The following is a 40716-nucleotide window of genomic DNA, read 5'->3' as shown; positions in this document are numbered from 1 at the left end:
CTCGTGGTGCGACGCCCACCACATCCGCCACTGGTCCCACGGCGGCCCATCCGACCTATCCAACGGGGTCCTCTTGTGCACCCGCTGTCACCACCGCATCCACGACGACGGCTGGCAAGTCCACGCCACCCCCACCGAGGTCTGGTTCACCCCACCCGCAAGCATCGACCCCAAACGCACCCCCAGACCAGGCGGCAAAACCGCCCTCCACGTCGACCTACCCCCACGCACACCCACCACCGCGAACCCACCCCACTAACTGCCACGCCCCACCGCGCCCACCCCACAGGCGGGCGCCCTACCGGCACGCCCGGACAGCGGCACAGCGCACGCACGAGGCACGGGCACGGGCACGGAGCGAAAGCCCCCGAGCATGGGGGCTCGATTGCGGAACCCGACCCTGGTGTCAGCCCCCGGAGACGCTCAGCTCCGCCTCACGCAGCCGCAGCTCGAGATCCGGCGTGATGTCCTGCGTGTCCAGCCAGCCCTCGGGGCACGCCGGCACGCGCGCCGAGCCCTGCCGGCCCCGCGGCCCCTCGGCCTCCTCGCCCGGGTACGGCGACTCGAGATCTAGGGTGTCGAGGATCTCCCGCAGCTCGGCGAGGGTCGACACCAGCCCGAGCGACCGACGCACCTCGCCACCCACGGGGTAGCCCTTGAGGTACCAGGACATGTGCTTGCGGATCTCGCGCATCGCCTTGTCCTCGTCGTCGCCGAAGTGGCCGACCATGAGCTCGCCGTGTCGGTAGATGGCGGCAGCGACCTCGCGCAGACCCGGCTGCACCCGCTCGGGTCGTCCCTCGAACGCGGCCTGGAGGTCCGCGAAGAGCCACGGCCGACCCATGCACCCGCGCCCGACGACCACGCCGTCGCACCCGGTCTCCTCGACCATGCGGACCGCGTCCTCGGCCTGCCAGATGTCGCCGTTGCCCAGCACGGGGATCGACGTGACGGTCTCCTTGAGGCGGGCGATCGCCGACCAGTCCGCAGTCCCGCTGTAGTACTCGGCGGCCGTGCGCGCATGCAGCGCGACCGCGGCCACACCCTCCTTCTCGGCGGTGCGGCCCGCGTCCAGATACGTGAGGTGGTCGTCGTCGACGCCCTTGCGCATCTTCACCGTGACCGGGATGTCGAACTTCGACGCCTCGCGCACCGCAGCCCGCACGATGTCACGGAACAGATCGCGCTTCCACGGCAGCACCGCTCCCCCGCCCTTGCGGGTCACCTTGGGCACCGGGCAGCCGAAGTTCATGTCGATGTGGTCCGCGCGGTCCTCCTCGCAGATCATCTTCACGGCCGCGCCGATGGTCGCCGGATCGACGCCGTACACCTGGACCGAGCGCGGGGTCTCGTCGGGGTCGTGAGCGATGATCCGCAGCGACTCGGGCGTCCGCTCGACGAGCGCGCGCGAGGTCACCATCTCGGCCACATAGAGCCCGCCGCCGTGCTCGCGGCACAGGCGGCGGAACGCGGCGTTGGTGATGCCGGCCATCGGCGCGAGGATCACGGGCGTGTCCACCTCAAGCGGACCGATGCGCAGCGGCGGGAGCAGGCGGGTGGTCGGGGTCATGGGGTCCATTCTCTCAGGCCGCCGACGGGACCCTGGCGAGCACGATGCGCGAGGAGATGTGAGCCCTCGGCGGCACCGTGGAGAGGCCGGAACGACGGCAGGCGCACTCGCGCCCGGGCCGCTGAGGGAAAGCCCGGGCGCGAGGCGCCGTGGCGCAGCGACCAGGCGCGCAGCCACGACGTGCAATGAGGGACGGTGGCATTCGCCTGTGTCCCCCAGAGGATGCGATCCGCATCCCCGAATGCCCGCCACGACAAGGTTGGGGCCACGGCGTATGGCGCGTCAAGAGGAACGGGGCAAATCAGTGGAAAACATCACGTTTCGGTCACATTTGGCTTCGTCAAAGCCCCATCCGAGCCCTTTTCGACCCCTGACGGACCCTCGACGCGCCCCTCCGCGCGCCCCCCGGATTCCGCGTCCGTGGGGTGATCGTCGCCCGGCCCGGCCGCCGCATCGTCCTCCGCCTCGCCGCTGAAGCCGACGATCATGGCGCCGATCGCCGTGGTGAGCGGCACCGCGAGCACCAGACCGATCGACCCGACCAGCGTCCGCACCACCTCGCCCGCGAGCTCGGAGGAGGTGATCGCGCCAGAGATCGGGTCGTCGTAGGCGGCGATGAGCATGATAAGCGGCAGGGAGGCGCCCACGTACGCGAAGGCGATCGTGTACACGGTCGACGCGATGTGGTCGCGGCCGATGCGCATGCCGCGCGAGAACAGCTGCCACGCCCCGAGGTCCGGACGCGCCTTCCCCAGCTCCCACACGGCCGAGGCCTGGGTGATGGTGACGTCGTTGAGGACGCCGAGCCCCGCGATCATGAGCCCGCACAGCGCGAGCCCGTGCAGCGAGATCGAGGCGTCGAGGAAGGTGAGGTTGATCTCCGCCTCGGAGGGCACTCCGGGGATGTTCGCCGCGTGGACCGCCCACGTGCCCAGGATCGCCGTCGCGAACAGGCCCGCCACGGTCCCGAGGTACGCGGTGGTGGTGCGTGCGTTGAAGCCATGCGCGATGTAGAGCAGCACCGCGAGCGCGCCGACCGATGTGACCAGCCCGACCAGCGGCGCGTTCGCGCCGTCGAACAGCGCCGGCACCGTGTAGAACGCGATGATGCCGAACGCCGCCGCGAGCCCCAGCAGCGCCCCGATCCCCCGCCACCACGCGACCGCGACAACCAGCACCACGTAGACGATCAACAGCGCGAGGATGGGCGAGGTGCGCTCGAAGTCGGAGAAGACCACGCTGCCGTCGTCGAGCTCGACCACCCGTACCTCGTCGCCCGGGTTGAGCTCGAGCGAAGGGATGCCGGTGGGCGAGAGCTCGCGCTCACCCTCGGCCCCCTCCGTGGTGATCTCGACCGTGGTGGTGCCGGACTCGAGGTCGGTGGATACCACCGTGGCGTCGAGCCTGCGCGCGTCCGCGTAGAGCAGGCTCTGCGAACCGAGCGAGTCCCAGGAGGAGGGCCACGTCAGCGCGGCCCCCAGGACCACCGCGGCGAGCACGCCGCCCACGAGCGCCCACAGGAGGCGCGTCGTGGCGACGGATGCCCGCGGTGGGACCTCGGAGTGCGAGTGGCCCGCCCCCAAGATCAGGCCCCGATGAGCCGCTGCGCGAGGTAGCCGCTCACCTGCGAGAGCGCGACGCGCTCCTGCTGCATGGTGTCGCGGTCACGGATGGTGACGGCCTGGTCGTCGAGCGTGTCGAAGTCGATCGTGATGCAGTACGGCGTGCCGACCTCGTCCTGACGGCGGTAGCGCTTGCCGATGGACTGGGTGACGTCGACGTCGATGTTCCACGCGCCGCGCAGCTCCTTCGCGAGCGCCTCGGCGGTGGGCACCAGGTCCGCGGACTTCGACAGCGGCAGCACCGCGGCCTTGACCGGCGCGAGGCGGTGGTCCAGGCGCAGCACGGTGCGGGTCTCGGTGCCGCCCTTCGCGGTGGGCACCTCCTCCTCGGTGTACGCCTCGACCAGGAACGCCATGAGCGAGCGGGACAGGCCCGCGGCCGGCTCGATCACGTAGGGCACGTAGCGCTCGTTCGTGGCCGGGTCCAGGTAGCTGAGGTCCTTGCCCGAGTGCTTGGCGTGCGTCGACAGGTCGAAGTCGGTGCGGTTCGCGATGCCCTCGAGCTCGCCCCACTCCGAGCCCTGGAAGCCGAAGCGGTACTCGATGTCCGTGGTGCCCTTGGAGTAGTGCGAGAGCTTCTCCTGCGGGTGCTCGTAGAGGCGCAGGTTGTCCTCGGAGATGCCCAGGTCCGTGTACCAGTCCTTGCGGGTCTGGATCCAGTGCTGGTGCCACTCCTCGTCGGTGCCGGGCACCACGAAGAACTCCATCTCCATCTGCTCGAACTCGCGGGTGCGGAAGATGAAGTTGCCGGGGGTGATCTCGTTGCGGAAGGACTTGCCCACCTGCGCGATGCCGAACGGGGGCTTCTGACGCGCGGTGCGCATGACGTTCTCGAAGTTGATGAAGATGCCCTGCGCGGTCTCGGGGCGCAGGTAGTGCAGCCCGGAGTCGTCGGACGCGGCGCCCAGGTAGGTGCGCAGCAGGCCGTTGAACATCTTCGGCTCGGTCCACTGCCCGCGGGTGCCGCACGCGGCGCACGCGATCTCGGCGAGGCCGCCCTCGGGAGCGCGGCCCTTCTTCTCCTCGAACTCCTCGAGCAGGTGGTCCTCGCGGTAGCGCTTGTGGCAGGACAGGCACTCGACCAGCGGGTCGACGAACGCGGCGATGTGGCCGGAGGCCTCCCACACCTGCGGGGGCAGGATGACGGACGAGTCGAGACCGACGATGTCGTCACGCGACGTGACCATCGCGCGCCACCACTGGCGCTTGATGTTCTCCTTGAGCTCGACGCCCAGCGGTCCGTAGTCCCACGCGGAGCGCGTGCCTCCGTAGATCTCGCCGCACGGGAACACGAAGCCGCGGCGCTTCGCGAGCGAGATGGCGTTGTCGAGACGGCTGGGTGCGGCCACGTGATGCTCCTAGTGCAAGGGGGTCGGAATCGCTCGCGACAGTCTAGCGGCGTGCCGACCGGGGGACGATGCGCGACCGGCCGGGCGGCGGCCCGCACGCCGGGCGCGAGGGCCGTCCGGGACCACAGTCCTGATTTCGACAATCATTCTCATCTGTGCCTAGAATGGCGACCATGAAGAAGACCTCCGCCCTCATCGCCGCCGCCGCGGCCTCGACCCTCACGCTCACCGCCTGCTCCACCACGGAGCCCGGCGCGGACGGGTCCGCCTCCGCCGAAGGCGCGCTGACGGTCGCGACCGCGTTCTACCCGCTCCAGTTCGTCGCCGAGCAGGTGGGCGGCGACCGCATCGTCGTGGTGTCGATGACCCCGGCCGGCGTCGAGCCGCACGACGTCGAGCTCTCCCCCGCCACCGCGCGCCAGCTCGGTACCGCGGACCTTGCGCTGTACCTCTCGGAGTTCCAGCCCGCGGTCGACGACGCGATCTCGACCACCGGCGTCGAGGCGCTCGACGCCGCCGAGGTGATCGAGCTCCACGCGGCGGAGGAGCACGCCGACGAGGAGGGCGAGGACGAGCACGACCACGGCTCGTCGGACCCGCACTTCTGGCTCGACCCCGACCTGCTCGCCCACCTCGCCGATGCGGTCGGCGAGGCGTTCGCCACGGCCGACCCCGACAACGCCGACACCTACACCGCGAACGCCGCCACGCTCCACGCCGCGCTCGAGGACCTCGACAACCAGTACGCCACGGGCCTCGCGCAGTGCGAGCGCGACACCATCGTCACCGGGCACGAGGCCTTCGGGTACCTCGCGGAGGCGTACGGCCTGCACCAGGAGGGCATCGCGGGCCTCGACCCCGAGAGCGAGCCCTCGCCCGCGCGCATCCTCGAGATCAAGGACATCATCGCCGAGACCGGCGCGACCACGATCTTCACCGAGGACGCCGTGAGCGCGTCCGTCGCCGAGGCCCTCGCGAGCGACGTCGGCGTCGAGACCGAGGTGCTCAGCCCCGTGGAGACCGTGGCCGACGGCGACGACTACATTGGCGTCATGACCAGGAACCTCTCCGTGCTGGAGGATGCGCTCGGCTGTGAGTGACCACCCCTCGAACCCGGACGTCCCTACCTCGTTGGTCGAGGCGAGGGACGTCCGCGTCTCCCTCCAGGGCACCGAGATCCTCCACGGCGTCTCGCTGACGGCCCGCCCCGGCGAGGTGGTGTCGCTCATGGGCGGCAACGGCTCGGGCAAGTCGACCTTCGTCCGCTCGATCGTCGGCGCCGTGCCCACCACCGCCGGCAGCATCGACCTCTTCGGCGCCCCCGCCTCACCGCAGGCGCGTGCGCGGCTCGGCTACGTCCCCCAGCGGATCACCGCGGCGGGCGGAGTCTCCGCGACCGCGATCGAGGTGGTGACGTCGGGCCTGCTCGGCAGCCGTGAGCTCGATGGTCGCGTGGGCTCGCGGCTGCGTGGCCTGGTCCCGCCGCGCGACGCCAAGGCGCGCGCCCGCGAGGCGCTCGCCTCCATGGGCGTCGAGGACCTCGCCAAGCGCGACGTGTCCCGCCTCTCCGGCGGCCAGCAGCAGCGCGTGCTCATCGCCCGCGCGCTGGTCCGTCGGCCCCGCCTGCTCATCCTCGACGAGCCCATGGCGGGCGTCGACCTCGAGTCGCAGGTCCAGTTCTCCCACACGCTCGGTCACCTCAAGGAGGAGGGCGTCGGCATCGTCGTCGTGCTCCACGAGCTCGGCGCGCTCATGCGCCACATCGACCGCGCCGTGGTGCTCGAGCATGGCTGCGTGACCTACGACGGCGTGCCCCCCAAGGACCTGGGCGTCCACGCCCTCCCCGGCCACGACCACGACCACCCGCACACCGACCCGCCGCCCCGCGACGGCGCGACGCTCGGATTGGAGTCGCTGTGAGCCTGCTCCAGGAGCCGCTCATCCAGCGGATGCTCATCGTCGGCCTGCTCGTCGGGGCCGCTGCGCCCGTGATGGGCACCTATCTGGTCCAGCGCCGCATGGCGCTGCTCGGCGACGGCATCGGTCACGTCGCGCTCGCCGGCGTCGCGGCCGGCTGGCTCGCCGGCAGCTTCTTCGACCTCGCGCGGCAGGACGCCCTCGCGATCCCGGGCGCCGTGGTCTTCGCGATCATCGGAGCCGTGGTGATCGAGCGCATGCGCTCTCGCGGCACCGCGGCCGACATCGTCATGGCGATCCTCTTCTACGGCGGCATCGCGTCCGGCGTGCTGCTCATCGGCCTCGCGGGCGGCTCGAACGCCAACCTGCTGGGCTACCTGTTCGGCTCGATCTCCACGGTCACGTGGGGCGACGTCTGGCTGAGCGTGGGTCTCGCCGCCCTGATCCTCGTCATCGGGCTCGGCCTCCGGGCCGCGCTGTTCTCGGTCACGCACGACCAGGAGTTCGCGCGCTCCACCGGGCTCCCGGTCGACGCCCTCAACATGGTGGTCGCGGTGCTCGCCGCCGTCACCATCACCGTCGCGATGCGCGTGGTCGGCGTGCTGCTGGTGAGCGCGCTCATGATCGTCCCCGTCGCGATCGCGCAGCTGCTCACACGGTCCTTCTCGCGCACCATGCACCTCGCGATGGGGATCGGCGCGGTGCTGACCCTCACGGGCATCTGGATCACGGTCTTCCAGGACATCCAGCCCGGCTCGCTCATCGTGGTGCTCGGCGTGGCCCTGTACGTCGTGGTGGCTGCCGTCACCACCCTGCTCAAGGGGGTTCGCCGATGAGCGCCGCCACACCCGCGCCCCGCATGACGCGCCAGCGCCGCGAGATCCTCGAGGCGCTCGACACGCGCGACTTCCGCTCGGCCCAGGCATGGCACGAGCGCCTGCGCTCCGAAGGCTCCACCATCGGCCTCGCGACGGTCTACCGCGGGCTCCAGTCGCTCGCCGACCAGGGCGAGGTCGATGCCGTGGTCGCCGAGTCGGGCGAGACGCTCTACCGACGCTGCGAGGCGGGCGAGGAGCACCACCACCACCTCCGCTGCCGCGGCTGCGGCAAGGCCGTCGAGATCGACGTGCCCGAGTTCGAGGCCTTCGCGCACCGCATCGCCGAGCAGCACAGCTACGGCGACATCCAGCACACGATCGAGCTCACGGGCATCTGCCCCGAGTGCGCCGCCGCAGGGAAGGACTGATGCCCGGCATCCCCGACTTCGTCGAGGACGGCCCCTGGTGGTGGCTGTTCGCGGCGCTCGTGTGCATCGTCTTCTTCCGCACGCAGGCGACCTACTGGATCGCGCGATGGGCGCGCGCCGGCGCGGATGCCGTCGCCGACCGTGCCGACGCCCAGGACAGCAGGCGCGCGCGCATCGCGCGGAGGTTCAGCGGCCCCACGATGACCAAGGCGCAGGCCTTCACCGAGCGCTGGGGCTGGATCGCCATCCCGCTGTCCTTCCTCACGCTCGGCATCCAGTCGCTCGTCAACGGAGGCGCGGGCTACGCCCGCATGCACTGGGGCCGCTACACGCTCGCGATGCTCCCCGGCTGCCTGCTCTGGGCCGCGGCGTACGAGGTGGTCGGGTACTCGGCCTTCAAGGCCTTCACCATGTCCCCGTGGGCGCTCGGCGGCAGCGTGCTCCTGATCGCCGCCGTCGCCGTGCTCCTCCTGGCACGCCGCCGCCGTGCTCCCCAGGACGCCGCCCTCGCACCGTCCCCGGTCGAAGGCGCCTGAGGCGCCGCACGGGACCGCTCAGGCGGCGCCGAAGCGACGGTTGCGCCGTGCGTACTCCTCGATCGCGGCCCACAGGTGCGTGCGATCCACGTCGGGCCACAGCGTGTCGCTGAACACGTACTCCGCGTAGGCCGCCTGCCACGGCAGGAAGTTGCTCGACCGCTGCTCGCCGCTGGAGCGCCAGAAGAGGTCGACGTCGGGCATGTCGGGCTCGTCGAGGTGTGCCGCGAGGGTCTTCTCGGTGACCTTGGACGGGTCGAGCTCCCCGGCCGCGACACGCAGCGCGATCGCCTTGGCGGCATCGGCGATCTCCGCACGGCCGCCGTAGTTCACGCACATCGTGAGCGTGAGCCCGGTGTTGTCCTGGGTCAGCTCCTCGGCCTTCTCGAGCTCCGTGATGACGGAGCGCCAGAGCTTGGGCCGCCGCCCCGCCCAGCGCACGCGCACACCCCACGAGTGCATCTCGTCGCGGCGGCGACGGATGACGTCGCGGTTGAAGCCCATGAGGAAGCGCACCTCCTCGGGGCTGCGCTTCCAGTTCTCGGTGGAGAACGCGTAGGCGCTCAGGTGGGTGACCCCGATCTCGACCGCGCCGGCCACCACGTCGAGCAGCGAGGCCTCGCCCCTGGCGTGCCCCTCGGTGCGGGGCAGCCCGCGCTCCTTGGCCCAGCGGCCGTTGCCGTCCATCACCACGGCCACGTGCCTGGGCACGGCCTCGGGCGGCAGGGCGGGCGGCGTCGCGCCGGAGGCATGGGGGAACGGGCGCGCGTAGGTCACGCCGGTCAGCCTAGCGGCGGACGATGCGCGACCGGGCTCGGAGGGCCCGCTACTCCCCCAGGCTCTCCGAGACCACGGCGAGGGCCGCCGCCCGCGCCTCCCGCGCGCGCGGGCCGCGTCGCACCACGAACGCCTCGACGAGCGCCTCGATGACGAGCGCGAACGCGGCACGGGACGTCTGCGTGAGCTCGTCCTGGAACGAGTCCGTCACGGGCGGCACCACCAGCGTGGTGGTCGCTCGCGACACCAGCGGCGCCCGCGCGAAGGCCGTGAGCGCGAGCACGGTGGCGCCCGCCTCCCGCGCCGCGTCGGCGGCGTGGAGCGATCCCACCGTGGCCCCGGAGCCCGAGATCACGAACAGCACGTCACCCGGGCGGAGCTGCCGCGCGGCGATGTGCTGCGACAGCGGGTCCGGCTGGAACTCGACGGGACGGCCCGCGCTCGTGAGACGCATCGCCGCGTCGTGCCCGAGCGGTGCCGACAGGCCGCTTGCCGCGATCACCAGCCGGGGTGCCTCGTCGAGCGCCGTCACGAAGGCCTCGACCACGTCCGACGTGAGCGCCGCGGCCGTGTGCGGCAGCGACCGGGCGAAGCGGTCGACCGCCGCCTGGACCACGCCCAGGCTCCCGGCCGCGACGGGCGCCGCCGGAGCGGCGAGCGCCCGCTCGCGCGCGAGGGCGACGCGCAGCTGCGGGTAGCCCTCGAAGCCGAGCGTCTGCGCGGTCCGGACCACCGAGGCGCGGCCCACGCCGACGGCGTCGGCGAGCTCCTGCGCCGTCATGTCGACCGCGCGCTCGACATCGGCCGCGATCGCCTCGGCGACCTTGCGCTCGCCCTTCGCGAGCGAGGGCACCAGCGCCGCGATGCGCACCGTCGGCGGTGCGTCAGGAGCTCCTGTCCACGCCACGAACCTTGGCCCCTTCCATGATCCTGCGGCGGATCGCGCCGGAGACGGCGTCGATGGTCATCGTCACCACGATGACGACGATGATGAGCACGCCCACGGTGTCCCACTGACGATGCTGAGTGTAGGTGGTGAGCATGTCGCCGATGCCGCCCACGCCGATGAGGCCCAGGATGGCGGACGTGCGCACGTTGATCTCGAAGCGGTAGAGCGCGAGCGAGGCGAGCTCGGGCGAGATCACGGGCCACAGACCCCACCGGATCGTCGCGAGCAGGCCGCCGCCGCCCGCGCGCACGGCCTCGACCGCGCCGCCCGGGGCCGACTCGACCGTCTCGTAGGTCCACTTGGCGTGGGTGCCGATGCCGCCGATCGCCAGCGCGAGCGCGCCGGTGAACGGTGTGAGACCGGTGACGGTGAGGATGATGATCGCGATGACCACCTCGGGCACGGCGCGGATGATCGCGAACAGCCCGCGCAGCGGCAGGCGCAGCCACAGCGGCCCCACGCCCTCGGCCGCGGGGATCCCCAGCATCGTCGACAGCACCACGCCCAGAAGCGCGCCGAGCCACGCCATCGACACCGAGCGCCACGTCTGGCGCAGCGCCTCGGGCAGCATCGACCAGTCCGGGTCGGAGAACATGAGCGAGCCGTAGTGGACCAGGTCGCCCGGGAGGTCGGCGAGCTTGTCCCACTCGATGTCGAGGCCCACGAAGGCCCCGACCACCACGGCGGCGACGGTCCAGGAGGCGATCCTCACCGCGAGGCGGCGGGGCCGGGGAGGCGCGATCGGTGCGCGCACGGCGAGCGCGGTCATCGCAGCCTCTTCCGCAGGATGTTGGAGGCGAGCTCGATGAACACCACGACGATGAGGATCTCCAGCACGATCGTCGAGAGCGCGTCGTAGCGGTAGAACCCGCGCATCTCGTCGATGAGGCGACCGATGCCGCCCGCCCCCACGAGGCCCAGGATCGCGGAGATGCGCACGTTGAGCTCGAGCGAGTACAGCACCTGGGACACGTACGCGGGCCAGGTCTGCGGCAGCGCCGTGAGGCGGTTGATCTGGGTCTGGGTGCCGCCCGCGGCTCGACCGGCCTCCATGTAGGCGGAGTCCGCCGAGTCGATCGCCTCGGACACCAGCTTGACCACGATGCCCACGTCGAACAGCACCAGGGTGATGACGCCGGGCAGCGCGCCTACGCCCACCATCGCGACAAGGATCGTCGCGTAGACCAGGTCGGGGACGGCACGGATCATGTTGAGCACGAACCGCACGGCCATGCGCGTGGGCGTACGGGGGTTGGTCGGGCGCGCCGCCCACATCGACAGCGGGATCGCGAGGGCGGCGGAGATCGCGGCGCCCACCACGGCCATCTGCAGCGTCTCGAGCAGCGGCTGCCACGTGCGCGGGAGCACCGAGAGGTCGGGCGTCAGCATCTGGGCGATGCGGTCCGCGCCGTTGGTCCAGTTCTTCGCGATCGCGCCCAGGTCGATCTCGACCCCGCCGAGCGCGGGCGTCGCGGTGAGCGCGGTCAGCACCGCGAGCACCCCGACGACTCCCAGCGTGCGCGGCCACGTGCGCGGTCGCGCGGGGATGCGGGCGACCCGCTCCGCGGTCGCGAGGGACGATGCGCCGGTCACCGCGTCACTCCCCCAGCCTGTCGCGCGCCTGGACAGGGCGGCCGTAGATCGCCTCGAAGTCGGCGTCCGTCGCGGTGGCGGCGGGTCCGTCGAAGACCACCTCGCCGGCGCGCAGGCCGATCATGCGGGTGGTGTACTGACGCGCGAGGTCCATGAGATGCAGGTTCACCAGGACCGTGAGGCCGCGTGAGGCGTTGATGTCCTCGAGGTCCGCCATCACGGCGTGGGCGGTCGGCGGGTCGAGGCTCGCGACGGGCTCGTCGGCGAGCATCACGGCGGGCTCCTGGCTCAGCGCACGCGCGATCGCGACGCGCTGCTTCTGCCCGCCGGAGAGCGCACCGGCGCGGTGCCACACCTTCTCGAGCATGCCTACCGAGTCCAGCGACCTCATCACCATGTCGCGGTCCTCGGCGGAGGCGAGCCCGAGCATCGTCCGCCACGTGGGCATGTGCGCGAAGCGACCCACCAGCGCGTTGTGGAACACGCTGGCGCGGTCCGCGAGGTTGAAGGCCTGGAAGATCATGCCGATATCGCCGCGCGCCTCGCGCAGCGCGCGCCCGCGCAGCTCGCTCACGGCGTGCGGACCGACCGTGACGCGGCCGCCCGTGGGCTGCACGAGCCCGTTGACGGTGCGGATCATGGTCGACTTGCCCGAGCCGGACAGCCCCACCACGGCCACCATCTCGCCCGCGGCGATCGACAGCGACACGTTCTTGAGCGCGACCACCCCGTTCGGGTAGCGCACGGTGACATCGTCGAGCTCGATGGGCCACGGCCCGGAGGCCGGGGGCGCGACGCCCCCGGCCTCCGACCCGGTGATGGTCTCGCTCATCACTGTCCGCTGAAGCGGGCGTTGACCTCGCGTGCGAGGTCGATCGCCGCGGCGTCCGCCGGGACCCAGTCGGTCTGGCTGAAGATGTTCATCAGCGTGTCGGGGTCCACGTCGGCGAAGCCGTCGAGCAGCGACGTGATCTCGTCGCGCAGGTCCGCGGGGAGCTCGTCCGAGAGGACCACGCCGCCGTTGGGGTACATCTCCGACAGGCCGAAGACGACGACCTTCTCACCCAGGTCGGGGACCTCCTCGGCGGAGACCGAGGACCGCGCGTCCCAGTACGCGAAGCCCACCTCGGCGTCGCCGTTGTAGACCGCCATGAGCAGCGTGTCGTTGCCGGTCACCGGCACCTGGTCGAGCGAGTCGATGTCGACGCCGTTCGCCTCGAGCGCGAGCACGGGGAGCTGGTAGCCGGCGGGCGAGGTGGTGTTGCCGAACGCGACGGCGGTGCCCTCCTCGATGAGCGCCAGCTTGTCCTGCGCGACCGGGCCGACGCCGGTGTTGTCGTCGCCCGACGCGACACCGTTGCAGTACAGGAACGTCTGGCCGGTCGCGGCGTAGGTCGCCTCGACGGGCTCGTCGTCGCAGTACTTGTCCGGGTTGTTGGTGAAGTACATCGAGGCGTACTGCGACGCGCCGTAGCGGACGTCCTGGAGCACCGCGTGAGCGCCGTAGAGGTCCTCCGCCGCGGCGAGCGAGCCCGCGTCCGCGATCGCGATCTGCGCCTGGCCCGAGCCGATCGCCTCGACGGCGGCCTGGTAGTCCTTGGTCACGACGCCCTCGACCGTGATCCCGAGCTCCTCGCTCAGGTAGTCGGTGAGCGGCTCGACCGAGGTGATGAGGTCGGTGACGTTCTCGTTGGGGATCAGCGCGAGGGTGATCTCGGTGGGCCACTCCGAGCCGGCCTCGGCGGCGGTCCCGCCGGAGGTCGCGGTCGAGGCGGGGTCGGCGTCGGCGCTGCAGCCGGCGAGTGCGACGAGGGCCGAGGCCGCGAGGCCAACGGTGATGAGCGGGGTGCGCATGTCAGACGTGCCTTTCATGAGGATGGGTGCTGCTCAGGAACGGGTGGTGCCGGTGGTGCGGGAGGTGCCGGAGGGCACGTCCTCGAGGGGCGCCGAGTCGGCGGCCCACGCTTCGATCGCCGCGTACAGGAGCTCGAGGCGCTCCGCGGCGAAGGTGACCTCGGCTGCCGGTGCCGCCGCGGCGGCGCCCACGAGCGCGGTCGCGGCGCCGCGCTCTCGCGCGGGCGCCAGGTCGAACTCGTCGATGTCGCCGACGGACAGCACGGGACCGAGCGGCAGGACCTCCTCGATCACCGCGGCGAGGCCCAGCGGCTTGCGTGCCGAGCACACCACCCGCGTGAAGACGCCGGCGGCACCGAGCGCCTCGAGCGCCTCGGGGATGCGGGTCTCGGGCGCGTTGGTGACCAGCACCAGCTCCGCGTGCGCGGCGAGGCGGCGAAGGAACTCCCCGAGCCCGGGCGCGGGCTCGATGGGCGCCGCCTCGGTCGCAAGCAGGTCGCGGCTGCGCAGGTAGCCCTGCTGGAGCGCGTCCTCGTCGATGCCGAGCCCCGCCGCCGCGACTGCGACCGCGTGATACGCGTCGCGGTAGCGACCCGGCTCGGTCAGCAGCCGTGCCCGCTCGGTCGCTGCTGCGGCCGCGAAGCCCTCGACGCCGGCGACCTCGTCCACGCACCGGACGTAGGCGTCGAGCGGTCCCTCGCCCAACGCCAACGTCCCGTCGAAGTCGAAGATCACGGTGTGCGGCACAGGGGGTCCTCCGGTCGGCTCGGTCGGGTGCATCGCCCCTCTGGACGATGCGTCCAACCTAGCGGCCGCAAATGGACGGATAGGCCACGATCAGGTGAACATCCTGTTAAATAACTCGGTGATCCCCACGGGCGGGATCACGAGCGGTCGACGTGGCCCAGGCTGCGCACCTTGCGCTCGAGGTGGAACTGGGCGTACGCCGCGATGAGCCCCGCGGCGTCCCGCCGGTGACGCGGGTCCGCCGCGTCCGCGATGGGCCAGTCTCCCACCAGGAGCGCCTCGAGCAGGGAGAACGTCTCCGGCGCCGGCGCCGCCGCCCCCGGCGGACGGCACGACTCGCACACCGCGCCTCCCCCGCCGACCACGAACGCCCGGTGAGGCCCGGGACGCCCGCAGCTCGCGCAGTCGCTGAAGCTCGGCTCGTAGCCCGCGAGCGCGAGCGCGCGCAGCAGGAAGCTGTCGAGCACCAGCCCGGCCTCGTGCTCACCGCGGCTCAGCGTGCCGAGCGCGCCGTGCAGCAGGCGGTAGTGGTCCCACGCCGGCTCGCGCTCGTGGTCGACCAGCTTGTCCGCGGTCTCGACCATGGCGGTCGCCGCGGTGAACTTCGCGTAGTCCTCCGCGATCCGCCGGGCGTACGGCTCCTTGGTCTCCACCTGGCTCACGATGTCCAGGTTGCGCCCCTCGTACAGCTGGACGTCGACCAGCATGAAGGGCTCCATGCGCGAGCCGATGCGGCTCGAGGTGCGCCGCACCCCCTTCGCGACGGCCCGCACCTTGCCATGGCGCCTTGTGAGCATCGTGACGATGCGGTCGGCCTCGCCCAGCTTGTGGGTGCGGAGGACGATGGCGTCGTCACGGTAGAGGGGCACGGTCCATTGTCGCGCGCGTCAGGCGCCGGCCCGCTCCACGGCGCGCGCGAGCCCGTCGAGGAGCAGGTCGAGCCCGTAGTCGAACGAGTCCCCGAAGTCGAAGTCCGGCCGCATCGCGTGCTCCATCGCGAACCGCGTCATCATCGGGTAGGCGTCCGGATCGAAGGCCGCGGCGATCTCCCCGGCCAGCTCCGCGTCCTCGTCCCCGCGCTGCACCGCGAGGTTGGCCTCCTGCATCGCGAAGCCGTACACGAAGCTGTCGAGCACCGCGTAGGCGTGCGCCATGAGCGGCAGCGGCATCCCCGCCCGGTCCAGCGTGGACAGCACGGACTCGTGATGCGCGAGGAGCTCGGGGCCCGGGTGATGGCGCGACTCGAGCAGAGGGACGGACCAGGGGTGACGGCCCAGCACCTCGCGCGCGGAACGGCAACGCACGCGGAGCGCCTCGCGCCACCCGAGATCCGTCGGCGGCTTCTCGATCTCGGAGAAGACGATGTCGACCATGCCGTCGAGCAGCACCTCCTTGCCGGCCACGTGGTGGTAGAGCGACATCGGCTTGGTGCCCAGGTGCTCCGCGAGCGCGCGGATGGTGAGCGCCTCGATCCCGTCGCGGTCGGCCAGCTCCATCGCGACGGCGAGCACGCGCTCCCGCGACAGCCGCGGCCTGCGAGCATCCTGCGCGCCATCCTGCCTGGCATCCGACACATCCGCCTCCGAACCTTGCGCATCGTACTAAGTACGTCTACGGTCGAGCATAGCAACTCGTACTAAGTACGAACGGCATCGACACGAAGGAGCAGGACCATGACCGCCACCGTCCCCACCGCAGCGACCACCACGATGCAGGCCGCCGTCCAGCGCCGCTACGGCGGCCCCGAGCACATGCACCTCGAGACCGTCGAGGCACCCCGGCCCGGACCGGGCGAGGTCCTCCTCGAGGTCCGCGCCGCGGGCGTCGACCGCGGCGTCTGGCACCTCATGACCGGCCGCCCGCTCGTCATCCGCGTCCTCGGATTCGGCCTGCGCCGCCCCCGCCAGCCGATCGCCGGCGAGGACGTCGCGGGCGTGGTGATCGGCATCGGCGCGGGCGTGACCCGCTTCTCGCTCGGCGACGAGGTGATGGGCGCGGCGAAGGGCTCCTACGCCCCGCGCGCGGTCGCCGCGGAGGGCAAGCTCGTGCTCAAGCCCGCGTCGCTCAGCTTCGAGCAGGCGGCCGTCCTGCCCGTCTCCGGCGTCACCGCCCTGCGGGCCGTCGAGCGCGCCCGCATCACGGAGGGTCAGCGCGTGCTCGTGCTCGGGGCGTCCGGCGGGGTGGGCTCGTCCATCGTCCAGCTCGCCGCCGCCGCGGGAGCGCACGTCACCGGGGTCGCGAGCGCGGCGAAGGCGGACCTGGTCCGTGCGCTGGGCGCCTCGGAGGTCATCGACTACCGCGCCGAGGACGTCACCTCGCACGATCTCGAGTTCGACGCGATCCTCGACGTCGGCGGGCTGACCCCCCTGCGTCGCCTGCGCAAGGTGCTGTCCCCCACCGGCACCCTCGTGATCGTGGGAGGCGAGGGCGGCGACGCGCTCACCGGGGGCGTCGGGCGCCAGCTGGGCGCCACGGTGGTGTCGCTCTTCACGCGCCAGACCCTCACCAGCTTCGTCGCCGTCACGTCCGCGGAGCAGCTCGAGTCCCTCGCTGCGCGCATCGCCGCCGGCGACGTGTCCCCCGCGCTCACCCGCACCTACCCGCTCGCGGAGGCCGGCACGGCCCTCGCGGACCTCGCCGCCGGCCGGATCGCCGGCAAGGCCGCGATCGTCGTCGAGCGCTGACCCCGCGCGCCGCCCAGGAGACCGCCATGGACCCGACCACCGCATCGTCCGTCCCCACGTCCGCGGCCGCCCGCAGCATCGCCCGCTGGGCCGGCCTCGGCTACCTCGCGATCTTCGCGCTCGCGATCCTCGCCAACTTCGCGGTCGTGACCCGCATGGTCACGCCCGACGACCCCGCCGCCACCATGGCCGCCATCGCCGGCGACGCGGCGACCTTCCGCATCGGGATCGCCGCCTTCATCGCGATCGCCATGATCGATGTGGGACTGGCGTGGGCGCTGCACCAGGTGCTCCGGCACACCGGGGAGCAGCGCTCGCTGCTCGCGGCCTGGCTGCGGCTCGCCTACAGCATCGTCTTCGCGACGGCGGTGACGTTCATGGCCGTCGCGCTCCACCTCGCCACCGGCGGCGACGCCGTCGCCGGCCTTGGGGACGAGGCGCGCGCCGCCTGGGTCGGCACGGCGATGACCGCCTTCGACACGGCCTGGCTGATCGGCCTGGTCGCGTTCGGCCTGCACCTCATCGTGGTCGCGCGGATCCTCGTGGATGCGCGGCTCGCCTCGCGCGCCCTCGGGATCGCGCTGATCCTCGCCGGCGGCGCGTACATCGCGGACACGTTCGCGCACGTGCTGCTCCCGGACTACGCCGCGGTCGCGGACGTCATGCTCGCGGTGGTCGCGATCCCGTCGATGGTGGGCGAGATGTGGCTGACCGTATGGCTGCTGCGCGGAGGACCGCGCACCGCCCCCGCGAAGCCGCGCCGCGCGACCCGGGAGGCGGTCCCGGCGTGACGCGGCGCACGCGATGCCCCGGCCCTGCGGCCGGGGCATCGTCGCGTCACCCGCCGGTCAGGTCCCCGACCTCCGCTGAGACGGGTTCGCTGAACACCAGCACCTCGAGCGCGGCACCCGCGAGCGCGGCCTCGACCTCGGCATCCGCGGGGTCATCCGAGATGGCGCCGATCACGTCGGCAGGGTCGACGAGCGACACCACCGCGGACACGAGCGTGCCCGACTCGGTGTCGCCGACGAGCACCGCGCGGCACGCGCTCGCCTCCGCGTCGGTCACCGTGTCGGACCAGCACAGCGCGCCGCTCACGTCCTCGGCCGAGCCGTTCGCGTCGAGCAGCAGGTCGAGGATCGAGTCGGCGGTGTCGAGGAACGTCGCCTCCGGGCTCCCCGTCCAGCACTCGAGCACCGCGTCCTCCTCGCCGGAGACGATGCCCGACATCTGGACCGTGTCCTCGCAGGACGTCGACGTGAGACCGAGCCCCGAGAGGTCCGGCAGCTCGGTGTCGCTCTGCGACGAGCAGCCGGCGAGCGCCGCCGCGAGCGCGAGCGCCGCGACCGCGCCGACGGCGAGCCTCATCGGCCCTCCCGGTTGACCGCGGAGATGATGGCCTTGAGGGTCGCGGTGGTGATCGACGGATCGATGCCCACGCCCCACAGGATCTGGTCGCCGATCGCGCACTCGACGTACGCGGCGGCGGTGGCGTCGCCACCGGTGCTCATCGCGTGCTCGTGGTAGTCGAGCACCTCGACGTTCACGCCGCGCGTCGCGAGCGCCGCCACGAACGCGGCGACCGGGCCGTTGGCCGACCCCTCGATGGTGACCGCCGCTCCCCCGTCGGTGATGTCCGCGGACAGCGTGTCGGGACCGGTCTCGCTCGACGTGCCGCGCGTCCCCACCAGCGAGAGGCGTCCCCACTTGCGCGCAGGGTCCGCCGCAGGGAGGTACTCGTCCTCGAAGATCTGCCACAGCGTGTCCGCGGTCATCTCGGCGCCCGTCGCATCCGCCTCGCGCTGCACCACGCGCGAGAACTCGATCTGGAGGCGGCGCGGCAGGTCCAGGCTGCGCTCGTTCTTCAGCAGGTACGCGACGCCGCCCTTGCCGGACTGCGAGTTGACGCGGATGACGGCCTCGTAGGACCGGCCCACGTCCTTGGGGTCGATCGGCAGGTACGGGACGGCCCACAGGAGGTCGTCGACGCCCACGCCCTGGCTGTCGGCCTTCGCGGCCATCGCCTCGAGGCCCTTCTTGATCGCGTCCTGGTGCGATCCCGAGAACGCCGTGAACACCAGGTCGCCGCCCCACGGGTGGCGGGGGTGCACGTCGAGCTGGTTGCAGTACTCGACGGTGCGGCGCACCTCGTCGATGTCGGAGAAGTCGATCTCGGGGTCGATGCCCTGGCTGAACAGGTTCATGCCCAGGGTCACCAGGTCGACGTTGCCGGTGCGCTCTCCGTTGCCGAACAGGCAGCCCTCGATGCGGTCCGCGCCGGCCATGTAGCCCAGCTCCGCGGCGGCGATGGCCGTGCCGCGGTCGTTGTGCGGGTGCAGGCTCAGCACCACCGAGTCGCGGTAGTCGAGGTTCCGGTTCATCCACTCGATCGAGTCGGCGTACACGTTGGGGGTCGCCATCTCGACGGTCGCCGGCAGGTTGATGATGACCTTGCGGTCGGGCGTGGGCTTCCACACGTCGAGCACGGCGTTGCACACGCGCACCGCGTACTCGAGCTCCGTGCCGGTGTAGGACTCGGGGCTGTACTCGTAGAACACGCGGGTGTCGGGGATGGTCTCCTCGAACTTCTGGCAGAGCATCGCGCCGTGGGTCGCGATGTCGAGGATCTGGTCCTCGTCCGCGCGGAACACGACCTCGCGCTGCAGGATGCTCGTCGAGTTGTAGAGGTGGACGATCGCCTGCTTGGCACCCTTGAGGGACTCGTAGGTGCGCTCGATCAGGTGCTCGCGCGCCTGGGTCAGCACCTGGATGGTGACGTCATCGGGGATGCGGTCCTCCTCGATGAGCTGACGCACGAAGTCGAAGTCGGTCTGGCTCGCGCTCGGGAAGCCGACCTCGATCTCCTTGTAGCCCATGCGCACCAGGAGCTCGAACATGCGCAGCTTGCGCTCGCCGTTCATGGGCTCGATGAGGGCCTGGTTGCCGTCGCGCAGGTCCACCGCGCACCAGCGCGGCGCCTTCTCGATGCGCTTGCTCGGCCATTGCCGGTCCGGCAGATCCACCCGGATCTGCTCGTGGAACGGCGCGTACTTCCGGATGGGCATGGGGGACGGCTTCTGGGTGCCGCCGGTGTAGTGGCTCATGATTCCTCGCTGCTTCGCTGTGTCGCTGGGGTCCTCGGTCGGCAGGCGAAGGGCCGCGACGAGGGACCGACCTGGACTAGGCCTCGTCGCGGCACATAAGCAGCGAGCGTGCACGCATACGGCCACCATAGCCCACGCGCGCATCGTCCACGCCCCAGCCCTCCCCGCCGGGAGGCTGTCCGCGGGCCGCTAGAAGCCGAGGCGCCCGAGCTGCTTGGGGTCGCGCTGCCAGTCCTTGGCCACCTTGACGTGCAGGTCCAGGTAGACCTTCCGCCCGAGCAGATGCTCGATGCCGGCCCGAGCGGTCGCCCCGACCTCCTTGAGGCGCGAGCCGGCCTTGCCGATGATGATGCCCTTCTGCGAGTCGCGCTCCACGAACACGTGCGCGCGGATCTCGAGCACGGGTCGATGCGCATCCTCGGAGTCGGGCTCGACCATCTCCTCGATGACCACGGCGATCGAGTGGGGGAGCTCGTCGCGCACGCCCTCGAGCGCGGCCTCGCGGATGAGCTCCGCGACGCGCACGTCCTCAGGCTCGTCCGTGAGGTGGCCCTCAGGGTAGAGCGGCGGGCCCTCCGGCAGGCGGTTCGCGAGCACGTCGAGGAGCGTGTCGATCTGGATGTCCTTGACGGAGCTCACGGGCACGATGTCCGCCCACTCCCCCAGCTGCGACACGTCGAGCAGGTGCTCGGCCACGCGCTCGCGCGAGACCTTGTCGACCTTGGTCACGATCGCGACCACGGGCGCGCGGGTCTCCGCGAGCTCGCGCGCGATCCACTTGTCGCCCGGCCCGACCTTCTCGTCCGCCGGCAGGCAGAAGCCGATGACGTCGACCTCGAACAGCGTCTCGCGCACCAGGTCGTTGAGGCGCTCGCCCAGCAGCGTGCGAGGACGATGCAGGCCGGGCGTGTCGACGATCACCAGCTGGGCATCGTCACGCGTGACGATGCCGCGGATCGCGCGCCGCGTGGTCTGCGGGCGCGAGGACATGATCGCGACCTTCTCGCCCACGAGCGCGTTCATCAGCGTGGACTTGCCCGCGTTGGGGCGGCCCACGAAGGCCACGAAGCCCGACCGGTGCTCACTCATCGTCGTCATCCTTCCGTCCGCGCCTGCGCGGCACCGTCTCGTTCTCGCCGGTCTGCTCCGGCGTCTCGGCACGCTCCGCGATCACGGACACCAGCCTGCGCCTGCGCCCCTCCGCCCGCTCGGCGAGCAGCACAAGCCCGTGCGCGGTCGCCTGCGAGCCCGGGATCGGCACCTTGCCCAGAGCCTTCGCGAGCAGCCCCGCGACGGTCTCGACATCCTCGTCGTCGATCTCGACCTCGAAGAGCTCCGCGAGCTCGTCGAGACCGCAGCGCGCGGGGATACGGTAGCGGCCCTCACCCAGGTCCTCGACCTCGGGGGCCGAGCGGTCGTGCTCGTCGACCATCTCGCCCACGATCTCCTCGAGCGCGTCCTCGATGGTGACCAGGCCGGCGACGCCGCCGAACTCGTCGACCACCACGCCCATGTGGAACACCTCGTCCTGCATGCGGCGCAGGAGGTCGTCCACCGGCACGGACTCGGGGATGAACTCGGGGTCCCGCACGAGCGCGTCGACGGGCTCCTCGAGACGGTCCGGGTGGTCCCACGTCGCCCGGACCACGTCCTTGAGGTACAGGACGCCGCGGATGTCGTCCACACCGTCCCCGATCACGGGGACGCGGGAGAAGCCCGAGCGCATGAACAGCAGCATCGCCTTGCGCGCCGGCGTGCCCGCCTGGATGGTGATCATGTCGGTGCGCGGCACCATGACCTCGCGCGTGAGGGTGTCGCCCAGGCCCACCACGGAGCGCAGCAGCTCGGCGTCCTCCTCCTCGAGCGCATCGGTGGCCTGCTCGACCAGGTCCTCCGGCTCCGACAGCTCACGGATGCGCAGCGGCGGCACCACGGCACGGATGGGCGAGGTGAGCCGCACGAGCACCCACGCGAGCGGCGCGAGCACCCGCACCGCCGCCTCGGGAGCCCGCCGGGCGGCGGCACGTGGCCACGCGCGCACCACCACGAGCGAGAAGAAGCCCGCCACGGCCACCGCGAACACGAGCGAGGCCTCGGTCTCCCACCCCGCCGCGTGACCGATCTCGAGCGCGAGCGCGGTCCACGCGACCAGCGCGACCGCCTCGAGCACCGCGTACGCGACGGAGGCCGCGTTGTCCGCGTGGTCGGGCAGCGCCGCGAGCCGCGCCGCGCGCGTGGGGCGGCCGTCCGGACGCAGCTGCGCGGCGATGCGACGCTCATCCGCGTAGGGGATCTGCTCGAACGCGGCGACGAGCGCGTGCAGCACCGCTGCCCCCGCGAGGCCCGCCGCGAGGACGACGACCAGCAGGGTGATGGCGGTCGACGTCATCGGTTCGCGAGGAACGTCAGCAGGAGGTTGCGCTGGAGCGCGAACATCTCCTTCTCCTCCTCGGGCTCGACGTGGTCGTAGCCCAGGAGGTGGAGCAGGCCGTGCGTGGTGAGCAGGAGCATCTCCTCCTCCGCCGAGTGGCCTGCCGTCGCGGCCTGACGCGCGGCGACGGACGGGCACACCACGATGTCGCCCAGCAGCCCCGCAGGCGTGGGCTGGTCGGGCGTGCCGGGGCGCAGCTCGTCCATGGGGAAGCTCAGCACGTCCGTGGGGCCCGGCTCGTCCATCCACTGGAGGTGGAGCTGCTCCATCGCCTCCTCGTCGACGAACATGATCGCAAGCTCCGCGCCGTCCGCGACATGCATCTGCGCCAGGACGTAGCGCGCGAGCTCCGCGAACTCGACCTCGTCGACGGTCGCGTCGGTCTCGTTGTTGACCTCGATCATCGCTGCTCCTCCCGGTCGAACCGGCGCTTCTGGCCGGTGGGCCGCGCGCGTCCCTGCGTGCGCTCGTCGTTCTCGGCGTACGCCGTGATGATGTCGCTCACCAGGCGGTGACGCACCACATCGTCCGCGTTCAGGTGGCAGAACGCGATGTCCTCGACGCCCGTGAGGATCTCGGAAGCGGCGCGCAGGCCCGACCTGGTCCCCCCCGGCAGGTCCACCTGCGTGACGTCGCCGGTGACCACCATCGTGGTGCCGAAGCCCAGGCGCGTGAGGAACATCTTCATCTGCTCGCGCGTGGTGTTCTGCGCCTCGTCGAGGATGACGAACGCGTCGTTGAGGGTCCGTCCACGCATGTACGCGAGCGGCGCCACCTCGATGGTCCCCGCCTCCATGAGGCGCGGGATCGACTCGGGGTCGACCATGTCGTGCAGCGCGTCGTACAGCGGTCGCAGGTAGGGGTCGATCTTCTCGGAGAGGGAGCCGGGCAGGAAGCCCAGCCGCTCGCCCGCCTCCACGGCGGGGCGCGTGAGGACGATGCGGTTGACGCGCTTGGACTGCAACGCCGCCACGGCCTGCGCCATCGCGAGGTACGTCTTGCCGGTGCCGGCAGGCCCGATGCCGAACGTGATGGTGTGCGACTCGATCGCGTGGACGTATGCCGCCTGGCCCTGCGTCTTGGGCCGGATGGTGCGCCCGCGGGTCGAAAGGATCGAGCGGCTGAGCACGCCCGCGGGACGCTCGGCGACCTCGGTCGCGGTCCCGACGGAAGATGCGGCGCCCCCCGAGGCGCGGGTCGAGCGCAGCATGCGCACGGACTCGCGCGCGACGTCCGGCGTCAGCGGGACGCCCGCGCCCAGCACGTCGCGAAGCTCCTCGACCGCGCCCGCCGCCGCCGCGACATCGTCCTCGTCGCCGGACAGCGTGATGCGGTTGCCGCGCACCATGATGCCGACCGCGGGGAACGCCTTCTCCACCTCGCGGAGCACGCCATCGCCGGAGCCGAGAAGATCCGGCATCCGTGCGGCGTCCTCGACCACGACCACCCGGGTTACGCTCACGCGGGGTCCCAGCCGAGGGTCGCGCCGCCGAGCACGTGGGCGTGCACGTGGAAGACGGTCTGGCCGGCGGCGGCGCCGGTGTTGAAGATGAGGCGGTGCTGCCCCCCGGACTCGGCGTCGGAGACCTGCTGGGCGACGATCGCCATCTCCGCGAGCACGTCGGGGATCTCGCGCGCGGCCGCCGCGACGTCGGGGACGTGGACCTTGGGAGCGACCAGGACATGCACGGGCGCCTTGGGCGCGATGTCCCGGAAGGCGACGACGTTCTCGGTCTCGACGACCTTCGTCGCGGGGATCTCCCCCGCGACGATCTTGCAGAAGATGCAGTCCGTGGTGCTCATCCCCCTAGCGTAGTGACCGCTCACCGGGACGGGTGGCCCTGCGGTGCGGCCCAGTGCCCGCGCAGCGCTCCCAGCGCCGCGAGCGCCGCAGGACCCGCGGACGAGGCGCGCAGCACGTGGGGGCCGAGCACCACCGCGGCGGCGCCGGCGGCGCGCAGCGCGTCGAGCTCCCCGTCGGAGATCCCGCCCTCGGGGCCCACGATCAGCCACACGGGCTGGTCGGGGTCCGCCCACGCGAGGCCCGCGAGGGGCTCCGCCGAGGCCTCGTGGAGCACGAGCACGCGGTCACCCGCGTCGACGGCCTCGCGCACGAGCGCCGCGAGCTGCTTGGAGGTCACGGCATCGTCCACCACGGGCACGAACGCCCGGCGGCTCTGCTTGGCGGCCGCGAGGCCGAGCGACGCCCACTTCTCCCGGCCCTTGGCCGCCTTGGGCCCCCGCCACTGCACGATCGCGCGCTCGGACGCCCACGGCACGATGCGGGTGGCACCCAGCTCGACCGCGGCCTCGACCGCCTGCTCGTCCCGTCCGCCCTTCGCGAGCGCCTGCACGAGCGTCACCGGCGGGTCGACGTCGCGACCCACCGCGTCGACGGCGACCTCCATCCACCGGTCCCCCGTGGCGGCGATGATGCCGCTCGCGCGGGCGCCCGCGCCGTCGACCACGTCGACGCGCTCACCGATGCGGCGGCGCTGGACCGTCACGGCGTGGCGCGCCTCGTCGCCCTCGACGCGGATCCGATCCCCCACGGCCGCACTCGCGGCCGCGGGATCGACGAAGACGGGTGCGGTCACCGCTCCCGGCCCAGGAACGCGTCCTTGAGCCGGGAGAAGACGCCGCCGCCGATGGGCGCGAGCCGCGCCTCCGGCGCCTCCTCCCCGCGCAGCGCGGCGAGCTGACGCACCAGCTCCTCCTGCTCGGCGGTGAGGTCGGTCGGCGTCACCACGTCGAGGTGCACGAACAGGTCGCCGCGACCCTGGCGCTGGAGCCGCCCGACACCGAGCCCCTTGAGCTTCACGGTGGAGCCCGCGTGGGTGCCCGGGCGCACGTCGACGTCCTGTGGTCCGTCGAACGTGTCGACGGACAGCACCGTGCCGAGCGCCGCGGCGGTCATGGGCACCTCGAGCGTGCAGTGGAGATCGGAGCCTCGACGCTCGAAGACTGCGTGCGCGCGCTCACGGATCTCGATGTACAGGTCGCCCTTCTGACCGCCCGCGACCCCCGCGTCGCCGACCCCGGTCATGCGGATCCGGGTGCCCGTCTCGACGCCGGCGGGGATGTCCACCGCGATGGTGTGACGCGAGTGCGTCCGCCCCTGGCCCGAGCAGTCGGTGCACGGCGTCTCGATGGTGGTGCCGTAGCCGCCGCACGCCGGGCACGGCGCGGTGGTCATGACGTTGCCCAGGAGCGAGCGCGCGACGCGCTGCACCGAACCCTGGCCGTTGCACTGGCGGCAGGTCTGCGGCTGGGTGCCGGGCGCGCAGCACGAGCCGTGACACGTCGAGCAGACGTCGGCGAGATCCGCCTGGATCTCGCGGGTCACGCCGAACACAGCCTCCTCGAGCGTGATCTCGGTGTGCACGAGCGTGTCGCCGCCACGCTGGGTGCGCGAGGCCGGGCCGCGCTGAGCGGAGCCGAACGGCCCCGCGCCGCCCCCGAAGAAGGTCTCGAAGATGTCCTCGAAGCCGAAGCCCTGGGGGCCACCCGCGCCGCCCGACGCGGAGCGCGGGTCCACGCCGCGGTCGTACTGCGCACGCTTCTCGGCGTTGCCGAGCACGTCGTAGGCGGCCGAGACCTCCTTGAACCGCTCCTCGCCGTCCGCGCCCGCGACATCGGGGTGCAGCTCGCGCGCGAGCTTGCGGTACGCCTTCTTGATCTCGGCCTCGGTCGCGTCCCGCGAGACGCCCAGCGCGCCGTAGTAGTCCTTCACCTAGAGCTCCACCACTTTCGACAGATAGCGGGCGACGGCGCGCACGGCGCCCATCGTCCCTGGATAATCCATACGGGTCGGTCCGAGCGCACCCACGAGCGAGGAGGCGTCGCGACCGTACGCGGCGGCGACGATCGACGTGCGCGACAGCGCCTCGTAATGGGTCTCGGCGCCGATGCGGACCGAGACATCGTCCCCCTCGGCCGCCATCTCGTGCAACAGCCGCAGGAGAACCACCTGCTCCTCGAGCGCGTCGAGCACCGGCGCGATGGTGTCGGCCTCGAGCCCCGACCCGGCGCGGGCGAGGTTCGACGCGCCCGCGAAGACCACGCGCTCGACCGTGCCGCCGCGCGTCGCGGCGACCACCACATCGGCGACGGCGCCGGCCCACGGGACCTGGTCGGGTGCCTGCGCCCACAGGGTGAGCGCCGCCTCGAGGCGCGCCCCTCCGAGGCCGTGCGCGGTCGCGTTGACCTCCCGCACGGCGCGCTCGAAGTCCTCGTCCGACGTCGCCTCGCCGAGCGCGACGCTCTGCTGCTCCACGCGCGCGTCCGAGGACACGACGACCACGAGCGCGTGCTCCGCACCCATGCGGACCAGCTCGACGCGGCGGACCGCGGACTCGCGCAGCGACGGGTACTGGACCACCGCGACCTGGCGCGTGAGCTGGCTCAGGAGCCGCACCGAGCGCTCGACCACGTCGTTGAGGTCCACCGCATCGGACAGGAAGGTGCCGATCGCGCGCCGGTGCGCCTCCGGCAGCGCCGCCGCGGCGAGCTGATCGACGAAGGACCGGTAGCCCTTGTCCGTGGGGATGCGGCCGGCCGAGGTGTAGGGCTGCGCGATGAGCCCCTCCTCCTCGAGGATCGCCATGTCGTTGCGGATGGTCGCGGAGGAGACCCCGAGCGCACGCGTCTCCGCGAGGGCCTTGGAGCCCACCGGCTCGTGCGTGGCGACGTATCCCTCCACAATCGCGTGGAGCACGGCGCGCCGACGTTCCTCGGTCACGGTCCCTCCTGGCACTCTGGCTTGCTGAGTGCTAATCCTATCGCGGCGCCCCGGCGCCCCGATCGGGCACGCGAGGGTCTCCGGAATCTCCGCCACGACCCGCGCGTTACGAGGCACGTCTCACTACGATCGAGACAAGGGCCCTCGCTCGAGCGGCCCGCCAGGACAACGACGAAAGGCTCTGCCATGACCGAGAACCCGACACCCCCGGCCTCCCCGAGCGGCGCCTCGGGCGACACGGGGCTCGCCACGGTCGCTCACGCGACGGTCTTCACCGGCTTCCTCATCCCGCTCATCCTCTGGCTCGTGGGACGCGAGCGCAGCGCGTTCACCGACACCGAGGGCAAGGAGGCGCTGAACTTCGGCATCCTCGTCACCATCGGCTACGTCGCGGCGAATGTGCTCGGCCAGATCGGGCTCGGCTTCTTCGGCTGGCTGCTCAACCTGGCCGTGTTCGTCATAGCGCTGATCTTCGGGATCCAGGGCGCGGTCGCCGCGAGCAAGGGGCAGGGCTACCGCTACCCGTTCACGCTGCGGCTCGTCTCCTAGGGGTAGCACCCCGACGCGAATCAGGGCCCCGCTCCCCCTCCCGGTGGATGCGGGGCCCTGCGCCGTCCTGCGAGGCTGGAGGCATGAACGAGCAGACCGCACCCCAGACCCCCGACGGCGGCACCGGGCAGCCGTCGCAGCAGCCCACCGGCGGCCAGGCCTACGACCCGGCTCCGCCCTACGCGCAGACCCCGCCGCCCTATGCGCCGGCGCCCATGCTGGAGTCCGACGCCCGGACCATCGCGATGCTGGTCCACATCCTCGCGGCGATCGCGATGCTGCTGTCCGCAGGCACGCTCGCGTTCGTGGTCCCGCTGGTGATGTGGCTCCTCTACCGCGAGCGCAGCGCGCTCATCGACCACCACGGCAAGACGAACCTCAACCTCCAGCTCACGTCCCTCGCCGTGATCATCGGCGGATGCGTGATCGGGTTCGCGACGCTGTTCATCGGGTTCATCGTGACCGGGCCCCTGATGGTCGCCTACGCGGTCTACGCGCTCGTGATCTCGATCGTCGCGGGTATCCGCGCGAACCGCGGCGAGTACTACCGGATCCCGCTGGTCATCCCGTTCGTGCGCTGACGGCGTCGAGCAGCCCCTGCTCGACCACCTGCGCGAACCGCTCCATGCCGGCCTCGCCGGGGTGGATCCCGTCCGGGCCCAGCACGGTGGGATCCGCCTCGACGGCGTGCTGCCAGTCGGCGATCACCACGGCGTCATGGCCGCGCGCGGCCTGACGCACCGCCCGCTGAGAGCCCTTCATCCACGAGCGGTCCCCGTACGGGGTCACCAGCACGAGCGAGCGGTCCCCGACCACCTCGAGCAGACGCGCCATCTGATCCTCCGGCACCGCCCCGTTGGTCCCGAGCGCGACCACCACGTAGGGGCGCAGGCGTCCCTTGCGCGCGAGCGTGTCGAGCCTGTCGACACCCGCGGAGAACTGGCGGCCCACCTCGGCGTCGACCATGACGCCCGGGAGCGCCGCGGTCAGCGCCGGAGCGGCACCCAATGCCACCGAGTCGCCGACGATCATGACCTCGGCACCGTCCGGCACCACGGGCTCCGGCACCGCCGGGGCCGCCTCCGGGGCATCGGGCGATCCGGGCGGGTCGAGCCGCACCACGCCCGGCCGGTCCCCCGCTCGGGGGGACAGCGGCACCGAGGTCCCGATGGGGACCGGCGGGCCGAGGACCTCGGCGTCCTGACGGCCGTCGGCGAGCGTCGGGACGCTCACGGCCGTCGCGGCGGAGCCGATCGACGCGGCACCCGCATCGAAGGAGACCTCGAGCGAGGTGCGCGCCGGCGCGATCGCGACACCCCAGCACGCGAGCCCGATCACGGCGGCGGCCAGGGCAGCGAGCCCGACCCCGCACGCCCGGCGCAGGCTCTCCCCGTCGCCGAGCGCGTCGCGCAGCAGCCTCCCACCGATCCGAGCGGACCGTCGCAGCCCGGCTCGCCGCACCGGCATCTCGATCCAGCGGTACGACGCCGCCGCCGCACCGAGCGTGAGCATCACCGTCAGCACCACCGTGAGGACCGAGGGCGCACGCACCCGTCCGCCGTCCAGCAGCGTGGCGACGAACACGAGCACGGGCCAATGCCACAGGTAGATCCCGTACGAGCGGTCGCCGATCCACCGCAGCGGCGCGGCATCCATCCGGGCGCCCACCGCGGGCACCACGAGCACCATCCTGATGACGGCGACCGCGGCGATCGAGGCCGCGAGCAGGCCCCCGCGGTACGTCCACGGCGAGTCCCACGGCAGCACGAAGGCGAGCGCCGCGAGGACCACGGCCCCGAGGGCACCCACCGCGAGCGCGCCCGGTGCGCGCGAGCGGGTCGATCGACGCGCATCGTCGCCGGACCATGCGAAGGCGAGCGCCGCGCCCGCCATGAGGCCGAACGCGTGCGTGTCGGTGCCCATGTAGGCGCGCGTCGGGTCGACGCCCGGCACCGCCGACACCGCCATGGCGGCCGCCGACGCGGCCGCGAGCAGGCCGGCCACGAGCGCGGCACGACGCGTGGCGAGCCCCCAGGCGGCGAACCCGACCACCACGAGCGGCCACAGCACGTAGAACTGCTCCTCGACGCCGAGCGACCACAGGTTCTCGAACAGGCGCGGCGACGATGCCCCCGCGTAGCTCCGTCCTGCCGCGATGGTGGCCCAGTTGCTGGTGAACGTGGCGGCCGCCGCTCCCTGCGCGCCCGCGCCGACCAGCAGATCGCCCCACGCCGAGCCCTCGACCTCCGCGCCGTTCGCGCGGAGCGTGGCCGCACCGAGCGAGACGGCGGCCGCCGGCACCACGACCGCGACCGCGAGCGCCGGCACGAGCCTCCGGATCCGATGGCTCCAGAAGCGTCGCAACGAGATGCGCCCCGCCGCCGCGCGCTCGCGCAGCAGGATCGTGGTGATGAGGAACCCCGACAGCACGAAGAACACGTCGACGCCCACATAGCCGCCGGGCACCAGCGAGGGCGCGAGGTGGTAGGCGACCACCAGGACCACCGCGACGGCGCGGAGACCGTCGAGCCCCGCGATCCGGGCGCGGCCGACGGCGCTCGCGACGGGCGTGCGGGAGGCGGTCCGCGTGAGGCTGTCGGTGCTGATGATCATGCCGGCGGCCGCGGGGCCGCCGCTCCTTCCACGGGTCGGCGGCGCGAGGGGCGAGCGACAAGCGTACGCGCGCGCGAGACCCGTCCCGGACCGCCGCGGCGGCGCGTCACGTGAGGGCGCGCACCACCATGTCGGCCAGGAGCCGACCGCGTCGTGTGAGGCGCAGCGTGCCGCGCACGGCCGCCGCCCCGTCCAGGAGCTCGTCCGCGATGAGGCGCGCGACCGCATCGGCCCTGCCGTCGATGCTCTCGGCGGGCACGCCCTCGCGCAGGCGCAGCCGCAGCATGACCTCCTCGAGCCGGAGGTCCTCGGGGCTGAGCTCCTCGCCCTCGGCCTCGGGGCTCTCGCCCGCGGCGAGCCGCGCCGCGTACGCGCGCGGGTGCTTGACGTTCCACCACCGTCGCGCGGCGGTCTCCGTCCCGTCGACGATGCGCGGACCCAGGTAGGAGTGCGCGCCCGGACCGATCCCCCACCAGTCCTGGCTGCGCCAGTACGCCATGTTGTGGCGGCACCGGTCGGCGCTCTCGCGAGCCCAGTTCGACACCTCGTACCAGGAGTAGCCCGCCTCGCTCAGGAGGGTGTCGGCGAGCTCGTACATGTCCGCCTGGACGTCCGGGTCCGTCGGCTCGACCTCGCCGCGGCGCAGCTGGGCGCCCATGCGGGTGCCGGGCTCGATCACCAGCGCGTAGGCGCTCACATGGTCGGGCTCGAGGGCGAGCACCGCCTCGAGGCTCGCGCGCCAGTCCGACAGCGACTCCCCCGGTGTGCCGTAGATCAGGTCGAGGCTGACCTTGAGGCCCGCGTCGCGGGCCCACGCGACCGCCCGCTCGACGTTGGCCGGGTTGTGCGTGCGGTCGAGCGTCGCGAGCACATGCGGCACCGCGGACTGCATGCCCAGGCTCACGCGCGTGAAGCCCGCCCGTGCAAGCGCGTGGAGCGACTCGCGCGTGACCGAGTCCGGGTTGGCCTCCGTGGTGACCTCGGCGTCGGCGCTCAGGCCCCACGTGCCGCGGACGCCGTCGAGCAGCGCGATCAGCGCCGACGAGTCGAGCATCGTCGGCGTCCCGCCTCCGAAGAAGACCGTCCGCACGGCACGCGCGTCGCCGCGCATCGTGGTGCGCGCGAGCTCGAGCTCCTGCAGCGCTGCCTCGACGTAGCCCTCGCGCGTCGCGCCCTCGACCTCGCCCGGGGCGTACGTGTTGAAGTCGCAGTACCCGCACCGCACCGAGCAGAAGGGGACATGGATGTAGACGCCCAGGTCCCTCACGGCAGCACTGTTGGCCATAACGTCATCATGCCTGGTGGCAGGGGATTCCGTCGCGTCGGACGGGGGCACGCTACTTCTTCTTGCCCTTGTCCGAGCCGTCGTCCGACGTGGACAGCGCGGCGATGAAGGCCTCGGGCGGCACCTCGACCGAACCGATGTTCTTCATGCGCTTCTTGCCGGCCTTCTGCTTCTCGAGCAGCTTGCGCTTGCGCGAGATGTCGCCGCCGTAGCACTTCGCGAGCACGTCCTTGCGGATCGCGCGGATGGTCTCTCGCGCGATGACCCGCGAGCCGATGGCCGCCTGGACGGGGATCTCGAACTGCTGACGGTCGATGAGGTTCTTGAGCTTGCCGACCATCATGACGCCGTAGCCGTACGCCTTGTCCTTGTGCACCACGGCGGAGAAGGCGTCGACCTGCTCACCCTGGAGAAGGATGTCGACCTTGACCAGGTCCGCAGCCTGATCGCCGGCGGGCTCGTAGTCGAGCGAGCCGTAGCCGCGCGTGCGCGACTTGAGCTGATCGAAGAAGTCGAAGACGACCTCCGCGAGCGGCAGCGTGTAGTGCATCTCCACGCGCGTGTCGCTGAGGTAGTTCATGGTCCCCATGAGGCCGCGGCGCTCCTGGCACAGCTCCATCACGGTGCCGATGAACTCGCTCGGCACCAGGATCGACGCCTTGACCACGGGCTCACGGACCTCGGCGATCTTGCCGCCGGGGAACTCGGACGGGTTGGTGACGGTCACCACCTTGCCGTCCTCCATGTGGACCTCGTACACCACGTTCGGTGCGGTCGAGATGAGGTCGAGCCCGAACTCGCGCTCGAGGCGGTCGCGCACGATCTCGAGGTGGAGCAGGCCCAGGTAGCCGCAGCGGAAGCCGAAGCCGAGCGCGACCGAGCTCTCGGGCTCGTAGACCAGCGATGCGTCGTTGAGCTGGAGCTTGTCGAGCGCGTCGCGCAGGATCGGGAAGTCCGATCCGTCGACCGGGAACAGGCCCGAGTAGACCATCGGCTTGGGATCGCGATAGCCGCCCAGCGAGGCCTGGGCACGGCGGTTCGCGAGCGTGACGGTGTCGCCGACCTTCGACTGACGCACATCCTTCACACCCGTGATGAGGTAGCCCACCTCCCCCACGCCGAGGCCCTTGGTGGGCACCGGCTCGGGGCTGATGACACCGATCTCCAGGAGGTCGTGCGTCGCGAGCGTCGACATCATCGCGATCTTCTCGCGCGACTTGAGCGAGCCGTCCACCACGCGCACGTACGTGACCACGCCGCGGTAGGTGTCGTAGACGGAGTCGAAGATCATGGCGCGCGTGGGGGCGTCCGCGTCGCCCACGGGCGCGGGGATGTCCCGCACCACGCGGTCGAGCAGCTCCGGCACGCCGGCACCCGTCTTGCCCGACACGCGCAGGACGTCCTCGACGTCGCAGCCGATGAGCTGAGCGAGCTCGGCCGCGTACCGGTCGGGGTCCGCCGAGGGCAGGTCGATCTTGTTGAGCACCGGGATGATGGTGAGGTCGTTCTCCATCGCGAGGTAGAGGTTCGCGAGGGTCTGCGCCTCGATGCCCTGCGCGGCGTCCACCAGCAGGATCGCGCCCTCGCACGCGGCGAGCGAGCGGGACACCTCGTAGGTGAAGTCCACGTGGCCCGGGGTGTCGATCATGTTGAGCGCGTGCGACGCGCCGTCGACGGCCCACGGCATGCGCACGGCCTGCGACTTGATGGTGATGCCGCGCTCGCGCTCGATGTCCATGCGGTCGAGGTACTGCGCCTTCATCTGGCGCGGCTCGACCACGCCCGTGAGCTGGAGCATGCGGTCCGCGAGGGTCGACTTGCCGTGGTCGATGTGCGCGATGATGCAGAAGTTGCGGATGAGCGCCGGATCGGTCGAGGCGGGCTCGATACGGGGATCTGCAGACACGGTGATGACGGTTCCTCGGGTTCTGGCGACAGGGGTGCAGGCCATTGTCCCACGAGCAGGGGTGGGACCGGGGCGACCACATGAAGACTTCAGCAATCGCCGACCGCGCCGATACTAAAGGCAGACCGGTATGTCCGGATGCGACGAGCACGTGTGGGAAGGGGGCGCCGATGTCGGATTCCGAGCTGTTCCGCCCCGCCTTCGACGGCTCCCCGATCGGCATGGTGGTGCTCGGCGCCGACGGCGCGCTGCTCGATGTCAACGGCGCGTTCGCGCGCATCGTCGGCCGAACCGTCGCGGGTCTGCGCACGTACCGCCTGCGCGACCTCACCCACCCCGACGACATCCCTCGCGACGAGGAGCTGCGCTGGCAGCTGGACAACGGCGAGCTGCCCTACTTCCAGGCGCAGACGCGGCTGGTCCACCGCAACGGCGACTCGGTGTGGACCCGGATGACCGTGTCGCCCGTGACGGGTGAGGACGGCGTGCAGCGCTACCTCGCGCACGTGGAGGACATCACGGAGATCCGCCGCGCCAAGGACCTGCTCGAGCGCCGCGCGCTCTACGACCACCTGACCGGGCTCGCCAACCGCACGCTGCTGCTCGACCGGCTCGAGGCCGCGCTCGAGGCGCGCCGCACCGACGCCCACACGGTCGCGTGCGTCTTCCTCGATGTCGACCACTTCAAGGTGGTCAACGACTCGCTGGGCCACGCTGCCGGCGACTCGCTGCTCCAGGAGATCGCGCGCCGCATCAAGGGCGCCGTGCGCCCCGGCGACACCGTCGCGCGCCTGGGCGGCGACGAGTTCGTGGTCATCCTCGAGTCCATCCCTACCCAGGCCGCGGCCGAGGCCTTCCTCACGGTGCTCGCCGCGGACATCCAGGTGCCGTTCACGCTGAGCGGGCACGAGGTGGTGCCGACCGTCTCTGTGGGCCTCGCGCTCGCGGAGCCGGAGATCACCGCCGAGAGCCTCGTGCGCAACGCCGACACCGCGATGTACGCGGCCAAGCAGCGCGGCCGCGCACGCGTCGAGGTCTTCACCAGCGAGCTGCGCTCGCACGCGCTCAACAAGCTGTCGATCGAGGCGGAGCTGCGCACCGCGATCCGCGAAGGCGAGCTGGTGGTCCACTATCAGCCGATCGTGCGGCTCGACACCGCCGAGGTGGTCGCGTACGAGGCGCTGGTGCGCTGGAACCACCCCAACCGCGGGCTCCTGCTTCCGGACGAGTTCATCGCCATCTGCGAGGAGGCGAACCTGGTGGTCCCGCTCGGCGCCTTCGTCATCACGGAGGCATGCGAGTTCATCGCGTCGCACCCCGAGTTCAAGGGCCGCGTGTTCGTCAACGTCTCGACGCGTCAGATCGGCGGCGCCGACCTCACGCGGGTGGTGACCGGCGCGCTCGAGGCGACCGGCATCGACCCCGGCCGGCTGGGGCTCGAGATCACCGAGTCCGGCATGCTCATCGCCACCCAGGCCGCGCACTCCGACCTCGACGGCCTCACCGCGCTGGGCATCGACCTCATCATCGACGACTTCGGGACCGGCTACTCGGCGCTCAGCTCCGTGCTCCTCAACCCGGTGTCCGGCATCAAGCTCGCGCGCGAGTTCACGCTGCGCCTGGGCGACCGGGGCACCGGCGACCGCATCTCGACCACGGTGGCCACGCTCACGCGCAGCCTCGGCATGTCGGGTGTGATCGAGGGCGTCGAGTCCGAGGCGCAGCGCGCGATCGCACGCGAGCACGGCTGGCAGCTGGGCCAGGGCTTCCTGTTCGGCCACGCGCGGCCCGCGCATGAGCTCGACCTGGGCGACGCCACCGCCATGGCGGGCGGCCTGTAGGTCCCGGTACCGTCGACCGGGTGAGCTCCCTCGTCGACCTGCTGCGGCGCATCGTCCGCGCGATCCGCTCCACGCCGCACCCCTCCGCCTCGCGCAGCACGGCCACCCCGGCCGCCTACCCGGGCGACTTCACGGGCCGTCCGCGGATCAGCTACTCCCCCACGCGCGGAGGCGCTCCCGAGCCGGGCGAGGTCGTGTGGACCTGGGTGCCGTTCGAGGAGGACCACGCGCAGGGCAAGGACCGGCCCGTGCTGCTCGTGGGCCGCGACGGACGATGGCTGCTCGGCCTCATGCTCACCAGCAAGGACCACGATCTCGACGCGGCCCAGGAGGCCCGGTGGGGACGCTACTGGATGGACATCGGGGCCGGTCCGTGGGATTCTCGAGGACGCCCGAGCGAGGTGCGCCTCGACCGGATCGTGCGCGTGGACCCCGCAGGGGTCCGGCGCGAGGGTGCGATGCTCGACCGCGCGACGTTCGACAGGGTCACCGGTTCGCTGAAGGACCACCACTCCTGATATGATGTCCGTTCGTGTGTGAGCGCGCCTGCTCGCGCCCCACCCATAAGTTTTCACCTGAAATTAGAAGGATCGCTGTGGCTAACATCAAGTCGAAGATCAAGCGCATCGGCACCAACGAGAAGTCGCGCCTGCGCAACGTCGCCGTCAAGTCCGAGCTCAAGACCAACGTCCGCAAGGTGCGCGAGGCCATCGCCGCCGGCGACAAGGCAACCGCCGAGACCGCCCTCAAGACCGCCTCCGTCAAGCTCGACAAGGCCGTCTCGAAGGGTGTCATCCACAAGAACCAGGCCGCGAACCGCAAGTCGGCGCTGGCCAAGCAGGTCGCCGCTCTCTGACGACCACCCGCTCGTACGCCCCGTATCGCTCACGCGATCGGGGCGTTCGTGCTTTAGCGGGCAAACATGGATAGTCTGCGTTCCGTGAACTTTCACTCCCAGCCGCGCCTGTGGCGCCCGACGCGCCACGAAGGTGCGACGCGCGCCCTCGTGGCGCGTCAGGGGATCTTCACGCGCGACGGGGATGCCCGTGGGCACGAGCTCCTGTACCGCGCCTCCGGCGGTACCCCCGTGCCGGTCGACCGCTGGTGCGCGGACGACCAGGACCGCGCGACCGAGCACGTCCTCGCGGCGGCCTTCTGGCGCCATCCGGACATCACCTCGCCGCTGCCCGCGTTCGTCAACTTCACCGGCAGCTACCTGGTCACGCGCGACGTCGCCCGCGACTGCGACCCCTCGCGGGTGGTGATCGAGATCGTCGAGTCGACGGACGCCACCGCCTCCGTGGTCGAGCGCATCGCGGAGCTCAAGGCTCAGGGGTTCCGCATCGCTCTCGACGACTTCGTGGGGACCTCCTCCCAGCGGCGGCTGCTGCCGCTCGCCGACTACGTCAAGATCGACTGGCGCGACCTGCTCCACTTGGGCACCGGGCTCGTCACGTCCGCGCGTCGGTACGGCGCTGCGCTGATCGCCGAGCGGGTCGAGGATCGCGGGATCCTCGAATCCTGCGAACGCGCGGGCTTCGACCTGTTCCAGGGCTGGCACTTCGAGGCCGCGGTCACGCTGGACCGCGGCGAGCACGACGCCGAGCCGGCGCTGGCCTGACGCGCGCCGCCGCGCCTTCGCGGCACGCTACGAGGCGAGCTCCGCGACCGTCCGCACCGCACGCTCGAGCGCGAAGCCGGGTGCACGCGACGCGCCCTTGATCTCCGCATCGGCCTGCGCGACCGCCTGGACGGCGAGCGCGAGCGAGTCCGCGTCCCACCGTCGCAGGTCGCGGCGCGCACGATCCTCCTGCCAGGGCTGGATGCCGAGCTCCCTGAGGCTCACGCCGCGACCGCGAGCGGCGCCGACCTTGATGAGCGTGCGGAGCTTCGAGGCGAGCGCCGCGACGAGCGGGACCGGATCGGTGCCGGTCGACAACGCGTGCCGGACCAGGGCGATCGCGTCCGAGGTACGGCCGGCGATCGCCGCGTCCGCGACGGAGAACCCGGTCGCGTTGACGCGGGTGCCGTAGTAGCGCGTCACCACCTGCTCGTCGATAGGACCGTCCACGTCGCTCATCAGCTGCGCGCACGCGGCCGCGATCTCGGCGACGTCCTCCCCGATCGCGTCGACCAGGGCCCGGACCGCCCTCGCCTGCGTGGGGCGGCCGCCACGCTCGAACTCGCCGGTGGCGAAGTCGACCAGCTCGGCGTCCTTCTTGATGGCCGGGCACGTGTACTCCGGCGTGCCGCCCTTGCGCAGGGTGTCGAGCAGCCGCTTGCCACGCACGCCGCCGCCGTGCTGGAGCACCACCACGCAGTCGGGGTCCGGCCGCTCCACGTAGGCGAGCGCGTCCTGGAGGAAGTCGTCGTTCATCGACTCGAGCGACTCGACCAGCACGAGCCCGGGCTCCGCGAACAGCGACGGGCTGGTCGCGCCCGCGAGACCGCCCTTGGAGTAGGCGGCCGCGTCGAGCCGGGTGACCTCGATGTCTCCGGCCGCCCGCATGCGCGCGGCGATGCGCTCGACCGCGCGCGAGGCGAGCAGCTTCTCCGGACCCGAGACGAGCACGATCGGCGCCGGAGCGGCACGGTGCCACGTCGCCTGGGGTGCCTGCCGTGCGGACTGTCGCGCTGCCATGCGCACTAGGGTGCCACGGGGTCCCGACATCGCCTGACCAGCACGGGCGCCCCGTCACGCGCGCCGAGCACCACGTCGCCGCACAGGTCGGTCCGCAGCACCGCGGCGCCGCGCTCGCCGTAGAGCGCTAGCGCCTCCGCGGCCGGGTGGCCGTAGTCGTTCCCCTCCCCCACCGACAGGATCGCGACCGGGGCCGCGATCTCCCTGACGAGCCCCGGATCCTGCGTGGCGGAGCCGTGGTGCGCGGCCTTGACCACGTCGACATCCACGAATGACGCGGCGCGCGCGAGCCGGCGCTGCGCCGAGAGCTCGACGTCGCCGAGCGCCACCACCACCAGCCCCTCCGCCGCGATCCGCACCACGGTGGACGAGTCGTTGACCTCGGTGCCGCCGCGTCCACGCGGCGCGGGCCCGGACTGGAGCACCTCGACCGCGACCACTCCCCCCGCCCACGTGAGCCCTGCCGTCGGCTCCTCGGAGGGCACGCGTGCGAGCGCCGCCCGGGTCGCATCGGACGCGCCCGGCGGGGGCCACACGCGCGCCACGGCAGCCGCGTCCAGCACCTCGGCGAGACCGCCCGTATGGTCCGCGTGCTCATGCGTCAGGACGAGCAGGTCCAGGCGCGACACGCCGATCCGGTCGAGGCACCGCGCCGCCGCATCTCCCGCGGGCCCCACGTCGACCATCACCACCGCGCCACCGCCGCGCATCACGAGCGCATCGCCCTGCCCCACGTCGCATGCGACCACGGTCCACCCGTCGATCGCACCGCCGAGGCTCTCCGGGAGCCAGCGCACGGGCGCGTGCGCGACGGCCGTCGCGATCAGGGCAATGAGGGCCGCGACGCGCGTGCCCTGGCTCGCACGCGCGGTCCACACGATCGCCGCGCACGCCAGCGAGCCGAGCACGACGCCGCGCAGCCCCGTCGCGGACGCCCATCCGCCGCCCGGCACGAGCGCGAACGCGCGGGCAGCGAGCACCACGGGCCACGCGCACCACGAGGCCGCGGAGGCCAGCACCGCGGCGAGCGCCGGCACGGGGACCGCGAGCACCAGCGCGCCGGCGCCGAGCAGCGTCACGGGCACCGCGAACGGCGCGGCCACCGCATTCGCGGCGACTGCCCACGGCCCCACCGAGGCATCGATGGCGGCCAGCACCGGGAGGCACGCCGCTTGAGCGGCCACGGTGACGGCCGCGGCGTCCGCCAGCGGCGCCGCGACCCTACGGCGCAGGCGCGACGCGAGCGCGGGCGCGAGCTGGGTGATCGCGAGAACGGCCGCCACCGAGAGGGCGAGGCCCGCGTCCCGGGCGAGCTCGGGTCGCAGCAGGATGAGGACGATGACGGCCGTGGAGAGCGCGGGCATGGGCTGTCCCCGTCGACCCGCGACCAGCGCGCCTGCTCCGATCGCCGCCATCGCGAGCGCACGCAGCACCGAGCCTCCGCCCGTGACGGTAAGGGCGAAGCCGCCGCACGCGGACACCGTCACGCACGCGACCACGAGCGGCGCGGCTCGCATCCGGCGCATCACGGCTCCGAGCGCCGCCGCGAGGATCGCGAAGTGCGCGCCGGAGACCGCCGTGAGGTGCGCGAGCCCGGCCATGCGCATCTGGCCGATCACGTCCTGCGGGATGCGCGATGTGTCACCGAGCACCATCCCGGCGACCAGCGCGGCCTCCGTGCCCGGGCCGTCGAGGACACCGAGGAACCCGGTACGCATGCGCTCGAGTGCCGCACGCCAGCCTGTCGGCGGCGCGGTGCCGACCACCTCCCCCGCGAGCAGGGCGTCGACGGCACCCGGTCCTGCCGGGGCCACGACCCCTCTCGCGCGTGCGTCGGATCCTCGAGCCGGCGCGCCGCCCGCGTCGGTCACCACCACCACGAGCCCGCGCGCGTGCCGCCACGGCTCGCCCGCGGCGCGGCGCGCGTCGACCTCGATGCGCACGGCCACGCGCGGCTCCGACCACGCGGACGCGACGGCCCGCACCTCCGTCACCGTGCCGGTGATCTCGAGCGCGTGGTCCGCGTGCGCGGCGATCCACGCGCGCGCCTCGACGGCCGCCGAGGCGGTGAGCGCCGCGGCAGTCGCGCCGACCGCGGCCAGCGCCAGCACCGGTGCGATGCCCTCGCGTACGCATCTCCGCCGCGTCGCCGAGGCGGGCGAACGGCACGCCACGGCGGCTCCCGCGACCACGCAGCAGGCTGCCGCCGCCAGCGCCGCGGGCGTCGGCCCGGCGTGCCACGCGACGAGCGACACCGCCCACACCGCGCACGCGGTGGGGGCGAGGCGGAGGTCGCCCCACCCTCCGATCACGGGACGGCCAGCTCCGCGATGCCGGCCACCAGCGCGGGACCCACGCCTGAGACGCGCGTGAGGTCGTCGAGCGTGAGGAACGGGCCGTTGGCCTCCCTGTCGGCGACGATGCGCGCTGCGAGCACCGGGCCGATCCCGGGGAGCGACTCGAGAGCCGCAGCGTCGCCGGAGCTGAGGCTCACGAGCGAGCCTGCCGCGCCTCCCCCGGCCCCCGTCTCGCCGCCCTCGCCCTCCTCGCCGAGCGTCGCGACGATGATGTGCTCACCGTCCACCACGGGTCGCGCGAGGTTCACCGAGGACTCGTCGGCGCGCGCCGCGAGCCCGCCCGCCGCCGCCACCGCGTCGACCACGCGGCCGCCCGCCGGGACCGAGACCAGGCCGGGCTCCGCCACGGCGCCGCTGACGTGCACGACGGCGAGCGGCGGCGCCTGAGCCGTGGCGGCGACCCC

42 protein-coding genes are annotated in these 40716 nt (G+C 72.2%); 14 read left to right on the top strand and 28 right to left on the bottom strand.

Translation table 11 applies throughout. The annotated features are described in order from the left end of the window. The first annotated feature begins 22 nt into the window (after window positions 1-22). Complete coding sequence (locus AOM00_RS15305) at window positions 23-259, top strand: HNH endonuclease (protein ID WP_228373527.1); 237 nt, start codon at window positions 23-25, stop codon at window positions 257-259. A gap of 147 nt (window positions 260-406) precedes the next feature. Here the strand turns inward: AOM00_RS15305 and dusB are convergent, their stop codons facing one another. From dusB to AOM00_RS14455, 3 genes are all read right to left on the bottom strand, one after another. Then, the gene (gene dusB / locus AOM00_RS14465; protein WP_156159195.1) at window positions 407-1579 is read right to left on the bottom strand and encodes a tRNA dihydrouridine synthase DusB; all 1173 of its coding nucleotides are present in this window, start codon (window positions 1577-1579) and stop codon (window positions 407-409) included. A gap of 305 nt (window positions 1580-1884) precedes the next feature. Continuing rightward, window positions 1885-3153: a YibE/F family protein gene (locus AOM00_RS14460; protein ID WP_062518471.1), complete on the bottom strand. Its 1269-nt coding sequence runs from the start codon at window positions 3151-3153 to the stop codon at window positions 1885-1887. A gap of 2 nt (window positions 3154-3155) precedes the next feature. After that, a complete protein-coding gene (locus tag AOM00_RS14455; protein ID WP_062518470.1) occupies window positions 3156-4541 on the bottom strand; it encodes a glycine--tRNA ligase in 1386 nt (461 codons plus the stop codon). A 173-nt stretch (window positions 4542-4714) separates the two neighbouring features. On the opposite strand from AOM00_RS14455, the gene AOM00_RS14450 reads away from it, so the two are divergent. The 5 genes from AOM00_RS14450 to AOM00_RS14430 are packed head-to-tail and all read left to right on the top strand — an operon-like array spanning window position 4715 to window position 8240. Beyond that, window positions 4715-5641, top strand: a complete 927-nt coding sequence (locus AOM00_RS14450) for a metal ABC transporter substrate-binding protein (protein WP_228373525.1) — start codon at window positions 4715-4717, stop codon at window positions 5639-5641. Beyond that, entirely contained in the window at window positions 5634-6461 is an 828-nt protein-coding gene (locus AOM00_RS14445; protein ID WP_228373524.1) for a metal ABC transporter ATP-binding protein, read from the top strand. The genes AOM00_RS14450 and AOM00_RS14445 overlap by 8 nt, the downstream gene beginning before the upstream one ends. After that, window positions 6458-7294, top strand: a complete 837-nt coding sequence (locus AOM00_RS14440) for a metal ABC transporter permease (RefSeq protein ID WP_267127718.1) — start codon at window positions 6458-6460, stop codon at window positions 7292-7294. The genes AOM00_RS14445 and AOM00_RS14440 overlap by 4 nt, the downstream gene beginning before the upstream one ends. Then, a complete protein-coding gene (locus AOM00_RS14435; protein WP_062518467.1) occupies window positions 7291-7704 on the top strand; it encodes a Fur family transcriptional regulator in 414 nt (137 codons plus the stop codon). The genes AOM00_RS14440 and AOM00_RS14435 overlap by 4 nt, the downstream gene beginning before the upstream one ends. Continuing rightward, the gene (locus AOM00_RS14430) at window positions 7704-8240 is read left to right on the top strand and encodes a DedA family protein (RefSeq protein ID WP_062518466.1); all 537 of its coding nucleotides are present in this window, start codon (window positions 7704-7706) and stop codon (window positions 8238-8240) included. Before AOM00_RS14435 ends, AOM00_RS14430 begins: the two co-directional genes overlap by 1 nt. 18 nt (window positions 8241-8258) lie before the next feature. Here the strand turns inward: AOM00_RS14430 and AOM00_RS14425 are convergent, their stop codons facing one another. The 9 genes from AOM00_RS14425 to AOM00_RS14385 form a co-directional block, all read right to left on the bottom strand. Then, window positions 8259-9017: an isoprenyl transferase gene (locus AOM00_RS14425; RefSeq protein ID WP_439644936.1), complete on the bottom strand. Its 759-nt coding sequence runs from the start codon at window positions 9015-9017 to the stop codon at window positions 8259-8261. 49 nt (window positions 9018-9066) lie between these two features. Then, window positions 9067-9924 carry a MurR/RpiR family transcriptional regulator gene (locus AOM00_RS14420; protein WP_082097107.1) on the bottom strand — a complete coding sequence of 286 codons (858 nt, stop codon included), beginning with the start codon at window positions 9922-9924 and terminating at the stop codon, window positions 9067-9069. Then, window positions 9902-10735: a phosphonate ABC transporter, permease protein PhnE gene (gene phnE / locus AOM00_RS14415; RefSeq protein WP_062518464.1), complete on the bottom strand. Its 834-nt coding sequence runs from the start codon at window positions 10733-10735 to the stop codon at window positions 9902-9904. The genes AOM00_RS14420 and phnE (AOM00_RS14415) overlap by 23 nt, the downstream gene beginning before the upstream one ends. Beyond that, complete coding sequence (phnE, locus tag AOM00_RS14410; protein ID WP_062518463.1) at window positions 10732-11559, bottom strand: phosphonate ABC transporter, permease protein PhnE; 828 nt, start codon at window positions 11557-11559, stop codon at window positions 10732-10734. Before phnE (AOM00_RS14410) ends, phnE (AOM00_RS14415) begins: the two co-directional genes overlap by 4 nt. Before the next feature lie 4 nt (window positions 11560-11563). Then, window positions 11564-12391: a phosphonate ABC transporter ATP-binding protein gene (gene phnC / locus AOM00_RS14405; protein ID WP_062518462.1), complete on the bottom strand. Its 828-nt coding sequence runs from the start codon at window positions 12389-12391 to the stop codon at window positions 11564-11566. Next, window positions 12391-13413 carry a phosphate/phosphite/phosphonate ABC transporter substrate-binding protein gene (locus tag AOM00_RS14400; protein WP_062518461.1) on the bottom strand — a complete coding sequence of 341 codons (1023 nt, stop codon included), beginning with the start codon at window positions 13411-13413 and terminating at the stop codon, window positions 12391-12393. The genes phnC and AOM00_RS14400 overlap by 1 nt, the downstream gene beginning before the upstream one ends. A gap of 33 nt (window positions 13414-13446) precedes the next feature. Next, window positions 13447-14160, bottom strand: a complete 714-nt coding sequence (locus AOM00_RS14395) for an HAD family hydrolase (protein WP_062518460.1) — start codon at window positions 14158-14160, stop codon at window positions 13447-13449. A 137-nt stretch (window positions 14161-14297) separates the two neighbouring features. After that, the gene (recO, locus tag AOM00_RS14390; protein WP_062518459.1) at window positions 14298-15029 is read right to left on the bottom strand and encodes a DNA repair protein RecO; all 732 of its coding nucleotides are present in this window, start codon (window positions 15027-15029) and stop codon (window positions 14298-14300) included. A gap of 18 nt (window positions 15030-15047) precedes the next feature. Next, complete coding sequence (locus AOM00_RS14385; RefSeq protein WP_062518458.1) at window positions 15048-15734, bottom strand: TetR/AcrR family transcriptional regulator; 687 nt, start codon at window positions 15732-15734, stop codon at window positions 15048-15050. Window positions 15735-15833: 99 nt separating this feature from the next. Between AOM00_RS14385 and AOM00_RS14380 the strand changes: the two genes are divergently transcribed. Then, window positions 15834-16844 (top strand): NAD(P)-dependent alcohol dehydrogenase, encoded by a 1011-nt coding sequence (locus AOM00_RS14380; RefSeq protein ID WP_228373522.1) that lies wholly within the window; start codon window positions 15834-15836, stop codon window positions 16842-16844. A 26-nt stretch (window positions 16845-16870) separates the two neighbouring features. Continuing rightward, window positions 16871-17635 (top strand): DUF4386 domain-containing protein, encoded by a 765-nt coding sequence (locus AOM00_RS14375; protein ID WP_062518457.1) that lies wholly within the window; start codon window positions 16871-16873, stop codon window positions 17633-17635. 46 nt (window positions 17636-17681) lie between these two features. Here AOM00_RS14375 and AOM00_RS14370 read toward each other — a convergent pair whose 3' ends face one another. The 10 genes from AOM00_RS14370 to hrcA all read right to left on the bottom strand — a co-directional run bounded on the left by AOM00_RS14370 (window position 17682) and on the right by hrcA (window position 27120). Continuing rightward, entirely contained in the window at window positions 17682-18212 is a 531-nt protein-coding gene (locus tag AOM00_RS14370) for a hypothetical protein (protein WP_062518456.1), read from the bottom strand. After that, on the bottom strand, window positions 18209-19948 hold the full coding sequence (gene leuA, locus AOM00_RS14365) for a 2-isopropylmalate synthase (RefSeq protein WP_062518455.1): 1740 nt from the start codon (window positions 19946-19948) through the stop codon (window positions 18209-18211). The genes AOM00_RS14370 and leuA overlap by 4 nt, the downstream gene beginning before the upstream one ends. A 189-nt stretch (window positions 19949-20137) precedes the next feature. Next, on the bottom strand, window positions 20138-21037 hold the full coding sequence (gene era, locus AOM00_RS14360; protein WP_062518454.1) for a GTPase Era: 900 nt from the start codon (window positions 21035-21037) through the stop codon (window positions 20138-20140). After that, window positions 21030-22337, bottom strand: a complete 1308-nt coding sequence (locus AOM00_RS14355) for a hemolysin family protein (protein WP_062518453.1) — start codon at window positions 22335-22337, stop codon at window positions 21030-21032. Before AOM00_RS14355 ends, era begins: the two co-directional genes overlap by 8 nt. Further along, window positions 22334-22783, bottom strand: coding sequence for an rRNA maturation RNase YbeY (gene ybeY / locus AOM00_RS14350; protein WP_062518452.1), 450 nt, complete (start codon window positions 22781-22783; stop codon window positions 22334-22336). Before ybeY ends, AOM00_RS14355 begins: the two co-directional genes overlap by 4 nt. Continuing rightward, window positions 22780-23799: a PhoH family protein gene (locus tag AOM00_RS14345; protein ID WP_082097109.1), complete on the bottom strand. Its 1020-nt coding sequence runs from the start codon at window positions 23797-23799 to the stop codon at window positions 22780-22782. Before AOM00_RS14345 ends, ybeY begins: the two co-directional genes overlap by 4 nt. A gap of 38 nt (window positions 23800-23837) precedes the next feature. After that, the gene (locus AOM00_RS14340; RefSeq protein WP_062303868.1) at window positions 23838-24182 is read right to left on the bottom strand and encodes a histidine triad nucleotide-binding protein; all 345 of its coding nucleotides are present in this window, start codon (window positions 24180-24182) and stop codon (window positions 23838-23840) included. 20 nt (window positions 24183-24202) lie between these two features. Further along, window positions 24203-24976, bottom strand: coding sequence for a 16S rRNA (uracil(1498)-N(3))-methyltransferase (locus AOM00_RS14335; RefSeq protein WP_062518451.1), 774 nt, complete (start codon window positions 24974-24976; stop codon window positions 24203-24205). Beyond that, entirely contained in the window at window positions 24973-26112 is a 1140-nt protein-coding gene (gene dnaJ, locus AOM00_RS14330; RefSeq protein WP_062518450.1) for a molecular chaperone DnaJ, read from the bottom strand. Before dnaJ ends, AOM00_RS14335 begins: the two co-directional genes overlap by 4 nt. Then, on the bottom strand, window positions 26113-27120 hold the full coding sequence (gene hrcA, locus AOM00_RS14325) for a heat-inducible transcriptional repressor HrcA (protein WP_062518449.1): 1008 nt from the start codon (window positions 27118-27120) through the stop codon (window positions 26113-26115). It lies immediately after the preceding gene. A gap of 186 nt (window positions 27121-27306) precedes the next feature. Here hrcA and AOM00_RS14320 point away from each other — a divergent pair, with 186 nt between their 5' ends. Continuing rightward, a complete protein-coding gene (locus AOM00_RS14320; RefSeq protein WP_062518448.1) occupies window positions 27307-27669 on the top strand; it encodes a DUF4870 domain-containing protein in 363 nt (120 codons plus the stop codon). An 83-nt stretch (window positions 27670-27752) separates the two neighbouring features. After that, complete coding sequence (locus AOM00_RS14315) at window positions 27753-28250, top strand: DUF4870 domain-containing protein (protein WP_062518447.1); 498 nt, start codon at window positions 27753-27755, stop codon at window positions 28248-28250. Here AOM00_RS14315 and AOM00_RS14310 read toward each other — a convergent pair. The 3 genes from AOM00_RS14310 to lepA form a co-directional block, all read right to left on the bottom strand. Continuing rightward, window positions 28231-30282 carry an acyltransferase family protein gene (locus tag AOM00_RS14310; protein ID WP_062518446.1) on the bottom strand — a complete coding sequence of 684 codons (2052 nt, stop codon included), beginning with the start codon at window positions 30280-30282 and terminating at the stop codon, window positions 28231-28233. The genes AOM00_RS14315 and AOM00_RS14310 overlap by 20 nt on opposite strands. Before the next feature lie 106 nt (window positions 30283-30388). Next, complete coding sequence (gene hemW, locus AOM00_RS14305; protein WP_156159193.1) at window positions 30389-31567, bottom strand: radical SAM family heme chaperone HemW; 1179 nt, start codon at window positions 31565-31567, stop codon at window positions 30389-30391. Window positions 31568-31619: 52 nt separating this feature from the next. Further along, entirely contained in the window at window positions 31620-33518 is a 1899-nt protein-coding gene (gene lepA, locus AOM00_RS14300; RefSeq protein ID WP_062518444.1) for a translation elongation factor 4, read from the bottom strand. Between the two features lie 125 nt (window positions 33519-33643). Between lepA and AOM00_RS14295 the strand changes: the two genes are divergently transcribed. From AOM00_RS14295 to AOM00_RS14280, 4 genes are all read left to right on the top strand, one after another. Next, on the top strand, window positions 33644-35314 hold the full coding sequence (locus AOM00_RS14295) for a putative bifunctional diguanylate cyclase/phosphodiesterase (protein ID WP_062518443.1): 1671 nt from the start codon (window positions 33644-33646) through the stop codon (window positions 35312-35314). 20 nt (window positions 35315-35334) lie between these two features. Beyond that, a complete protein-coding gene (locus tag AOM00_RS14290) occupies window positions 35335-35832 on the top strand; it encodes a type II toxin-antitoxin system PemK/MazF family toxin (protein WP_062518442.1) in 498 nt (165 codons plus the stop codon). 77 nt (window positions 35833-35909) lie between these two features. Beyond that, a complete protein-coding gene (gene rpsT / locus AOM00_RS14285) occupies window positions 35910-36170 on the top strand; it encodes a 30S ribosomal protein S20 (protein ID WP_042212820.1) in 261 nt (86 codons plus the stop codon). An 84-nt stretch (window positions 36171-36254) separates the two neighbouring features. Then, window positions 36255-36935, top strand: coding sequence for an EAL domain-containing protein (locus AOM00_RS14280; RefSeq protein ID WP_228373520.1), 681 nt, complete (start codon window positions 36255-36257; stop codon window positions 36933-36935). Between the two features lie 27 nt (window positions 36936-36962). Here AOM00_RS14280 and holA read toward each other — a convergent pair whose 3' ends face one another. From holA to AOM00_RS14265, 3 genes are all read right to left on the bottom strand, one after another. Further along, complete coding sequence (gene holA / locus AOM00_RS14275) at window positions 36963-37955, bottom strand: DNA polymerase III subunit delta (protein WP_062518473.1); 993 nt, start codon at window positions 37953-37955, stop codon at window positions 36963-36965. Window positions 37956-37960: 5 nt separating this feature from the next. Next, the gene (locus tag AOM00_RS14270) at window positions 37961-40267 is read right to left on the bottom strand and encodes a ComEC/Rec2 family competence protein (protein ID WP_062518440.1); all 2307 of its coding nucleotides are present in this window, start codon (window positions 40265-40267) and stop codon (window positions 37961-37963) included. Further along, window positions 40264-40716, bottom strand: a 453-nt coding sequence (locus AOM00_RS14265) for a ComEA family DNA-binding protein (protein WP_174442346.1), incomplete at its 5' end; no start/stop codon positions are given. The genes AOM00_RS14270 and AOM00_RS14265, both read right to left, overlap by 4 nt.

The organism is Demequina gelatinilytica (assembly GCF_000971115.1).
Lineage (GTDB): Bacteria > Actinomycetota > Actinomycetes > Actinomycetales > Demequinaceae > Demequina > Demequina gelatinilytica.
The sequence above is the reverse complement of the archived record's forward strand: the minus strand, read 5'-3'. Positions and strand labels throughout refer to the sequence as shown.

Excerpts from the sequence above, each read along its gene's own strand:
- dusB (WP_156159195.1), bottom strand. The coding sequence starts at position 1,579 with ATGGACCCCATGACCCCGACCACCCGCCTGCTCCCGCCGCTGCGCATC.
- AOM00_RS14450 (WP_228373525.1), top strand. The coding sequence starts at position 4,715 with ATGAAGAAGACCTCCGCCCTCATCGCCGCCGCCGCGGCCTCGACCCTC.
- AOM00_RS14435 (WP_062518467.1), top strand. The coding sequence starts at position 7,291 with ATGAGCGCCGCCACACCCGCGCCCCGCATGACGCGCCAGCGCCGCGAG.
- AOM00_RS14430 (WP_062518466.1), top strand. The coding sequence starts at position 7,704 with ATGCCCGGCATCCCCGACTTCGTCGAGGACGGCCCCTGGTGGTGGCTG.
- phnE (WP_062518464.1), bottom strand. The coding sequence starts at position 10,735 with ATGACCGCGCTCGCCGTGCGCGCACCGATCGCGCCTCCCCGGCCCCGC.
- phnC (WP_062518462.1), bottom strand. The coding sequence starts at position 12,391 with ATGAGCGAGACCATCACCGGGTCGGAGGCCGGGGGCGTCGCGCCCCCG.
- AOM00_RS14400 (WP_062518461.1), bottom strand. The coding sequence starts at position 13,413 with ATGCGCACCCCGCTCATCACCGTTGGCCTCGCGGCCTCGGCCCTCGTC.
- AOM00_RS14380 (WP_228373522.1), top strand. The coding sequence starts at position 15,834 with ATGACCGCCACCGTCCCCACCGCAGCGACCACCACGATGCAGGCCGCC.
- AOM00_RS14375 (WP_062518457.1), top strand. The coding sequence starts at position 16,871 with ATGGACCCGACCACCGCATCGTCCGTCCCCACGTCCGCGGCCGCCCGC.
- AOM00_RS14370 (WP_062518456.1), bottom strand. The coding sequence starts at position 18,212 with ATGAGGCTCGCCGTCGGCGCGGTCGCGGCGCTCGCGCTCGCGGCGGCG.
- leuA (WP_062518455.1), bottom strand. The coding sequence starts at position 19,948 with ATGAGCCACTACACCGGCGGCACCCAGAAGCCGTCCCCCATGCCCATC.
- era (WP_062518454.1), bottom strand. The coding sequence starts at position 21,037 with ATGAGTGAGCACCGGTCGGGCTTCGTGGCCTTCGTGGGCCGCCCCAAC.
- AOM00_RS14355 (WP_062518453.1), bottom strand. The coding sequence starts at position 22,337 with ATGACGTCGACCGCCATCACCCTGCTGGTCGTCGTCCTCGCGGCGGGC.
- ybeY (WP_062518452.1), bottom strand. The coding sequence starts at position 22,783 with ATGATCGAGGTCAACAACGAGACCGACGCGACCGTCGACGAGGTCGAG.
- AOM00_RS14345 (WP_082097109.1), bottom strand. The coding sequence starts at position 23,799 with ATGCCGGATCTTCTCGGCTCCGGCGATGGCGTGCTCCGCGAGGTGGAG.
- AOM00_RS14340 (WP_062303868.1), bottom strand. The coding sequence starts at position 24,182 with ATGAGCACCACGGACTGCATCTTCTGCAAGATCGTCGCGGGGGAGATC.
- AOM00_RS14320 (WP_062518448.1), top strand. The coding sequence starts at position 27,307 with ATGACCGAGAACCCGACACCCCCGGCCTCCCCGAGCGGCGCCTCGGGC.
- AOM00_RS14315 (WP_062518447.1), top strand. The coding sequence starts at position 27,753 with ATGAACGAGCAGACCGCACCCCAGACCCCCGACGGCGGCACCGGGCAG.
- AOM00_RS14310 (WP_062518446.1), bottom strand. The coding sequence starts at position 30,282 with ATGATCATCAGCACCGACAGCCTCACGCGGACCGCCTCCCGCACGCCC.
- hemW (WP_156159193.1), bottom strand. The coding sequence starts at position 31,567 with ATGGCCAACAGTGCTGCCGTGAGGGACCTGGGCGTCTACATCCATGTC.
- lepA (WP_062518444.1), bottom strand. The coding sequence starts at position 33,518 with ATGGCCTGCACCCCTGTCGCCAGAACCCGAGGAACCGTCATCACCGTG.
- AOM00_RS14295 (WP_062518443.1), top strand. The coding sequence starts at position 33,644 with ATGTCGGATTCCGAGCTGTTCCGCCCCGCCTTCGACGGCTCCCCGATC.
- holA (WP_062518473.1), bottom strand. The coding sequence starts at position 37,955 with ATGGCAGCGCGACAGTCCGCACGGCAGGCACCCCAGGCGACGTGGCAC.